Origin of the sequence: Shewanella sp. SM55 (assembly GCF_025654025.1) — a bacterium.
Taxonomy (GTDB): Bacteria; Pseudomonadota; Gammaproteobacteria; order Enterobacterales; family Shewanellaceae; genus Shewanella; species Shewanella oncorhynchi.
This window is the reverse complement of record NZ_JAKKRS010000007.1, coordinates 115,344-173,014: the sequence shown is the minus strand read 5'-3', so window position 1 is coordinate 173,014 and position 57,671 is coordinate 115,344. Positions and strand designations below refer to the sequence as shown.

47 protein-coding genes and 1 tRNA gene (2 of these 48 cut by a window edge) are annotated in these 57,671 nt (G+C 45.6%); 29 read left to right on the top strand and 19 right to left on the bottom strand.

What is annotated here, in order from left to right; translation table 11 throughout:
- The 4 genes from nagB-II to nagP form a co-directional block, all read left to right on the top strand.
- Window positions 1-923, top strand: the 3' portion of a protein-coding gene (gene nagB-II / locus L5L91_RS11250; RefSeq protein WP_028760900.1) for a glucosamine-6-phosphate deaminase NagB-II. It extends 76 nt beyond the left edge of the window; the window shows 923 of its 999 coding nt (coding positions 77-999); its start codon lies off the left edge, out of view; its stop codon occupies window positions 921-923.
- A 190-nt stretch (window positions 924-1,113) separates the two neighbouring features.
- Complete coding sequence (gene nagA / locus L5L91_RS11245; protein ID WP_263160884.1) at window positions 1,114-2,283, top strand: N-acetylglucosamine-6-phosphate deacetylase; 1,170 nt, start codon at window positions 1,114-1,116, stop codon at window positions 2,281-2,283.
- 485 nt (window positions 2,284-2,768) lie between these two features.
- Complete coding sequence (gene nagX, locus L5L91_RS11240) at window positions 2,769-3,923, top strand: transmembrane glucosamine N-acetyltransferase NagX (RefSeq protein WP_259523526.1); 1,155 nt, start codon at window positions 2,769-2,771, stop codon at window positions 3,921-3,923.
- Between the two features lie 328 nt (window positions 3,924-4,251).
- Window positions 4,252-5,550 carry an N-acetylglucosamine MFS transporter NagP gene (gene nagP / locus L5L91_RS11235; protein ID WP_263236584.1) on the top strand — a complete coding sequence of 433 codons (1,299 nt, stop codon included), beginning with the start codon at window positions 4,252-4,254 and terminating at the stop codon, window positions 5,548-5,550.
- A gap of 119 nt (window positions 5,551-5,669) precedes the next feature.
- Here nagP and L5L91_RS11230 read toward each other — a convergent pair whose 3' ends face one another.
- The 4 genes from L5L91_RS11230 to L5L91_RS11215 all read right to left on the bottom strand — a co-directional run bounded on the left by L5L91_RS11230 (window position 5,670) and on the right by L5L91_RS11215 (window position 9,884).
- The gene (locus L5L91_RS11230; protein WP_011790351.1) at window positions 5,670-6,392 is read right to left on the bottom strand and encodes a TorF family putative porin; all 723 of its coding nucleotides are present in this window, start codon (window positions 6,390-6,392) and stop codon (window positions 5,670-5,672) included.
- 183 nt (window positions 6,393-6,575) lie between these two features.
- The gene (locus tag L5L91_RS11225) at window positions 6,576-6,941 is read right to left on the bottom strand and encodes a cupin domain-containing protein (protein WP_011790350.1); all 366 of its coding nucleotides are present in this window, start codon (window positions 6,939-6,941) and stop codon (window positions 6,576-6,578) included.
- A 30-nt stretch (window positions 6,942-6,971) separates the two neighbouring features.
- Window positions 6,972-8,462, bottom strand: a complete 1,491-nt coding sequence (locus L5L91_RS11220) for a CoA-acylating methylmalonate-semialdehyde dehydrogenase (protein WP_263236540.1) — start codon at window positions 8,460-8,462, stop codon at window positions 6,972-6,974.
- Between the two features lie 69 nt (window positions 8,463-8,531).
- On the bottom strand, window positions 8,532-9,884 hold the full coding sequence (locus L5L91_RS11215; protein WP_263236539.1) for an aspartate aminotransferase family protein: 1,353 nt from the start codon (window positions 9,882-9,884) through the stop codon (window positions 8,532-8,534).
- 279 nt (window positions 9,885-10,163) lie between these two features.
- Here L5L91_RS11215 and L5L91_RS11210 point away from each other — a divergent pair, with 279 nt between their 5' ends.
- The 6 genes from L5L91_RS11210 (at window position 10,164) to L5L91_RS11185 (ending at window position 15,457) form a co-directional block, all read left to right on the top strand.
- Window positions 10,164-11,660, top strand: a complete 1,497-nt coding sequence (locus L5L91_RS11210; RefSeq protein ID WP_263236538.1) for an aldehyde dehydrogenase — start codon at window positions 10,164-10,166, stop codon at window positions 11,658-11,660.
- A gap of 433 nt (window positions 11,661-12,093) precedes the next feature.
- Entirely contained in the window at window positions 12,094-12,501 is a 408-nt protein-coding gene (locus tag L5L91_RS11205) for a hypothetical protein (protein ID WP_219234052.1), read from the top strand.
- A 106-nt stretch (window positions 12,502-12,607) separates the two neighbouring features.
- Window positions 12,608-13,003 (top strand): hypothetical protein, encoded by a 396-nt coding sequence (locus L5L91_RS11200; protein ID WP_105249914.1) that lies wholly within the window; start codon window positions 12,608-12,610, stop codon window positions 13,001-13,003.
- 261 nt (window positions 13,004-13,264) lie between these two features.
- Complete coding sequence (locus L5L91_RS11195; RefSeq protein ID WP_131525451.1) at window positions 13,265-13,678, top strand: septal ring lytic transglycosylase RlpA family protein; 414 nt, start codon at window positions 13,265-13,267, stop codon at window positions 13,676-13,678.
- A 306-nt stretch (window positions 13,679-13,984) separates the two neighbouring features.
- Window positions 13,985-14,842 (top strand): sulfurtransferase, encoded by an 858-nt coding sequence (locus tag L5L91_RS11190; RefSeq protein ID WP_263160870.1) that lies wholly within the window; start codon window positions 13,985-13,987, stop codon window positions 14,840-14,842.
- A 108-nt stretch (window positions 14,843-14,950) separates the two neighbouring features.
- Window positions 14,951-15,457, top strand: a complete 507-nt coding sequence (locus L5L91_RS11185) for a DUF2937 family protein (RefSeq protein WP_028760887.1) — start codon at window positions 14,951-14,953, stop codon at window positions 15,455-15,457.
- On the opposite strand, the gene L5L91_RS11180 is transcribed toward L5L91_RS11185, so the two are convergent.
- A complete protein-coding gene (locus L5L91_RS11180; RefSeq protein ID WP_263160868.1) occupies window positions 15,441-16,748 on the bottom strand; it encodes an NAD(P)/FAD-dependent oxidoreductase in 1,308 nt (435 codons plus the stop codon). The two genes, L5L91_RS11185 and L5L91_RS11180, sit on opposite strands and share 17 nt — an antisense overlap.
- 236 nt (window positions 16,749-16,984) lie before the next feature.
- Here L5L91_RS11180 and L5L91_RS11175 point away from each other — a divergent pair, with 236 nt between their 5' ends.
- From L5L91_RS11175 to gabT, 10 genes are all read left to right on the top strand, one after another.
- A complete protein-coding gene (locus L5L91_RS11175; protein WP_028760885.1) occupies window positions 16,985-17,533 on the top strand; it encodes a cupin domain-containing protein in 549 nt (182 codons plus the stop codon).
- 699 nt (window positions 17,534-18,232) lie between these two features.
- Window positions 18,233-18,994: a gamma-glutamyl-gamma-aminobutyrate hydrolase family protein gene (locus tag L5L91_RS11170; RefSeq protein ID WP_105249909.1), complete on the top strand. Its 762-nt coding sequence runs from the start codon at window positions 18,233-18,235 to the stop codon at window positions 18,992-18,994.
- 2 nt (window positions 18,995-18,996) lie between these two features.
- Window positions 18,997-20,352, top strand: a complete 1,356-nt coding sequence (locus L5L91_RS11165) for a glutamine synthetase family protein (RefSeq protein WP_105249908.1) — start codon at window positions 18,997-18,999, stop codon at window positions 20,350-20,352.
- A 599-nt stretch (window positions 20,353-20,951) separates the two neighbouring features.
- Window positions 20,952-22,052: a polyamine ABC transporter substrate-binding protein gene (locus L5L91_RS11160; RefSeq protein WP_028760882.1), complete on the top strand. Its 1,101-nt coding sequence runs from the start codon at window positions 20,952-20,954 to the stop codon at window positions 22,050-22,052.
- 177 nt (window positions 22,053-22,229) lie between these two features.
- Window positions 22,230-23,366, top strand: coding sequence for a polyamine ABC transporter ATP-binding protein (gene potA / locus L5L91_RS11155; RefSeq protein ID WP_028760881.1), 1,137 nt, complete (start codon window positions 22,230-22,232; stop codon window positions 23,364-23,366).
- Window positions 23,363-24,268 carry an ABC transporter permease subunit gene (locus tag L5L91_RS11150; protein WP_263236536.1) on the top strand — a complete coding sequence of 302 codons (906 nt, stop codon included), beginning with the start codon at window positions 23,363-23,365 and terminating at the stop codon, window positions 24,266-24,268. The genes potA and L5L91_RS11150 overlap by 4 nt, the downstream gene beginning before the upstream one ends.
- Complete coding sequence (locus L5L91_RS11145; protein ID WP_105249905.1) at window positions 24,265-25,080, top strand: ABC transporter permease subunit; 816 nt, start codon at window positions 24,265-24,267, stop codon at window positions 25,078-25,080. The genes L5L91_RS11150 and L5L91_RS11145 overlap by 4 nt, the downstream gene beginning before the upstream one ends.
- A 262-nt stretch (window positions 25,081-25,342) precedes the next feature.
- Window positions 25,343-26,629 (top strand): NAD(P)/FAD-dependent oxidoreductase, encoded by a 1,287-nt coding sequence (locus L5L91_RS11140; protein ID WP_263160866.1) that lies wholly within the window; start codon window positions 25,343-25,345, stop codon window positions 26,627-26,629.
- Window positions 26,630-26,679: 50 nt separating this feature from the next.
- The gene (gene gabD / locus L5L91_RS11135; RefSeq protein ID WP_263160864.1) at window positions 26,680-28,128 is read left to right on the top strand and encodes an NADP-dependent succinate-semialdehyde dehydrogenase; all 1,449 of its coding nucleotides are present in this window, start codon (window positions 26,680-26,682) and stop codon (window positions 28,126-28,128) included.
- Window positions 28,129-28,160: 32 nt separating this feature from the next.
- A complete protein-coding gene (gene gabT, locus L5L91_RS11130; RefSeq protein ID WP_263236534.1) occupies window positions 28,161-29,438 on the top strand; it encodes a 4-aminobutyrate--2-oxoglutarate transaminase in 1,278 nt (425 codons plus the stop codon).
- 127 nt (window positions 29,439-29,565) lie between these two features.
- Here the strand turns inward: gabT and L5L91_RS11125 are convergent, their stop codons facing one another.
- On the bottom strand, window positions 29,566-30,573 hold the full coding sequence (locus L5L91_RS11125) for an LLM class flavin-dependent oxidoreductase (RefSeq protein ID WP_263236532.1): 1,008 nt from the start codon (window positions 30,571-30,573) through the stop codon (window positions 29,566-29,568).
- A 525-nt stretch (window positions 30,574-31,098) separates the two neighbouring features.
- Complete coding sequence (locus tag L5L91_RS11120; RefSeq protein ID WP_028760874.1) at window positions 31,099-32,664, bottom strand: peptide MFS transporter; 1,566 nt, start codon at window positions 32,662-32,664, stop codon at window positions 31,099-31,101.
- Between the two features lie 419 nt (window positions 32,665-33,083).
- Here L5L91_RS11120 and mak point away from each other — a divergent pair, with 419 nt between their 5' ends.
- Together mak and L5L91_RS11110 are read left to right on the top strand one after the other, a co-directional pair.
- Window positions 33,084-33,980 carry a fructokinase gene (gene mak / locus L5L91_RS11115; protein ID WP_028760873.1) on the top strand — a complete coding sequence of 299 codons (897 nt, stop codon included), beginning with the start codon at window positions 33,084-33,086 and terminating at the stop codon, window positions 33,978-33,980.
- A gap of 230 nt (window positions 33,981-34,210) precedes the next feature.
- On the top strand, window positions 34,211-36,331 hold the full coding sequence (locus tag L5L91_RS11110; RefSeq protein ID WP_263236530.1) for a methyl-accepting chemotaxis protein: 2,121 nt from the start codon (window positions 34,211-34,213) through the stop codon (window positions 36,329-36,331).
- Window positions 36,332-36,573: 242 nt separating this feature from the next.
- Here L5L91_RS11110 and L5L91_RS11105 read toward each other — a convergent pair.
- The 5 genes from L5L91_RS11105 to rpsU all read right to left on the bottom strand — a co-directional run bounded on the left by L5L91_RS11105 (window position 36,574) and on the right by rpsU (window position 41,352).
- A tRNA-Ile gene (locus L5L91_RS11105) sits at window positions 36,574-36,650 on the bottom strand.
- Window positions 36,651-36,904: 254 nt separating this feature from the next.
- Window positions 36,905-38,743, bottom strand: a complete 1,839-nt coding sequence (gene rpoD, locus L5L91_RS11100) for an RNA polymerase sigma factor RpoD (RefSeq protein WP_105249892.1) — start codon at window positions 38,741-38,743, stop codon at window positions 36,905-36,907.
- Between the two features lie 135 nt (window positions 38,744-38,878).
- Window positions 38,879-40,603 carry a DNA primase gene (dnaG, locus tag L5L91_RS11095; protein ID WP_173246187.1) on the bottom strand — a complete coding sequence of 575 codons (1,725 nt, stop codon included), beginning with the start codon at window positions 40,601-40,603 and terminating at the stop codon, window positions 38,879-38,881.
- Window positions 40,604-40,686: 83 nt separating this feature from the next.
- Window positions 40,687-41,130, bottom strand: coding sequence for a GatB/YqeY domain-containing protein (locus L5L91_RS11090; RefSeq protein WP_028760869.1), 444 nt, complete (start codon window positions 41,128-41,130; stop codon window positions 40,687-40,689).
- 6 nt (window positions 41,131-41,136) lie between these two features.
- The gene (gene rpsU, locus L5L91_RS11085) at window positions 41,137-41,352 is read right to left on the bottom strand and encodes a 30S ribosomal protein S21 (RefSeq protein ID WP_006080725.1); all 216 of its coding nucleotides are present in this window, start codon (window positions 41,350-41,352) and stop codon (window positions 41,137-41,139) included.
- A gap of 215 nt (window positions 41,353-41,567) precedes the next feature.
- On the opposite strand from rpsU, the gene tsaD reads away from it, so the two are divergent.
- A complete protein-coding gene (tsaD, locus tag L5L91_RS11080) occupies window positions 41,568-42,584 on the top strand; it encodes a tRNA (adenosine(37)-N6)-threonylcarbamoyltransferase complex transferase subunit TsaD (RefSeq protein WP_219250066.1) in 1,017 nt (338 codons plus the stop codon).
- A gap of 84 nt (window positions 42,585-42,668) precedes the next feature.
- On the opposite strand, the gene plsY is transcribed toward tsaD, so the two are convergent.
- Window positions 42,669-43,280 (bottom strand): glycerol-3-phosphate 1-O-acyltransferase PlsY, encoded by a 612-nt coding sequence (gene plsY / locus L5L91_RS11075; protein ID WP_028760867.1) that lies wholly within the window; start codon window positions 43,278-43,280, stop codon window positions 42,669-42,671.
- Window positions 43,281-43,548: 268 nt separating this feature from the next.
- Here plsY and folB point away from each other — a divergent pair, with 268 nt between their 5' ends.
- The 4 genes from folB to L5L91_RS11055 all read left to right on the top strand — a co-directional run bounded on the left by folB (window position 43,549) and on the right by L5L91_RS11055 (window position 46,250).
- Window positions 43,549-43,899 (top strand): dihydroneopterin aldolase, encoded by a 351-nt coding sequence (gene folB, locus L5L91_RS11070; protein ID WP_263236528.1) that lies wholly within the window; start codon window positions 43,549-43,551, stop codon window positions 43,897-43,899.
- A 68-nt stretch (window positions 43,900-43,967) separates the two neighbouring features.
- The gene (gene folK, locus L5L91_RS11065) at window positions 43,968-44,471 is read left to right on the top strand and encodes a 2-amino-4-hydroxy-6-hydroxymethyldihydropteridine diphosphokinase (protein WP_105249888.1); all 504 of its coding nucleotides are present in this window, start codon (window positions 43,968-43,970) and stop codon (window positions 44,469-44,471) included.
- A gap of 18 nt (window positions 44,472-44,489) precedes the next feature.
- On the top strand, window positions 44,490-45,290 hold the full coding sequence (locus L5L91_RS11060; RefSeq protein ID WP_028760864.1) for an undecaprenyl-diphosphate phosphatase: 801 nt from the start codon (window positions 44,490-44,492) through the stop codon (window positions 45,288-45,290).
- A 117-nt stretch (window positions 45,291-45,407) separates the two neighbouring features.
- Entirely contained in the window at window positions 45,408-46,250 is an 843-nt protein-coding gene (locus L5L91_RS11055) for a putative RNA methyltransferase (protein ID WP_131523060.1), read from the top strand.
- A gap of 622 nt (window positions 46,251-46,872) precedes the next feature.
- Here the strand turns inward: L5L91_RS11055 and L5L91_RS11050 are convergent.
- Complete coding sequence (locus L5L91_RS11050) at window positions 46,873-47,139, bottom strand: Lpp/OprI family alanine-zipper lipoprotein (RefSeq protein WP_006080732.1); 267 nt, start codon at window positions 47,137-47,139, stop codon at window positions 46,873-46,875.
- A gap of 233 nt (window positions 47,140-47,372) precedes the next feature.
- Window positions 47,373-48,623, bottom strand: a complete 1,251-nt coding sequence (locus tag L5L91_RS11045; protein ID WP_263236523.1) for a multifunctional CCA addition/repair protein — start codon at window positions 48,621-48,623, stop codon at window positions 47,373-47,375.
- A gap of 178 nt (window positions 48,624-48,801) precedes the next feature.
- Between L5L91_RS11045 and L5L91_RS11040 the strand changes: the two genes are divergently transcribed.
- Window positions 48,802-50,475, top strand: a complete 1,674-nt coding sequence (locus L5L91_RS11040; RefSeq protein WP_263160849.1) for an ExeA family protein — start codon at window positions 48,802-48,804, stop codon at window positions 50,473-50,475.
- Window positions 50,475-51,560 carry a general secretion pathway protein GspB gene (locus tag L5L91_RS11035; RefSeq protein WP_263160847.1) on the top strand — a complete coding sequence of 362 codons (1,086 nt, stop codon included), beginning with the start codon at window positions 50,475-50,477 and terminating at the stop codon, window positions 51,558-51,560. The genes L5L91_RS11040 and L5L91_RS11035 overlap by 1 nt, the downstream gene beginning before the upstream one ends.
- Window positions 51,561-51,667: 107 nt before the next feature.
- On the opposite strand, the gene nhaD is transcribed toward L5L91_RS11035, so the two are convergent.
- From nhaD to L5L91_RS11015, 4 genes are all read right to left on the bottom strand, one after another.
- Window positions 51,668-52,915, bottom strand: a complete 1,248-nt coding sequence (gene nhaD, locus L5L91_RS11030; RefSeq protein WP_028760859.1) for a sodium:proton antiporter NhaD — start codon at window positions 52,913-52,915, stop codon at window positions 51,668-51,670.
- Window positions 52,916-53,714: 799 nt separating this feature from the next.
- Window positions 53,715-55,007, bottom strand: a complete 1,293-nt coding sequence (hemL, locus tag L5L91_RS11025) for a glutamate-1-semialdehyde 2,1-aminomutase (protein WP_263236522.1) — start codon at window positions 55,005-55,007, stop codon at window positions 53,715-53,717.
- A 26-nt stretch (window positions 55,008-55,033) separates the two neighbouring features.
- Window positions 55,034-56,053 carry an aspartate carbamoyltransferase gene (locus L5L91_RS11020; RefSeq protein WP_105249881.1) on the bottom strand — a complete coding sequence of 340 codons (1,020 nt, stop codon included), beginning with the start codon at window positions 56,051-56,053 and terminating at the stop codon, window positions 55,034-55,036.
- Window positions 56,054-56,285: 232 nt separating this feature from the next.
- Window positions 56,286-57,671: the 3' portion of a chloride channel protein gene (locus L5L91_RS11015; RefSeq protein ID WP_263236520.1), read on the bottom strand. 339 nt of this gene lie beyond the right edge of the window; only the last 1,386 of its 1,725 coding nucleotides appear in the window; its start codon lies beyond the right edge, outside the window; it ends in the stop codon at window positions 56,286-56,288.

Genomic DNA, 57,671 nt, shown 5'->3' with positions numbered 1-57,671 from the left:
ACATCATGCAGCAGTTAGGTGAGAAACTGCGCGCCTTCGCCCCTCGTTTTGTGATGATAGTAGGTCGCGGCTCATCGGATCATGCGGGAGTGTTCGCTAAATACTTATTTGAAATTGAAGCGGGTGTACCAACCTTCGCCGCCGCGCCTTCAGTGGCGAGTGTGTATGGTAAAACTTTGAAACTCGAAGGCGCGCTAGTGATTGTGATTTCACAATCTGGCCGTAGCCCTGATATTTTGGCGCAGGCGCGTATGGCAAAAAATGCTGGTGCTTTCTGTGTTGCCTTAGTGAATGATGAAAGTGCACCGATTAAAGATATCGTCGATGTCGTTGTGCCTTTACGTGCCGGCGAAGAAAAAGCCGTTGCCGCAACTAAGAGTTACCTCGCGACCTTGTCGGCGATTTTACAACTCGCCGCCGCTTGGACTCAAAGCGAATCGCTCGCTAGCGCTGTAGCGTCTTTACCCCAAGCGCTGCAAACGGCGGTGGACGCTGAGCCGCAGCTCACGCCAGAATCCGTTGCCGACGTGAAGAACTTAGTCGTACTCGGCCGTGGTTTAGGTTATGCGGTATCCAAGGAAATCGCGCTTAAGCTAAAAGAAGTGTGTTCAATCCATGCCGAAGCGTTCAGCAGCGCCGAGTTCCTCCACGGCCCTGTCACTTTAGTTGAGAAAAAACTTACTATCGTCGATGTGTGTATTGGCGATGAATCTTACGCTAGCCATATTGAACAAATTGAAAACGTGAGCCAACGCGGCGCCGATTTAGTGCATCTGAATCAAACCTCGACGGACATTCACCCTCGTGTTGCTCCGTTAGCGTTATTACAACGTTTCTATATCGATGTGGCTGCGGTTGCGATTGCCCGCGGTATCGATCCCGATCAACCGGCAGGTCTTAAAAAAGTGACCCAAACGCTCTAAGCCGCCGAGCTTTAAGTGGCCAAAGTTTAAGAGGTTTAGGTGCTGCGGATTAGATTTAGCGGACTTTTAGCTGCACGATTAAGCAGCTGCACGATTAAACCTGTTCAGCTAAGCTCGTGCAGCTAAGCCCTCGCAGTGAACTTAATTTAAGACTTAAGTCACTCGTGTTATTTATTGAAAGAGGTTTGCGATGAAAATCACCTTGATCGCCGGGCGTATTTTTGATGGTGAATATTTCCATCAAGATGTGCCTGTAACTGTTGAAGACGGGCACATTCTGGCGTTTGATACGGTTGTTGGCGCGAAGGAAATCCGCCAAGCCGGAACGCTGGTGCCTGGTTTTATCGATGTACAAGTGAACGGTGGCGGCGGGGCGTTATTCAATGCCGATCCGAGTGTTAATTGCATTGAAACTATCGGCCGTGCCCATGCGCGTTTTGGCACGACAGGATTTTTACCTACGCTTATCACCGATGATGTCAGCGTGATGGCCAATGCGGCCGATGCAGTGGCCGAGGCTTTAGTCAAAGGTAGCGCTGGTGTTTTAGGAGTGCATTTTGAAGGGCCACATTTATCTGTGCCTAAAAAAGGTGTGCATCCACAGGGCTTTATTCGCGAAATCACCGATGCGGAACTCGCCGTATTTTGTCGTCAAGATCTGGGGATTAAAGTGGTCACGCTTGCGCCTGAGAATGTGTCACCAGAGGTGATCCGCACGCTTGTCGCCTCGGGCGTTAAGGTGTGTTTGGGTCATTCTAATGCCGACTACGATACTGTGGTTGCGGCATTAGCGGCAGGCGCGACGGGCTTTACCCACCTTTATAATGCAATGTCTCCTCTGGGCTCCCGTGAGCCAGGCATGGTTGGCGCGGCGATTGAGAGTGAAACCGCTTGGTGTGGTTTGATTGTCGATGGTCACCATGTGCATCCCGCGGCGGCAAAGGTCGCACTACGGGCAAAACCTAGAGGCAAAATGATGTTAGTCACCGATGCTATGCCGCCAGTTGGTATGGAGGATGAGACTAGCTTCGAGCTTTTTGGTACTCGAGTGTTAAGAGTCGGCGATAGATTAAATGCCGTGACAGGTGAGCTGGCGGGTTGTGTGCTCGATATGGCGACTGCGGTCAATAATACGGTGAACTTGTTAGGTTTACCTTTGGCGGAAGCCTTGAGAATGGCGGCGTTATATCCCGCACAGTTCCTCGGGATTGAGCATAAAGCTGGCCGTTTAGCAGTGGGACATAGGGCTGATTTTGTCTTGCTCGATGCACATAACAAAGTGCAGGCAAACTACATTGCGGGACGGGCAGTCTATTCAGGGCCGATTTATGCGGGCCAGGCAATAGGGGCACACCCTTAAATCGCTTTTGCAGTTTAGGTGATTTTTAACATCTATACCCAAACTACCTGAAAATGCAGGATTCAGCGGGAATTTAACGCACTTTAGGCAATGCCATTTATTGCTCCTGCATAAATGGCATTCACGCCATCCATGGCGATTGCGGTTATTTGCAGACCTAGTGGACTAAGTTAAAAATAACCAACGCAGTATAAAGTGCGTTAAAACCTGCCGAGACGGAGTGCCTAGGGCGCTCCACTTCCGTGTTGCATCAATTCAAAAGGTGGCCGACATTCTTTCATTGATGCGCCTTGAATTGAAGCACCCTAGGCGCTCTGAAACTCGTATCTTCAGGTCGCTTGGGTATAGCCCTTGTCGTATTTTGATGACAGGGGCTAAGTTTTTTTATTGTACAGCACTAATTTTAAACAGTATTAGTTTTGTACAGTATTAGTTTTGCTCAACTTTTATAAAAGCTTTTAATAACAATAATAAAGGATGATGGCATGGGGACGACACAGACAAATGCAATTGCGCCAGTAAAGGTGAATAAACCTAGGTTGATGTCGCTGGATGCACTGCGCGGCTTCGATATGTTTTGGATTTTGGGCGGTGAGGCTTTGTTTGGTGGCTTGCTTATTCTAACGGGCTGGGCAGGCTGGCAATGGGGCGATGAACAAATGCACCATAGCCAATGGCATGGTTTTCACTTCTACGATTTGATTTTTCCGCTGTTTATTTTCCTCTCTGGTGTGGCCTTAGGTTTATCCCCTAAACGTTTAGATAAATTACCTATGAAGGAGCGATTACCTGTGTATCGTCACGGGATTAAACGACTCTTTTTATTGCTGTTACTAGGCATTTTATACAATCACGGTTGGGGAACTGGCGCGCCTGCCGATCCTGAAAAAATTCGCTATGCCAGTGTGTTAGGTCGAATCGCCTTTGCATGGTTTTTTGCCGCATTATTGGTGTGGCACACGAGTCTACGAACCCAAATTATCGTCGCCTTGGGCATTTTGCTTGGTTATGGCGCAATGCAACTTTGGTTGCCTTTCCCTGGTGGACAGGCCGGCGTGCTCTCGCCAACGGAATCCATCAATGCCTATGTCGATTCGATTTTATTACCCGGCGTGAGCTATCAGGGACGCACGCCCGATCCAGAGGGGTTACTGTCGACTATTCCCTCCATAGTCAATGCGTTAACGGGTGTGTTTGTCGGTCACTTTATTGTTAAATCCCATCCTAAAGGTGAGTGGGCTAAAGTGGGATTGCTCGCCGCTGCGGGTGGCATTTTCTTAGCCTTAGGTTGGCTGTTAGATCTTGTTATTCCGGTCAATAAAGAGCTGTGGACCAGTTCATTTGTGCTGGTGACGTCGGGCTGGAGCATGATACTGCTGGCGGTATTCTATGCCTTAGTCGATGTGCTTAAGTGGCAAAAATCCGCATTTTTCTTCGTGGTGATAGGCACGAACGCCATCATTATTTACTTAGCGTCGAGCTTAGTGGATTGGAAATATATCGCTCAAAGCGTGTTTGGCGGCTTAGTGCTGGCCTTGCCTGAAAGCGCTCAAGCGTTAGCTGCGGTTGTCAGCTTGCTCGCGGTGCAGTGGCTGGTTTTATATTGGATGTATCGCCGCAATATTTTTGTCAGGATTTAGTCAGTTCGCTTAATCGCTTGAGATAAGCCGCACACACTCAGTGTCTGCGGCTTTTTTTACATTATTTGCTGGATGTGAGTCATCACTTACTTACAACTTAGCTATCGGCCAATTGATGATTACGAGGGAATATTCGCGAGAATTTATTAAATGACAGCGTTGTCTTTTTGTGTTATTTGTTTTAACATCACTGAAACAATGGTGCGTTTGGATGATAACATTAGCCATTGCGGACGAGTCGCGATACGGATATTCGGGAACTTAGGCATTAATTTAAATCCCGTTATCACCTAAATAATTAATTACTATAAGAAGCAGGTTTATGGAAATGACACTCGATAAAAGCCAGCAGAAAAGCAGCTTTCTCCCTATGGCCATAGTGGCCGCGCTCTTTTTCATCCTCGGATTCGCCACTTGGTTGAATGGTTCTTTGATGCCGTATTTGAAACAAATATTGCAACTTAATCCCTTCCAAGCGTCGTTGATCCTGTTTTCTTTCTACATTGCAGTGACCTTTACAGCCTTGCCATCCGCTTGGCTTATTCGCAAAGTCGGCTATAAGAATGGCATGGCGATAGGCATGGGCGTGATGATGTTGGCGGGTTTACTGTTTATCCCTGCTGCGGAAACACAAATTTTTGCCTTATTCCTTTTCGCCCAATTAGTGATGGGCGCAGGCCAAACCTTATTACAAACTGCGGTTAACCCTTATGTGGTGCGTTTGGGGCCGGAAGAGTCTGCCGCTGCCCGTGTGAGTGTGATGGGCATTTTAAATAAAGGTGCGGGTGTGATTGCGCCATTGGTGTTTTCGGCGTTGATTTTAGACAGCTTTAAAGATCGTATAGGTACTGAGCTGACTCAAGTGCAAATTGAAGAAATGGCTGACGGTTTAGTATTGCCCTATTTAGGCATGGCCATTTTTATCGGTATCTTAGCGCTCGCGGTAAAAAAATCTCCCTTACCAGAGTTATTGAATGAAGATGAAGCTGCTGAAAATACTGATAAAGGGCAACTTAAAGCGGCATTATCTCACCCTAACTTAGCCTTTGGCGTGTTAGCGCTGTTTGTTTATGTGGCTGTAGAGGTGATTGCTGGCGATACCATTGGCACATTTGCTTTGTCTTTAGGCATAGAGTCATACGGTGTGATGACTTCCTATACCATGGTGTGTATGGTGCTGGGTTATTCTTTAGGTATCCTGTTAATCCCGCGTTTTATTTCCCAACCTAAGGCCTTGATGGTTTCAGCCATCTTAGGTTTAGTTCTGACATGTGGCATTTTATTTGGCGACAATAACTCTTACGCCATCGCAAATATTCTGTTAGTGCCTTTTGGTGGTGTGGCGCTGCCTGATACTTTGTTGATGATTGCCTTTCTTGGTTTAGCCAATGCGATTGTTTGGCCTGCGGTGTGGCCGCTAGCACTGTCTGGTATGGGGAAATTGACCAGTACAGGTTCAGCGCTACTTATCATGGGGATTGCGGGGGGCGCATTTGGGCCTGTGTCTTGGGGATTAATGAGCTCAGCGACAGATATGGGCATGCAGGGCGGTTATATTGTGATGTTGCCCTGTTATCTATTCATCCTGTTCTACGCGGTGAAAGGCCATCAAATGCGTCGTTGGTAATCAGTGATTATTCAAAAAGTCTTAAATAACGTATTTAATGGTATTCAGATAAAAATAAAACCGCCTTATTATGCTAGTAATAGGGCGGTTTTGCATTGCGATATCACAACTGTGGGGCGTTAGAATGCGTAACTCAGGGTGGCGAGTACAGTATCTTTAGTTTTAAAGGCACCATCAGTCACTTTTTGAGCTCCAGTAAGATCTGTCCCTAACCACGCAAGCGATAGACCAAAACCTGCAAATTCAGTTGACACTCCAATAGAATAATCGGAGTAACTGTCGAAACCTTCGCCATCATCTAGGGCATCGCCAGCATTGTAGCCGTAGTGTAGATCGAGATTCCAATTTTCCACAAATGTGTAGGAATAGTTGAGTTCGGTATAGTGATAGTCTAAGTCGCTTCCTCCATAATCATTGGTAAACCAATAGGCTAGGCGAAAACCTTTAAACTCAACGCCAGCAGTTACTTCAAAGTAACCAAGATCACTCTCACCTGAATAGTTATAACGATAAAGCGTGATATCGTAACTCAAATCATCATTGAGATCGTTGCCATAGGCGACATAAAAATCGTACTCAACATCCGGACCGTTATAGCCTGGCTCGTCAAAGTCCACATTACTTGCCCAAGCACCAACAGATAGGCCAGAGTCAAATCCCCAGTCTATACCCGCTTGGAGAGCGGGATCGCCTGCGGTTTGTGATATGCCACGGAAACGATAGTCGTTAGTCAGACTAATTTCCCCAGTGACTTCGGCGGCGGCAATGCCGGAGAATAGGGTTGTGGTTAGCGCGAGTCCGACAAGCTGTATCAGCCGTTTTTTATTCAGATTGTTATACACGGTATTTCTCCCATTTTCTTTGTTGACTCGGACGTGCTACTAGCGACCATGCTAATCCAATCGCGCCAGTGCATCCGTTGGTTTGCCAAACAACAGCCTAGGAAAACCCGTTGCTGTGACCTCATGGCGAGTTATTGCTAAGATAACTTAGCTTTTTTGAGGCTAACATCAGCCTCATTGATCTCACTTTTGTTCGAAAATGACGTAAACCTTGCGGCAGGGTTCCACTACTTCCCAAGTGCCTTGAAAACCCGCGGGTATAATAAACCTGTCGCCCACAGTGAAAGTCTGCGATTGACCTTGAAGATCTGTGATAACACTTATCCCTTCGAGGATTTCGCAGTACTCGTATTCAGTGTAGTTTATTTTCCAAGCACCTGATTCACTTTGCCAAATCCCACTGTGAAATTGATCACAAGGGCTAGAATAATGATTCTCTAACCTTTGAGTTGGATTGCCAGTTAACAACTTTTCCGTCGGTAACTGGTAGGTTTCGACGGGTGTTTGCGCCGAAGCAAAGCGAATAATGGCGTTGATGCTCACAGTCATTTGCGATTTCCTTGTTGAGCTGACATTCGGCTATTTCATCGTTGGCATCACAAACTCGGCTTGAGTCTGTTTACCCACAGGCCAGCGGGCAGTAATTGCCTTACGCTTGGTATAAAAACGCACGCCATCGGGGCCATGCATATGCAGCGGCCCAAACAGTGAACGCTTCCAACCGCCAAAACTGTGGAACGCCATCGGCACTGGGATCGGTACATTCACTCCAACCATACCGACTTGCACGTGGTGGCAGAAATGTCGCGCCGCTTCACCACTTTGGGTGAAAATCGCCGTGCCATTGCCAAATTCGTGTCGGTTAATCAGCTCAAGCGCCGTTGGGTAATCTTTCACGCGCACAATCGCCAGCACTGGCCCAAAGATTTCTTCGCGGTAGATGCTCATTTCAGGCGTGACGTGGTCGAACAAACAGGCGCCGAGGAAATAACCCTGTGGATTTTCTTCAACACTCAGTTTACGGCCATCGACCAGCAGCGCTGCACCTTCTTGCACACCGGCTTCAACATATTGGGTGACTTTGGCAAGGTGCTGTTTTGAGCTCAGCGGGCCCATTTCCATCTCTGGCGTCAGGCCGTTGCCGACTTTTAAGGTTTGGATTTGCGGTAGCAGTTTTTCCACTAACGCGTCGCCCACATCGCCTACCGCGAGTACGACTGAAATTGCCATACAACGCTCACCAGCACTGCCGTAAGCGGCACCCATTAAGGCGCTAACAGCTTGATCTAAATCTGCATCTGGCATGAGTAACATATGGTTTTTCGCGCCGCCTAAGGCTTGCACGCGTTTGCCATGTTTAGAGGCTGTGCTGTAGATGTATTCAGCAATCGGAGTTGAGCCTACAAAGCTCACCGCTTGCACATCTTTATGGGTGAGTAAGGTATCGACGGCTTCTTTGTCGCCGTTAATCACGTTAAACACGCCATCGGGAAGACCCGCTTCTTTAAGCAGCTCGGCAATACGCATCACTGAGCTCGGGTCTTTTTCCGAGGGTTTCATAATAAAGGTGTTACCGCAGGCAATCGCGATTGGGAACATCCACATGGGAACCATCACGGGGAAGTTAAAGGGCGCTATGCCTGCGACAACACCTAAAGCTTGATTAACTGACCAAGAATCGACGCCGCCACCCACTTGCTGGGTGTGTTCACCTTTAAGCAAGTGCGGAATACCACAGGCAAATTCGACCACTTCGAGACCACGGATCAACTCGCCCTTAGCATCGTCGATCACTTTGCCGTGCTCACGGGTGATAAGCTGCGCCATTTCATCTAGGTGCTGCTCGACTAAGGCTTTGAATTTAAAAAGCACTCGAGCACGGTTGAGCGGCGTGACTTGTGACCAGGTTTCAAAGGCGGTTTTAGCGATCGCGATGGCTTCGCCGACTTCGGTTTCGCTTGCCAGTGAGACTTGGCCACGTAGTTCACCCGTGGCGGGTTCAAAAATATCTTGGCTTCTGGTACTGGCAGGGGTGTGCTGACCATTAACAAAGTGAGTGATCTTGAGCATAGTTAACCTTTGAAGTTCCTCGCCGCAGCGGGGTGTTAAATGTGAGAGTGGAACGAACCGCTGGCGCTATTATTCAACGGCGTTAATGGCATCGCTTAGGCTATTAACCATTTGGTCAATCTCGCGTTTATCGACAATCAGTGGCGGTGATATGGCAATGATGTCGCCCGTGGCTCGTACTAAAGTACCGTGGCGGAAGCAGTGTTCAAACACGCCGTAACCACGTTTACCCGCGCCTTGGGCGTTAGGGGCAAATTGGATCCCCGCCACTAAGCCTGTGTTGCGAATATCAATCACATTCGGCAGGCCCTTGAGGCTGTGCACTGCGTCTTCAAAGTAGCGTTCAAGCTCAAAACTGCGCTCGAATAATTGCTCATTTTCATAAATCGATAGGGTGGCAAGCGCCGCCGCTGCCGCCACTGGATGACCTGAATAGGTGTAACCGTGGAAGAACTCAATCAGTTCATTAGGGCCTTGCATGCAAGTGTCGTGGATAAAATCTTGAACGAACACTGCGCCCATAGGGATGGCGCCGTTATTGATGGCTTTAGCCGTGGTGATCATATCTGGGATAACGCCCCAACGTTGACTCGCAAAAGCGGCGCCAACACGGCCGAAAGCGGTAATGACTTCGTCAAAAATCAGTAGGATGCCGTGCTTCTTAGTGATTTCACGCAGACGTTTTAAGTAACCTTGTGGCGGCAATATCACCCCGGCAGAACCCGACATAGGTTCAACGATAACGGCGGCAATATTCTCGGCGCCATGCAGGGTCACTAACTGTTCTAATACCTCGGCTTTTTCAGCGCCAAAGGGCGAGAGTCCACGGGTAAATGCCGCATTTTGGATATCTAAGGTGTGGGGTAAGTGATCGACGCCTTGCAATAATTGGCCGCTAAAGGCTTTGCGGTTATTGCTTAAGCCCCCCACAGATATGCCGCCAAAACCTACACCGTGGTAACCCATTTCGCGGCCGATAAAGCGGGTGCGAGAGGCTTGACCGTTGGCTCTGTGATAGCAAAGTGCCATCTTAAGTGCTGTATCGACGGACTCAGAACCTGAGTTAGTAAAGAATACTTTGTTCAATCCCTCTGGGCTTAACTCTGTTAAACGCTCTGCGAGTTCAAAGGCGATAGGGTGACCCATTTGGAAGGAGGGCGCGTAGTCCATCTCTTTAATTTGTTTGCTGACCGCTTCGCTGATTTCCTTGCGACCATGGCCTGCGTTACAACACCATAAACCTGCGGTGGCATCTAATACCTTATTACCATCAATATCCGTGTAATACATGCCTTCAGCCTTGGCGAGTAACCGCGGACTAGCTTTAAATTGGCGGTTGGCGGTAAAAGGCATCCAGAAATGTTCAAGTGAGGGATGATCAAGTGAGGAGTCGCTTGCACAATTGAGCGGCAAATCGGCCATAGTGTCTACCTTGTCCTGTATCTTCAGGTCTTGTTTTAGGGTGGCTAATATTTGCTATGCTATGTTAGAAATAATGAACATGGAAGAGCCGTGTGCAGTTATTTGTGGCAAAAAAGCTATTTTTGTAAAAAATATTGAATTTTATGGTTTAAACAGCGTAACCTGAAGCTCGGATTATGACTGTGATGATGTTTAGCATTTGCGTTAAAGTCGTCACAGCCCCTATTTTCTTGTCGATGAACGATAAACCACACCTATACGAATTATTAAGAGGTCATCATGAGCACACCGAAGAAACGCAGCGAATGGGAAAGTCTGGCTGCCAGCCTGTCTATTAATGGTAAGGCGTTTATCAATGGCGAATACCAAGATGCCGTTTCGGGTAACACCTTTGATTGTATTAGTCCTATCGATGGCCGCTTGTTGGTAAAAGTGGCGAGTTGCGATCTTGCGGATGCTAATCTTGCGGTTGCTAATGGCCGCAGCGTATTCGAGTCTGGTATTTGGTCGCAGCAGTCTCCGGTAAAGCGCAAACAAGTGATGATACGTTTCGCCGAGTTATTGGAAGAAAATGCCAATGAACTCGCACTGTTAGAAACCCTCGACATGGGTAAACCGATTCGTTTCTCCAAAGCGGTGGATGTGGCGGGGGCTGCCCGTGCGATTCGCTGGTCTGGCGAAGCGATTGATAAAATTTACGATGAACTCGCGCCAACGGCTCACAATGAAATTGGCATGATCACCCGTGAGCCTGTGGGTGTTGTGGCCGCGATTGTGCCGTGGAACTTCCCAATGCTTATGGCGTGTTGGAAGCTCGGGCCCGCACTGGCCACGGGTAATAGTGTGGTGTTAAAACCCTCTGAAAAGTCACCCTTAACGGCTATCCGTATGGCGCAATTGGCTATTGAAGCTGGGATCCCAAAAGGCGTACTCAACGTGTTGCCAGGATTTGGTCATACTGTGGGTAAAGCCTTAGCGTTGCATATGGATGTGGATACGTTGGTGTTCACAGGTTCCACCAAAATTGCCAAGCAATTAATGATTTATGCAGGTGAATCGAACATGAAACGCGTGTGGTTAGAGGCCGGAGGCAAGAGCCCCAATATCGTCTTTAATGACGCGCCAGATCTGAAAGCTGCTGCTGTTGCTGCGGCCGAAGCCATTGCCTTTAACCAAGGTGAAGTTTGCACCGCAGGTTCGCGTTTGCTGGTGGAATCCGGGGTGAAAGATGAGCTTATCGCGCTTATTGCTGAGGAGTTAGCCTCATGGCATCCGGGGCATCCACTCGATCCCGCGACAGTGAGCGGCGCCGTTGTTGATAAACAACAGTTAGACACAGTACTCAGTTACATTAAAGCAGGTAAAGATGAAGGCGCGACCTTAGTCCACGGTGGCAGCCAAGTTATGGCCGACACTGGCGGTGTGTATGTGCAACCAACGGTATTTTCTAACGTAAACAACCAGATGAAAATTGCCAGCGAAGAAATATTTGGCCCAGTGTTATCTGTCATTGAATTTAATGGCATGGAAGAGGCGATATCGATAGCCAACGATACCATCTATGGTTTAGCCGCTGGTGTGTGGACATCGGATATCAGCAAGGCCCATAAAACGGCCAAAGCCCTGCGCTCTGGCATGGTGTGGATCAACCATTACGATGGCGGCGACATGACAGCGCCATTCGGTGGCTATAAACAGTCAGGTAATGGCCGAGATAAATCTCTGCACTCCTTCGACAAATACACAGAACTGAAAGCGACTTGGATCGTGCTATAACCGCTCTTTTTTGTCTATATTTGTCTATATAAGAGAAGGAGCCGCTTTCGCTCAATACTAAAACCTCTTTTCATCGTACATGGAAAGAGGTTTTTTATTTTTTGTAGCTCAAGGTGTCCCCATTTTTTCTAAGCCATATTTTACTTGTAAAATCTGTATCTGCTGCTGTGGATAAGATGTTACAGTCTTGATTCATTATATTGTTGCTCACTCATACTCGATAGAATATTGACTTTAAACACTCCCATTAATATCTCAATTTACTTCCATTCTTATCTGCTTCATAAATATCGTAAGTTATCGCTTATAAATTTGTGGCTTTCAAACATTACCATTAATGCATTTAGTCATAGTGTAGTGGCATAGTGTGAAAAGTGTTGTAAGTTATTTGTGATATTATAGGGTGCTTAGATCATTGAATAAGAAGGCAAGTATGAACAACGTAGAAGAGTTTGGGGCAATCGTCAGTAAAGCTCTCGATAGTTACAAATCTGATTTTATGGAACTTGTTAGGGAATATGCGATTTCTTGTAAGAATCAAGGTGAGGCATATTGCGATTTTTTTGTCGATATAGCCTCTATGATGAATGGCGCATGGCTTTTAACCGCAGTATGTGAGTTTGAGGATGTTTCAGAATTTAAAGCCTTTAATTGGTATCAATTATTGAATGTTGATATAGACAATATGCCAGAAGATGATTTGTTCTCCCTACAAAATAAGCTATATGAAATCGGTTATATTTGGTTGGTGGAGCAATTGATTTCCTCTAAAAAAGAAATAAAAAGTATCGAAATTAGGTTGTTTCATAATGGCAGCAATGAATACCAATCTTTGGCATAATTAGCTTCTAACAGAGCTAAACGACATCAGTCACTGGGCTCATTGGATAGAATTTTTTGTGTGTGGTTATGTCATACCGTTGGTAGTATTTACCTCTAGGGCAAGTATGAAGAACTTTATTAGCAAAGATCTAGATATTGAAGAGTTTAAAAAAAGATTCGATAACACCAGAGAAAGTTTTATAAATTCTCTAAAAACAGCAAGTAAAGGTTATCGAAATGTAAGGTTCTTCGCTTGTGATGAAAGTGGAGTCCCCATTAAATGGGTATGGGATGATGAAACGTTCACACATAACTGGGAAGAGGGCACTCTTGAAGACGCTATTCAGTTTGCCCGTCACATGATAAATAGTGGAATGTATTTTGCGTTTATGGGTTGTTTGTCTGGTTCCAGTGATCTTGATATTTGGCTGACCACCTTTGAAAACCCCATAAAGAAACCTACATGGCCAAGTGGTAAAGAACCCAAATTTGAGATTATCCATGAAGTGTTAACTCGTTAGGGCTTTGTTTACCGATCTAAATTAGGAAACAACGCCTCGTTATGACTGCATATTTTATCTCAAAGTAAGAGCATTCACCTGTAAATACGTGATTTTAGCGTGCAACTGCTGTAGCCTCGTGGAAATTTATTGTTTCTTATTTTGATCTTTTAGGATGCAGGTCTTGAGCTTTGCCATCTAAGGTTGTTCGTTATTTCCCAGTGATTTTTGCTGAGCCAATCACTCGTCAGCAAAGCGTTCACTCATTAGAGAGGGTGTCATGTGAATGCACTTCAAAACCCAATTAGGCAGTTCAATGTCGTGAAACTATTTGTACTGGCATTGCTAAGCTTTTTGGCCGGCTGTTCTTCAATGCAGACGGGTGAGAATGGAAACTGGGTGGGATTCACGGAAGCTGGTCAGGCTTCATTTTATGGGGATAAACATCAGAATAAGCAGACGGCCAGCGGTGAACTTTACAAACATAAATTAAAGACAGCAGCGCATAAAAAGTTACCCTTTGGCTCGAGTGTTAAGGTCACCAATGTCGATAATGGCAAAAGTGTGATTGTAAAAATCAATGATAGAGGGCCTTTCGTGCGTGGCCGCATTATTGATCTGTCTAAATCGGCGTTCAGTAGCATAGGCAACACTTCTTCTGGCTTGATTGACGTGAAAATAGAAGTCATTAAATAGCGGCTATTTTGAAAATAGTTGTCTCGAAACGGACTTTTGCGAAAACGGCTATCTCGAACACGGCCATATCGACAGGATCGTTTTGAAAGCGGCATCATTAAAAATGAGCAGTTTGAAAGCACTCTCTTCAAAACACGGCTTCGCTGCAATCTAATGATTGAATGCACTAATAATTGAGCGCATAAAACCGAGTCGGCGCTTTTAAATAAAATCCCAAAGCAGACAATTTGTTAAGCTGATATTTGGGCTTTACGGCATTTGGTGAGAGACTATCGGCAGATTTGGATAACAGTAAAAGGACTCGCTATGGAATACCCACTTGTTAGTACGCAGTGGCTCGAAGCACATCTCACCGATCCCAATTTAGTCTTGCTCGATGCCAGTATGGAAACCGTTATTGGTAAAGAACCCTTAGTTTACGATGAGCCTATTTGTATTCCGCGCTCACGTCGATTCGACTTGGAAAATGTGTTTTGCGATAAGACTTCAACCCAAATTCATGCCTTGCCGACGTTTGAGCAATTCATCCAAGGGATAGCCCAACTTGGGATTGAGGTCGACAGTGTTATTGTTATCTATGATAACCAAGGCATTTATTCATCTCCACGGGCGTGGTGGACCTTTAAAGTCATGGGCTTTAATCGAGTCTATGTGCTTGATGGTGGCTTGCCTCAATGGATTGAAGAAGACCGCATTACCTCATCGCGTTATCAAGCCGAAGGCGTCGATTATGGCCCGACGGATATCGATACTTTGGCGGATGTGCTGCAATACCACCCCGAGCTTGTGATGGATGCCGAGGCCGTGTTATCACGAATTGAAGATGCCGGAACGGCGATTGTCGATGCCCGTGGTGCGCCTCGCTTTTTAGGGCAAGTGAGTGAGCCGCGCCCCGGTGTGCGCTCTGGGCATATTCCTTGCTCGGTTAATTTACCCTTCGCTCAAGTACTCGATGGTAATAAAATCAAAACGGTCAGTGAGCTACAGTCTATTTATCAAGGGCTAGCAGGGGATAAATCCGCAAGGATATTCAGCTGTGGTTCCGGGATTACGGCGTGTATTTTGATCTTAGCTTCGGTCGCCGCGGGGCATAAAAATCCCATCCTCTATGACGGTTCATGGGCGGATTGGGGCAGCCGTAACGATCTGCCGATAGAGTGTTAATTGAGTATCACCATTGAAATTAGTGCTGTAGATTAATTAAGTTAGCGTGGTTTTTGTTGAACATCATGTGACTTCTACGTCGTTTGGCTAAATGCCAAGGAGAAACCTTTGATAGCGAGATTGATCGATAAGTTGGTATTTGGATTTATTTTAGTGATTGCCTTACAGTTACCACAACTGGCTGATCATTATCAGCAATTTTTATCAGGCCTTTATGAATCCACTCGATGGCAGGTGGAAGGTTACGAGGCAACGGCTAAGGAATATCATTACGCTGATGTTGATGCCATGATTGCCCGCCACCAGCAAAATGAGGAGCCAAGTGTGCGTGCCGACGCTGAGCAAAAGGTACAGACACTGGCGCTTTATAAAGCGTTAACACAGGGCGTGGCGATTTTTAATACGGGCAATTTGTTTGAGAAAACTGCCTATATGTTTAACCCTGTTCGCTTTGATTATCTTGAGAAAACCATCAGTAACTTTAAGCCAGGGATACCTTTAACTTCTAGTGGTATTGGCTTTGGCGTCTTGGTGGCTTTAGTCGTGCATTATCTTGGGTCTATCCCTTTTATCCTGTGGGCAAGGCGTAACAAGCGACTTAAAACAAGTCCTTAAATCTGTGATACAGCATGCCTGCAGCGAGTATAGGTGAGCGGAATGTTGGGCCGCCGGGGAAGGTGATGTGTTTGATTTTAGCAAACACATCGAAATGTCCCGCCTGTTGGCAAATAGCCTCGGCAAGCAGTTTTGCCGCCATGTGAGTGGCATTCACGCCGTGTCCCGCATAGGCTTGGGCGTAAAAAATATTATTTGCATCGGGAAGGCGACCAATTTGTGGCATACGGTTAGCACCGATACCTATCATACCGCCCCATTCATAATCGATACGTACCCCTTTTAACTGCGGGAATACCTTCTCAAGATTCGGTCTCAGTGCCGCTTCAATATCCTTGGGATCTTTACCCGAATAGGTACAAAGGCCACCAAACAGCAAACGACGATCTGCGGATAAGTGAAAGTAATCTAAGGCAATTCGCATATCCGCGAAGGCCATGTTTTGCGGGATAATACTCGCGCATTGGGCCTCAGTTAAGGGCTCTGTTGCCAATAAATAACTGCCTGCAGGTAATACTTTCCCCCCTACAAAGCTATTAAGTTTGTGGCCGATATAGGCATTGCCCGCCAGCACTAAGTATTGGCATGTGACTTCGCCCTTAGCGGTAATGACCTTAGGTTTGGCGCCTTGAATGATTTTTTCAGCAGCGCTGTACTCAAACAACCTAGCACCGAGATTGCGGGCGACGCGAGCTTCACCGAGGGCAAGATTAAGTGGGTGTAGATGACCGCTACCCATATCAACTAGCGCGCCTTGATAAAAATCTGAGCCTATGACTTCACCTAATTGTGGCTTAGTTAACAGCTTGATTTCTTGCTGATAACCCATGGCCTTGAGTGCGCTAAATTCTTCTTCAAGCTCATCCATGTGACGAGGTTTTACCGCTAAGTCGCAATAACCCATTTGCAGATCGCAGTCGATACTGTGTTCTTGTATGCGATTTCGCACAATTTCGACGGCTTCAAAGCCCATCTGTTGAATTGCTTGAACACCTTCAGTGCCGATTTCACTTTGAAATTGCGAAGGGTCATGGCCTATGCCGCGAATGAGTTCGCCGCCATTACGCCCCGATGCGCCCCAGCCAATTCGCCTCGCTTCTAACAGCACGACACTCATACCGCGCTGTGTGAGTTCTATGGCGGTATTGATACCGCTAAAGCCGCCGCCCACGATACAGACATCGGCATTGATATTGCCTTCGAGTTGTGGGTAAGCGTAAATTTCTTTAGCAGTATCAACATAATAAGAGTGTGGATACTGTTCGCTGTGCACTGGAGGTTTGCTTGCCATTATGGCTCCCAAAAATTGTTTTTATTGTAAATTGGACTTGTCTCAGTATACTCATCACACTTTTAACATGACGCAAAAAAGTGTTCGTTTTATTTAACACGCTTTTTATGTAGAATACAATGAAAGCAGTAAAACACGCGCTTTTTGGGCGAAAATGCGTTCTGGATGGTGTTTATCCTGAACAACCTGTTCGTCATCTATCGGGATTGACCCGAGCCTTTAGGGGGATGTGAAATTTGGATATTGGAGCCAGCCTCAAAACTGTTCGAAAAATGAAAGGCTTATCTCAACGAGAATTAGCCAAACGTGCTGGTGTGACTAACAGTACGATTTCAATGATCGAGAAAAACAGTGTTAGCCCGTCAGTCAGCTCTTTAAAAAAAGTGCTGTCGGGTATCCCGATGTCTTTAGTGGACTTTTTCTCCATTGAAGCCTCAACGGATAGTGAGCAAAAGGTCGTCTATCGATCCAATGAATTACTGAATATCGGTACTGGACCACTTGAATTTAAACTGATCGGTCGTGATTACCCGAACCGCGCAATGTCAGTGATGAATGAGATTTATCCACCCGGTTCAGATACGGGTGAAGAGATGCTAAAGCACGAAGGTGAAGAGGCCGCTATGGTGATAGAAGGTAAATTCGAACTCACTGTTGGGGATGAAGTGTATATTTTGGAAGCGGGTGACAGTTATTATTTTAACAGTGAATTGCCCCATAGATTCCGCAATCCCTTCGATGAACCTTGTCGCCTAGTGAGTGCGACTACGCCTGCAAACTTCTAATTAAGTCATTAACTTATCCTATTATTCAACATATTAGGCCACTTATTCGCTAAAAGTGAGTGGCGTAATACTGTTATTCAACATTACTGCGGATTTATACCAATCACATTAAATATCTAATCAGTTCAGAGCCTCACAGGCATTTCAATCCAAGGCGCATTGACGCAGAAATGGTCATTCCCTTTTAAGTCAATGCAACACGGGAGTGGGATGCCTGTGAGGCTCCCGAAGGGCGGGTTTCAACGCACTTTATACTGCGTTTAAGGCTTTCGACAGAGCACCACTATGCCTTCAAGCCTTCGCCTTGTCTAAAGCGCGTTGAACTCCCGCTGAATGAACAGATATTTAATACGATTGGTATTACCTACTTTCTAACCCTGTCATATTGGTTATATATCCTCTTCTTTGTGTAAATAATATTGGTTCAAATTTGGTTCGAATACGGTTTAATTTACCCTGTAAAAAGTGAGCTTTATGCTGGTGTAACCGCTGGTTTATATACATGAATTAGCGAGAAAAGGGGTAAATATACATTTAACTACATGTTATTTATGCTTATTAAGAATAAGTGGATTAAATAACCTTTAACAAGTGTTTAACCTCTTGCCTAGTGCTAAATTTCGGTGTACTGTGTGAAAAAATGAACATTTAAAGGCAAAGTGTTCGTTATGCTAGTAAAATCAATTCTAAAGGTGAGATATGTCAGCCGATTTACCTCTCATAGGTGTTATTGCATGCAATCAACAATTGGGATCACACCCCTTTAATATTGTTGGTGAAAAATACCTTTTAGGCGTAGTTAATGGCGCGAAAGGCTGGCCGTTAGTGATCCCATCTTTAGGTGGCGATTTACCGATAGACGCTATTTTAGAGCGTCTTGACGGTATTTTGTTTACTGGCTCTCCTTCTAATGTAGAACCCCATCTTTATGCAGGCCAGCCGAGTGAGCTTGGTACACACCATGATCCTAAACGTGACGCGACAACCTTGCCGCTGATCCACGCTGCTATTGCTGCTGGGGTACCTGTATTAGGTATTTGTCGCGGTTTTCAAGAAATGAATGTGGCTTTTGGTGGCAGTTTGCATCAGAAGCTCCATGAGGTGGGTGGCTTTATTGAACATCGAGAAGATAAAACCGCATCCTTAGATGTGCAGTATGGGGCTTCTCACAGTATTACTGTTGAGCCCGGGGGGCTTATTTACGAGGCCTGGGGCCGTAACTCTGCAGAGATTAACTCTGTACATACTCAAGGCGTGGAGCGCCTGGGTGTTGGGTTGCGGCCAGAAGCTTATGCTCCAGATGGGTTAGTGGAGGCTTTCTCCGTAATTGGTACTAAAGAATTTGCCCTCGGTGTGCAATGGCATCCAGAGTGGAAGGTGAGCGAGAATCCGTTTTATCTCTCCATTTTCAATGCCTTCGGTGATGCATGCCGACGTAGGGCTACAACTCGAGTGAAATAATAATGAATAAGCTAATCGCTTTTTTAAAAGAACGAAAAATCACAGAAGTCGAATGTGTTATCAGTGACATGACTGGCATCGCCCGCGGCAAGATTGCTCCAGTCGATAAGTTTCTCGATGAAAAAGGCATGCGTTTGCCCGAAAGTGTGTTGTTGCAAACTGTGACCGGTGATTTTGTCGACGAAGAGATTTACTACAGTTTGCTCGATCCCGCCGACATCGATTTTGTTTGTGTACCCGATGAAAATGCCGTTTTTATGTTGCCTTGGACCATCGAAGCCACGGCACAGGTTATCCACGATTGCTACGACAGAATGGGTAATCCGATTGAGCTGTCACCACGTAACGTGTTGAAAAAAGTCTTGTCTCTCTATGACGAACAGGGCTGGGAACCTGTTATCGCTCCCGAAATGGAGTTCTATTTGACTCGTCGTAGTGACGACCACGATTTACCCTTAAAGCCTCCAATTGGTCGTTCAGGTCGCCCCGAAGCGGGTCGCCAGTCATTCTCTATTGATGCTGCCAACGAATATGATCCTATGTTTGAAGATATGTACGATTGGTGTGAGCTTCAAGGTTTAGATATCGATACTTTAATCCATGAAGATGGTCCCGCACAGATGGAGATTAACTTCAGCCATGGCAACGCATTATCTTTAGCTGATCAAGTGTTTATCTTTAAACGCACTTTACGGGAAGCCGCGCTGAAGCACGATGTGTGCGCCACTTTTATGGCAAAACCCGTGACGGATGAACCTGGCAGTGCGATGCATATTCATCAAAGCGTGATCAATAAAGAGACTGGCAAGAATATTTTCACCAATGAAGATGGGACTAAGAGCAAGCTATTCTTGGGATATATTGCAGGTCTACAAAAATTCATTCCTGAGTTACTGCCACTGATGGCGCCAAATGCGAACTCGTTTCGTCGTTTCCTCCCCGGCACTTCGGCACCTGTAAACTTAGAATGGGGCGATGAAAACCGTACCTGTGGTTTACGCATTCCAGAATCTTCACCACAAAACCGTCGCATTGAAAACCGCATTCCCGGCGCCGATGCTAACTGTTATTTGGCGATTGCCGCGAGCTTGTTGTGTGGCTATATCGGCATGGTTGAGTCGCTAAAACCTTCGACTCCTGTGCAAGGTAAAGCCAATGAAAGTCGTAGCAATAATACCCATTGTTTACCACTGACATTAGAGGAAGCATTAGCGGCGATGGAAGAAAGTGATGCCTGTAAGCAATATTTAGGCGAATCCTTCACCACTGGATTTGTGGCGGTAAAACAGGCTGAACTTGAAAACTTCCGCCGTGTTGTCAGCTCATGGGAACGTGAATTCCTATTACTCACTGTGTAATGTTTTGGATTGATTGCACTGACCGTGTTGCCGCGTTAACCCAAGGAATAAGGGGTTAACGTTGGCCATAACGATACTGATGCGTGCACTGTTTTAGTGAGGTTGCACTTAACTGGTGCAACTCGCTTGTTAAATAATATGATGGTTTTTAATGGCTTGTCCGTTAAAGTGATTATTCAATTCCATTGCTTGTCTGCAAGGGAAGTAAAATAGGCTTAACAATTTTAGGTTGTTCGCTTGCTAGCGTTACTAACTAATTGTTAGTCATATTTAAAATGTGTTTATCTAAGTGTTTTTTTGCGATTGCTTAGGGACTTGAGGCATTTGCCTTAATGTTGCAAAATGTACAAGCAGTGTCATATCTAGTCTATTTTTTTGAGTGTTAATGCAATACCGATGCCTCGAAAATTTGGCACGAAACCTGATACTTAACAAATTGCAGCAAGATATAAAGTAGGCATGGTTATCATGCCGTAGAGACTGCCGATGCGGTTTTTAAGGTGTTGCATTGGTCGAAAATAACAACAATATCCGGGCAGCCCGGTGACACAATGTCAGAATTTGCTTAAGCAGTTCTGCTACCCGAGAAAGGAGAAAGCATGAAGCTATTTAATAAGATGACCACATTAGCGCTGGTGACTGCGAGCGTATTTGCAAGCGCAGTGGCCCAAGCGGAAGAAGTGGTTCGCGTGTATAACTGGTCAGATTATATCGCGGAAGATACCTTAGAAAACTTCAAGAAAGAAACGAGCATTAGGGTAATTTACGATGTATTTGATAGTAATGAAGTGCTTGAGGCTAAATTACTGTCTGGTCGTAGTGGCTACGATATCGTTGTACCTTCTAACCACTTTCTCGCTAAGCAAATCAAAGCGGGTGCTTTCAAACCTTTAGACCGTGCTAAGTTACCTAATTTTAAAAATTTAAATCCAGCCCTGATGAAGTTGCTTGAAAAAGCCGATCCGGGTAACCAATATGCCGTGCCTTATTTATGGGGAACCAATGGCATTGGTTACAACATCGATAAAGTGAAAGCCGCTGTGGGGGAAGATGCGCCATTTAACTCAATGGAACTGATCTTCAATCCTAAATACGCTGAAAAAATTTCTAAGTGTGGCTTTGCTATGTTGGACTCTGCCGACGACATGGTGCCACAGGCGATGATTTATTTAGGCTTAGATCCTAACAGTACTAAGGCTGAAGACTATGAAAAAGCGGGTGAGTTACTGGAAAAAATTCGTCCTTATGTGACGTATTTCCATTCTTCACGTTATATTTCTGACTTAGCGAACGGTGACATCTGTGTCGCTTACGGTTTCTCCGGTGACGTATTCCAGGCGAAGGCCCGTGCTGAAGAAGCAAAAAATGGCAATAAGATTGGCTACTCCATTCCAAAAGAAGGTGCCAATCTGTGGTTCGATATGTTAGCTATCCCTGCTGATTCAACGAACGTCGATAATGCACTCACGCTGATTAACTATTTTCTACGTCCAGAAGTCATAGCGCCTATCTCTAACTATGTGGCCTATGCTAACCCGAACGATCCCGCTCAACCTCTGGTTGATGAGGCTATCCGTACCGATCCTGCGATCTATCCACCACAAGAAGTGTTAGACAAACTTTATATTGGTGAAATTCGTCCTTTGAAAATTCAGCGCGTATTAACCCGTGTTTGGACCAAAGTGAAGTCAGGACAATAGTCGATAGGGGGCAAGCCTAGCTTGCCCCCAGCTTGGCAAACTTCTATGTCCAATCCTATGCATAGTTAATCCACGTATAGGATTTGACACAGTTTGTTTAACCACTTTTCATTCATTAATCGTGTTGAACCTAGAGTTTGAGCGTATCTACGCCTCATTTTCGGGTGGAGAAGTACTATGGCAATCACCTCGAGCGTCACCAATAAACCGACAACAAAGACGCAAGAAAAAGTACTGCTCAAGATTGAGCGGGTAAGCAAATTATTCGATGACGTGCGGGCTGTCGACGATGTGTCATTAACTATCAATAAAGGCGAAATTTTTGCCTTACTTGGCGGGTCAGGCTCGGGTAAGTCAACACTACTGCGCATGTTGGCGGGTTTTGAAAAGCCCACCTCTGGCCGTATTTTCCTTGATGGGGAAGATATCACCGATTTACCGCCATACGAACGTCCCATCAATATGATGTTTCAATCCTATGCTTTGTTTCCCCACATGACAGTGGCACAAAACATTGCATTTGGTTTGAAGCAAGACAAGCTGCCTAAAGCCGAAATTGAACAGCGTGTGCAAGATATGCTGAAACTCGTGCATATGGAGCAATATGGTAAGCGTAAACCGCATCAGTTATCTGGTGGTCAGCGCCAGCGTGTTGCACTGGCCCGTTCACTGGCGAAACGGCCTAAATTATTACTGCTCGATGAGCCTATGGGCGCATTGGATAAAAAACTGCGTACCCAAATGCAGCTAGAAGTGGTTGAAATCCTTGAGCGTGTCGGCGTGACCTGTGTGATGGTGACCCACGATCAGGAAGAAGCCATGACAATGGCTGGTCGAATTTCGATCATGAGTGATGGCTGGATTGCTCAAACTGGCTCGCCAATGGATATTTACGAAAGCCCTAACAGCCGCATGATTGCCGAGTTTATCGGTACTGTGAATTTGTTTGGTGGCGCGATTGAAGTGGATGAAGTCGACCATCTGATCATTAAGTCCAATGATTTGGCCCAACCTTTTTATGTCGGTTATGGCGTCACGACTAACGTTGAAGATAAGAATGTTTGGCTAGCAGTGCGTCCCGAAAAGACCATTATTAGCCGTGAACAGCCCGAAGGTCAGTACAACTGGGCGAAAGGAATCGTGCATGATATCGCGTATTTAGGCGGTATTTCAGTCTATTACATTCGTTTAGAGAATGGTCAAATCGTACAGTGCAGTATGACTAACCGTGAACGCCGCGCCGATCATGCCACATGGGATGACGAAGTGTTCATTAGTTGGGAGGACACCAGTGGCGTGGTGTTGAGATCATGAAGAAACCCATTAAATTAAAGTGGCTTAAGGGCCGCTTCTGGACCCTAGGTATTCCCTACGCTTGGCTGCTGCTGTTTTTTGCCTTACCGTTTGCGATTGTCCTTAAACTGAGTTTTTCGACGGCGGCGATTGCTATCCCGCCCTATGAAGCAACATTCCAATATGCTGACGATGTATTAAATATCTTCCTGCATTTGGGTAACTATTTGATGTTGCTCGATGATTCTCTATATTACATGGCTTATCTTAGCTCATTGAAAATGGCGTTAGTGTCGACTATCGGCTGTTTGATTATTGGTTATCCTATGGCCTATGCCATCGCCCGCGCGCCTGCGCGTTTGCAGACGGTACTCTTGTTACTTGTGATGTTGCCATCATGGACCTCGTTCTTAATCCGCGTTTATGCTTGGATGGGCTTACTCAGTAATACTGGGATTATTAATAATACACTTATATGGTTAGGGGTCATCTCTGAGCCGTTACAGATCCTCAATACCAATATTGCCGTGTATATCGGCATTATCTATGCGTATTTACCCTTTATGATTCTGCCCTTGTACGCCACCTTAGTGAAACTTGATATGAGTTTGATTGAAGCTGCGTCTGACTTGGGTTCAAGCCGTTTGAATACCTTCTGGAAAATCACTTTCCCGCTGTCAAAAAGTGGTGTGATTGCTGGTTCTATGTTGGTGTTTATTCCTGCCGTGGGTGAGTTTGTGATCCCAGAGCTACTCGGTGGTCCCGATTCCTTGATGATAGGTCGAGTGTTATGGCAAGAGTTTTTCAATAACCGCGACTGGCCTGTGGCTTCGTCACTGGCGATTGTGATGTTGGGTCTATTGATTATTCCGATCACTTTATTCCATCGCTATCAGGCGCGTAGTTTGGAGAAAGACCTATGAAAAAATTAAGCTTTTCTTCAGTGATGCTCTGGTTTGGCTTGTTTTTCTTGTATGCACCTATGTTAGTGCTGGTGATTTATTCCTTTAACGACTCTAAATTAGTGACGGTATGGGGCGGATTTTCACCTAAATGGTATGGCGAGTTATTTCAAGACCAACAGATTTTAGATGCAGTATGGACCAGTCTGCGGATAGCGTTTTATAGCTCAACTATGGCGGTCATTATCGGCACTATGGCAGCCTTTGTGATGACACGCTTTAAGCGTTCATGGGCAAAACTGACCCTGTCGAACATGATTACTGCACCGCTGGTAATGCCTGAAGTGATCACTGGTCTGTCTTTGCTTTTACTGTTTGTGCACATGGCAGATTTGTTGGGCTGGCCCAGAGAGCGTGGCATGATGACAGTGTGGATTGCACACTCAACATTTTGTGCTGCCTATGTGGCTGTGGTGGTGTCTTCAAGATTGCGCGAGCTTGATATGTCAATCGAAGAGGCGGCAATGGACTTAGGGGCAACACCGCTCAAGACTTTCTTCTTGATCACTGTGCCTATGATTTCGCCGGCGCTGGTGGCGGGTTGGTTGTTGTCATTCAGTTTGTCCTTAGACGATTTAGTGATCGCAAGTTTTGCCTCAGGCCCTGGTGCAACGACCTTGCCTATGGTGGTGTTCTCTTCGGTACGTTTAGGGGTTTCTCCTAAGATCAATGCCTTAGCGACGCTGATCATACTGTGTGTTTCACTCATCGCTTTCCTTTCTTGGTATATGGCAAGACGGGCAGAGAAACGCGACCGTACACCAATGAACTAGTTAGCTTAATTTTGGGATGGCTTTGGTATTGCCAAAGCCATCCTTGATATTTGTCACCGCTCCCATCACCCGCTTTGCTTTGCAGGCTAGTACTGTTACTCAAGATCACCAGAATTGAATCACTGAGCTAAAAATAATCGCGTGTTTGATATATCAAACAAAATGTAAATTATTGCGCTTTTCTGGCTAGTGTTTCGTTTTATGAAGGTGTAGGATGTGATGGCTGTTTAAAATAATGAACATTAGAATTCAAGGGAACAACATGTCTGCTATAGCTCACGCTGGATCATATTATGCGGCATCGGCCAACGATAAGGTTGAACGTCCGCGTCTACAGGAATCGATTGAAGCCGATGTTTGTGTGATTGGCGCAGGTTATACAGGCCTTTCTGCCGCGCTGCATTTATTAGAATCTGGCATGAGTGTGGTGGTATTAGAAGCTGCTCGCATTGGCTGGGGCGCCTCGGGCCGTAATGGCGGACAAATCGTTAATAGTTATAGCCGTGACATTGATACTATTGAAAAAACAGTCGGTAAAGAACAAGGTAAACTCTTTGGCCAAATGGCCTTTGAGGGCGGGCAAATCATCCGCGATCGTATTGCTAAGTATAATATTCAATGCGATCTAAAAGATGGCGGCGTGTTTGCCGCGATGAACGAAAAGCAAATGGGCCATCTACGCCATCAAAAACAACTGTGGGAAAGCCACGGCCATGTTAATCAGCTCGAACTTCTCGATGCTAAAGGTATTCGCGGTGTGGTAAATACTGAGCGTTATGTCGGTGGTCTACTCGATAAAAGCGGCGGCCATATTCACCCGCTTAATTTAGCCCTAGGCGAAGCGCGCGCGGTTGAATCCCTCGGTGGTAAGATTTATGAAGACTCTGCGGTGTTGAGTGTCGATGAAGGCGATAGCCCTGTTGTGCATACGGCGCAGGGCAGTGTGAAAGCCAAGTTTGTGGTGGTGGCGGGTAACGCCTATTTAGGTAAGTTAATGCCGGAGCTGCAGGCGAAATCTATGCCCTGCGGCACGCAAGTGATTACCACAGAGCCTTTGAGTGCCGATCTGGCTGCGAGCTTATTACCACATGATTACTGCGTCGAAGATTGTAACTATCTGCTCGATTATTTTCGTCTGTCTGGTGACAAGCGGATGATTTACGGCGGCGGCGTAGTGTATGGCGCCCGCGATCCGGCGGATATCAAATCGATCATTATTCCTAACATGCTCAAAACCTTCCCACAATTAAAGGATGTGAAGATCGATTATGCGTGGACAGGTAACTTCCTACTGACGCTGTCGCGCCTGCCACAGGTCGGTCGTATCGGTAAGAACATCTATTATTCACAGGGTTGCAGTGGCCACGGTGTCACTTATACCCATCTGGCAGGCAAGTTACTGGCTGAAATGCTCAACGGCCAAGCCACGCGCTTCGATGCCTTTGCTGCATTGCCACATTATCCTTTCCCCGGCGGTCACGCACTTCGCGTCCCTTTTAGTGCTATCGGAGCTTGGTATTACACGTTAAGAGACAAACTAGGTCTTTAACATCATCACTTTTAAGAAGCTAGGTAGCTTCATAATACGAGGAAATCCTTGTGCAATTAAATGATCCGAGTTTGCTACGTCAACAGTCTTTTATTAATGGTCAATGGTGTGATGCCGTTTCTGGTGACACGCTAAAGGTGGTTAATCCCGCAACCAATGCCCTGATTGGCTACGTTCCTAATATGGGACAAGTTGAAACTGAAATGGCGATTAAGGCGGCAGAAGCGGCTTTACCTGCATGGCGAGCGCTCACAGCCAAAGAGCGCGGCGCTAAGTTAAGACGTTGGTTTGAATTACTCAATGAAAACAGTGATGACTTAGCATTGCTCATGACGACTGAGCAGGGTAAACCGCTGGCAGAAGCGAAAGGTGAAGTAACCTATGCCGCTTCGTTTATCGAGTGGTTTGCCGAAGAAGCTAAACGTATTTATGGCGATACCATTCCTGGGCATCAAGGGGATAAGCGCTTGATAGTAATTAAGCAGCCTGTCGGTGTAACCGCCGCGATTACGCCGTGGAACTTTCCTGCTGCTATGATCACCCGCAAAGCCGCTCCAGCGTTAGCTGCGGGTTGCACTATGGTGGTAAAACCTGCGCACCAAACACCCTTTACCGCATTAGCGATGGCTGAACTTGCTAAGCGTGCCGGTATTCCTGCGGGCGTATTTAGTGTGTTAACGGGTGATGCGGTGCAGATTGGTAATGAAATGTGCAGCAACCCGATAGTGCGTAAGCTGTCTTTCACTGGCTCAACCAATATCGGTATTAAATTAATGGCGCAATGTGCGCCTACCTTAAAAAAACTGTCGCTAGAGCTTGGCGGCAATGCACCATTTATCGTATTTAACGATGCCAATATTGATGCGGCCGTTGAAGGCGCCATGATTGCTAAATATCGTAATGCTGGCCAAACCTGCGTCTGTGCTAACCGTATTTATGTACAAGACGGCGTATACGATGAATTCGCCTTAAAACTCAGCACTGCAGTGGGCAAGCTTAAGGTTGGAGAGGGCATTAACGAGGGCGTCACTACGGGTCCGTTGATCAATGCTGCCGCAGTCGAGAAAGTACAAAGTCACCTTATCGATGCTATCGCTAAAGGCGCCTCTGTGCTCGCGGGCGGCAAAGTTCATGATCTTGGCGGTAATTTCTTCGAGCCAACCGTACTCACTAACGTTGATAAAAGTATGCGTGTTGCCCGCGAAGAAACCTTTGGTCCACTCGCGCCGCTGTTTAAATTCAGCGATGTCGACGATGTGATCAAACAAGCTAATGATACTGAATTTGGCCTCGCCGCCTATTTCTATGGCCGCGATATTTCATTGGTGTGGAAAGTCGCCGAAGCCTTGGAATATGGCATGGTTGGGGTCAACACTGGCTTGATTTCGACGGAAGTCGCACCTTTTGGCGGGATGAAATCTTCAGGGCTTGGCCGTGAAGGCTCTAAGTTCGGTATCGAAGAATATTTAGAAATTAAATATATCTGTATGTCCGTTTAATACGGCCCGATTTGGCGAGTGAGGAAGACTAAATGACAACAACCAATGATTCATTGATGGCACGTCGCCAAGCCGCAGTTGCGGGTGGTGTCGGGCAAATTCACCCTATTTTTACCGCCCGCGCCGAAAATGCGACTGTGTGGGATGTTGAAGGTCGCGAGTTTATCGATTTTGCGGGCGGCATTGCCGTGCTCAATACGGGCCACCTTCATCCTAAAGTGAAGGCGGCGGTTGCGGCTCAGCTGGATAATTTTTCCCATACCTGTTTTATGGTGCTCGGCTACGAGAGCTATATCCAAGTATGTGAAAAGCTCAATCAACTGGTTCCTGGGGATTTTGCCAAGAAGACGGCACTATTCACTAGTGGTTCAGAAGCGGTTGAAAACGCAGTTAAAGTGGCGCGTGCCTATACCAAACGTGCTGGCGTGATTGCGTTTACCTCGGGCTACCATGGTCGCACTATTGCGGCCTTGGCATTGACCGGAAAAGTCGCGCCTTACAGTAAAGGTATGGGACTGATGTCGGCGAATGTGTTCCGCGCCGAGTTCCCGTGCGAAATGCATGGCGTGTCCGATGATGATGCTATGGCCTCGATTGAACGTATCTTTAAAAATGATGCCGAGCCGAGTGATATCGCCGCCATTATTTTAGAGCCAGTGCAGGGCGAGGGCGGTTTCTACGCCGCATCGCCCGCCTTTATGCAACGTTTACGCGCACTATGCGACCGTGAAGGTATTATGCTGATCGCCGATGAAGTGCAAACAGGCGCGGGCCGTACTGGCACTTTCTTCGCTATGGAGCAAATGGGGGTTGCTGCAGATATCACGACCTTTGCTAAATCTATCGCGGGTGGGTTCCCACTTTCGGGCATTACTGGCCGCGCCCAAGTCATGGATGCAGTGGGTCCCGGTGGTCTTGGCGGTACTTATGGTGGTAATCCGTTAGCGTGCGCCGCTGCGCTTGCTGTCATTGAAGTGTTTGAAGAAGAAAAGTTGCTAGAAAGGGCTAATGCCATTGGTGAGCGAATTAAGTCTGCCCTGAATGTAATGCAGGTCGAACATGCGCAAATCGCCGATGTGCGTGGTTTAGGCGCTATGATCGCCATCGAATTGATGGAAGAGGGTAAACCTGCACCGCACTATTGCGCGCAAGTGTTGGCTGAAGCTCGTAACCGTGGATTGATTTTATTATCCTGCGGTACTTACGGTAATGTGCTGCGTATTTTGGTGCCATTAACGGCGCTGGATGCACAAATTGATGCAGGCCTTGGTATTCTTAACGCCAGCTTTAATGCCGTACTGAAAAGCTAATATTGCTTTGATATAAAAAGGTTTTAGATGACAGTGTTGCCCAATAAAAATCCCGCTTCTGCGGGATTTTTTATGGCAGTCGTTTTGACTGCCAATGACTTTTAGAACGAGTCAGTTTACTGAATCGCTACTTTTTAATCTCCATTAGGATCTGTAATGCTTTCTTGCGTTTATCAAGATCATACAAGTCGTTGGTAAAGATAAACTCATTCACGCCGAGTTCTTTTACGATCATTTCCAAACGATGCTTAATCGTCGCTGGGCCACCAGTAACTGATAAACCTAAGAAATTATCGACATAGGTTTCTTCTTGCGCACTCCACAAGCCATCCATAGTATCAACTGGTGGCTTTAGCCATAACTCGTGACCACGGATAAGTGCCAGCACGCGCTGTTTTGAGGTCGTTCCCAAATATTGGGCCTCTTCATCTGTATCGGCGGCAACTAACGGCAAGCCAAGCATCACATAGGGTTTATCAAGCACTTGAGAAGGTTTAAAGTCGCGGCGATAGATTTCAATCGCATCGTAGAGAAAACGTGGTGCAAAGTGGCCCGCAAACACATAGGGCAAACCACGCTGCGCCGCTAACTGTGCGCTAAAGAGACTCGAGCCCAATAACCAAATTGGCACATTAGTGCCTTCTCCGGGAATCGCTCGCACCGCATGGCGACCATTGTAAGGGCCAAGTAGAGTTTGTAATTCACTGACTTCTTCGGGGAATTGTTCGGCGCGACTGGTATCACGGTTCAGTGCTCGGCTGGTAATTTGATCGCTGCCGGGCGCGCGGCCCAGTCCTAAATCGATTCGACCAGGATATAAGCTTTCAAGGGTACCAAACTGTTCGGCGACCACTAAAGGCGCATGGTTTGGCAGCATAATCCCACCCGCGCCGACGCGAATACGCTGCGTATTGCCAGCAATATAGCCAATTAATACCGAGGTCGCCGCGCTAGCGATACCGGGCATATTATGGTGTTCGGCAAACCAAAAACGATTAAAGCCGAGTCTGTCGGCTTCCTTGGCATACTGCAAACTGCTGTGCAGTGTTTCACCCACGGTTGAGCCTTGGCGCATGGGCGCGAGTTCCAATAGCGAGAAGGGAATATCGGCCAATATTGATGTCTGTTGTGACATAGTGTCTCCAAGTGACTGCCGTTTTTGCTAACGACAACAAGAGGCGCTAACTGTGTTAGGCGTATTGTTCGTTGCATTGCTAGGCTCATTGCTAAGAAAAAGCGTTAACGGCTCAGTCTTGATGAATAAAAGGTATTCAGTGTTATTGATATGGGGTTAACGACACTGCTTCTCAAGCTTTAATGGATAACACTTTTCCCTTTGTTATTTCATTCGTTATTCAATTTGAGTTTGCACTTGAGCATCGCCATACAACTGAGTGTGTACTCGCTTTGTAACAAATTGAGGGGCTGAAGTCATCCGTGATTGAGGGCCGATAATGTGGAACTGAAGTTCTTATTCTCAGCAACTCAGCGCTAAGCCCGTCACAGTGGGATTGCATGACTTTTACTAAAGCTCATTTGGTTATGAGTAGCAATATAAGGGTATAAACGATGTTGAATGAAGTGATGAAAAAACTGCCGATAGCAGGGTTATCGGCAGTTAATGTTATGCAATAGATAAATCGCTATTGTCAGTCGAGCATTACTGCTCGGCTTTCACATCCCGTAGCGATGCTGCAGCACTTTCATTAATATCATGATCAGCAGCATTGTTATGTGAATGGTGAGTCTCAGTCAGGCGACGCATCAGAGGTAATACCGCAAGTGCGATAAAGGTACAGACCACAGCGGCTATACCTAGTTTATTAAACAGACTTGTGTATACGGGTAAGGTTTGCAGTGGGTCGACTAAATCCTTGGGTACACTGGCGAAGTTAGCAACCACACCGCCCAAATACTGGGAAATACCTGATGCGACGAAATAGGCACCCATCATAAAGCCGCCCATGCGTGCAGGTACGTAACGAGCAATCATGGCAAGTCCAAGACCACTCACCAGCAATTCCCCTAAAGAGTAAGAGGCATAGCCCCAGATCATGATCCATGAAGAGGTTTTACCATTGACGGCAAATTGGCCCGCAAAGCCATAGATAAAGAAGCCAATCGCCACAACGGCAAAACCGAGAGCAAATTTCGCCGCGATAGAAAAGTCTTTATCATTGCGTCCAGCCCACGAATAGCTCCATGCGAGTACTGGACTTAATACCATAATCCATAATGGATTTAATGCTTGGAACTGGGCAGGTGACCAAGTCCACAAGTGGGTACCAAAAACTTGAAAATCCCAATCCACGTTACGCAGGGCAAACAGCGCGAGTGACGTTGACATTTGTTGATAGAAAATAAAGAAGAACACGGTTTGCACAGTAAGGATCAGCGCTGCAATCAGTCCAGCTCTTTCACTGGTTTCGCTGGTGCGGATCAAGTGGAAGAAGATTGCCAATACGGCTACGCCTGCTGCATAAACGAAGACGCGCGCAACAGCTTCGTATTCAAGAATAATGGCTGAAGCGACAACCGACAATGCGGATAGACCCAATACAATCGCGAGGTTTTTCTTGTTCACTGGGCGAGTATCTGGCTCAGAACCGTAATGGACTAGACTCTTACGCATGAGTGCATAGTTACCTAACCCCACCAATATACCGACACAGCACACAGCAAAGGCCGCGTGCCAGCCAAATTCGTTGCCATACTGGGCGTTAACGTAATCTTTAATCCAAGGCGTGAGCAACATAGAGAAGGTCGAACCCACGTTTACCGCCATGTAATAGATGGTAAAAGCACTGTCGATTTTAGAATCGTCACCTTCGTAAATCTTACGAACTAAGTTACCCGCATTCGGCTTGAATAGGCCGTTACCGACCACAATCACACCGAGCGCTGAAAACATAAACCACGTATTTTCAGTGGGTACGGCCATTAGCGCATAACCCAGAGAGAGGATCCCCGCACCGAGCAGCATAGTGCGTTTGGTGCCGAGAATTTTATCCCCAACCCAGCCACCAATCGCCGGTGATACATAAATAAGTGCCGCACAGGCACTCCATACTAAGTTTGCACGTGAGTCATCAAAGCCAAGGCGCTGCACCATAAAGTACACAATCAGCGCTTGCATGCCGTAATAACCAAAGCGTTCCCATAATTCGATAAGAGACACTGTCATAAATGAATGTGTTTTACTTACCGGAGCAGTCCCAATAGTCATATCGCTTGCTTCCAACATTGTTGTTTTAATATTTGAGCTCAAAAGTATAAGACGATAACCCATTCAAACCAATGGCAGACATAGGCAAAAACAGACTTTATTACAAATGACCTTATCAATTTTAAGGTGGATTTAAGCGGAGACAGTTTTATCCAAGTTTTTCTGCTGCGGATAAATCAAGGAACATTCGCAGTACTATCGGATAAGCAGATAATGGCATGTGCGGGTATGCGCTATGGTGTATTTAAATACATTGAGGTTGATTGCTGTTTGTCCAGCAGGCATAGTGCGCTTGGAAATTCTAATGTAGATCACTTTAAAACGAAAAGTTCTACTTAGCAGCGTCTCTACAGTTACAGATATGCATCAGGTTGTTAATGCACCGCTTTGCGTTAAATATATTTAAACGGAGTATATGAATGTTACGAATTGGTATCGATCTTGGTGGCACAAAAATCGAGGTAGTCGCATTAGATAGCGATGGTAACGAAGTCTTTCGTAAACGCATCCCGACACCGAGAGAATATGTTGCGACAGTCAATGCTTTGGTTGCACTGGTAACTGAAGTCGAAGACAGCCTGCAGCAAACCGCCACTATCGGAATTGGTATTCCTGGGGTTGTTTCTCCTTTTACTGGCCTAGTAAAAAACGCTAATTCAACTTGGATCAATGGTCATCCACTTGATGTGGATCTGGGGACTCGATTAAATCGTAAAGTAAAAATTGCTAATGATGCGAACTGTTTTGCCGTATCAGAAGCGGTAGATGGCGCTGCCGCAGGAAAGTCTGTTGTATTTGGTGCCATTATTGGAACGGGATGTGGTGCTGGTATCGCAATTAAAGGCCAAGTACATGATGGTGGCAATGGTATTGGTGGTGAGTGGGGCCATAATCCTTTACCGTGGATGAAAGCCGATGAATTTAATACCACGACGTGTTTTTGTGGTAATAGAGACTGTATCGAAACGTTTATATCTGGAACAGGCTTTGTTCGCGACTTTCGCGCTGCGGGCGGTGTTGCTGACAGCGGTATTGAAATTGCCCAAATGATGCAAGCGGGAGATCCGCTGGCAACTCAAGCATTTAACCGCTTTATTGACCGTTTAGCCCGTTCATTGGCCCATGTGATCAATATGATGGATCCTGATGTTATCGTCCTTGGCGGCGGCGTGTCTAACATCGATGCTATTTACACCGAATTACCAAAAATTTTGCCGCTCTATGTGGTTGGCCGAGAGTGCCATACACCGGTTGTTAAAAATTATTATGGTGCTTCATCGGGGGTGCGTGGCGCCGCTTGGTTGTGGGGACGCTAATCCTAGACTCAATCAAGAATAGTGTTTGATATTAAAGGCTGAATTCATTTATTTGAATTTGGCCTTTTTTTGATTTAGTCATTCAAAAGTTTTATATTCCATTGACAACTCTTTATCTTAAGTACTGGTAATTCTTACCCTAAGTGCTATTTTTAATGCTGTATAGAAAGTATAAAAATAAAGTAGATCATAATAATTACGCTATTGTCGTTCTCTTGGGAGTTTACTAGATGAAGCATTTGTCCATCAGTACTAAGTTGTTGTGGATTACATCAGCATTATTTTTATCGATAGTGGCTATTTTATCTATCAGTTTATGGTGGACACTGTCGGCTCAAAACGCGCAATTATCGGATCAAGTTCAAAATACCCTACAAACTGAAACGCGGGATAAACTCGAAGCCCGCGCCGGTGAATATGGTGAAATGGTCGCTGGATTTATTAACGAAGCCTATCGTATTCCTTACTCTTTTGCCGGTATGGTGGAGAGTACAGCAGAAGAACTTCCCTTAAAGCGTGATCGTTTAGAACTCACTGTGGCGGCTGTGCTTAAGAAGAATGCGCAAGTTTCCTCCATGTATGCCCAGTTTGAACCTAATGGTTATGATGGGCTCGATACTGAGTTTCTGAATATTAATTCCAGCCACAGTGTAACGACATCAGGTGCCCTAGAGGTTTACTATACCCGTGATGACAATGGCACTGTTGCACATCAACAGGTTGAAGATTCGTCAGAAAAATACCTTACTAGCCTAAATGAATTTGGGATCCGTGATGCAGAATGGTATTTATGCGGTAAAGAAACCTTAAAGCCCTGTCTAATGGAGCCGTATTTATACGAAATCACTCCCGGTAACAAAGCATTAATGACCTCGCTAACTGTTCCAGTGCTTAAGCATAAACAGTTTATCGGTGTGGTCGGTGTTGATTTAAACTTACCCGTCTTTCAAACTCTTATCGATAAGTTATCTAAGAGCCTCTACGATGGGCAAGCGAAAGTAACTTTATTGAGTACCCGAGGTTTAGTGGTTGCAGCAAGTCATTACAGTAAAAAGGCCCGTCCTTTAGCTGAGTCAATAAATCCAGCTATTGCTTCACAAATTATCTCGTTACACAAGAACTCGGGTTACATGGTTAACAATGATGAAATTATTGTTGCCTACCCAATTAAGATCCCTTTAGCGAATGCCGAGTGGTCCTTAGTGATCCAAGTGCCGACTGCGCAGGCGTACAAGAGTTCGATTGTGTTGAATCATGATATGGATGAAATGGCAACTTCCTTGGGAAGTTTGTTGCTCATGGTCGGTGTTGTCGTGTCGATTGCTGCTGTGATTACGATTAGCCTAGTGATCCGTAGCATTATTTCACCCTTAAAGATGATCCAAGGCCGTGTAGAACACTTGGCAAGCGCTGATGGCGATTTAACGCAATCGATAGAAGTGGACTCCCATGCAGAGTTGATTGCGTTAGCAAAAGGTTTCAACTCCTTTATTTATAAACTGAAAAACTTGATTGCCGAACTTAAAACCCTCGCGAGTCGTTCTCAGGAAGAAAGCCAAGCTTCAGCGAAAATTGCCCAGCTCACACGTGATAGTGTCAATCGTCAATATGGTGAAATTGAGAGTGTGGTTACGGCCGTAAACCAAATGAGTGCCACCGCACTTGAGGTTGCTAAGGCGTCTGAGCAAACCGCTGCAGAAACAGAAGCTATGTCACGCAACATTCGTCACAGTGAAGAAAGTCTGACTAAGGCGATGGGCTTTGTGGCGACTATGTCTAAAGAGTCAATGGAAGCTAAGCTGGCCGTGAGTAAAGTCGCAGACAGCAGTATGAATATTAGTCGTATTCTTGAGGTGATCAGCTCCATTGCCGCACAAACAAACCTGCTGGCATTAAATGCGGCGATTGAGGCGGCGAGAGCGGGTGAACAAGGACGGGGTTTTGCCGTGGTGGCTGACGAAGTCCGTGCGCTGGCATCTAAGACTCAAAGCTCGACGAATGATATTAGTACTCTTATCGATGCACTGCAAAAAGAAGTTCAAAGTGCTTCTGGCATCATAGATAAAGGCGCTGAACGGGCACAAATGGCCGTATCTCAAACTGAGCAAGCGCTGAACTCATTGAACTCTATGGTGAGTCAGATTGAAGAAATTTCGGGCCAAGTGACCCATATCGCGGCAGCAGCAGAAGAGCAGAGCGCGGTGACTGAAGAGGTTAATCGCAATATTACAGGCATTTCTGATTCGGCTTCTGAACTTGCACGTCTTGCGGGTGAAGCACAGCAAAGCAGTGTAGTTTTAGCAAACTTAGTGAAGCAGCAACATGAGCAGTTAGGCAAGTTAAAAACCTAGCACCAGAGGTTTGTTGAATTAGTTCATTGATTTTAAATAGGCTCTTTGATTGTGTTGCTGCTTAACACTTATCAAAGAGCCTATTTTTATGGATATTTAAATAGCATCGAATAGGCTAAAAATTTAAAACAGTTCAGCGAGGGGAATGTGTAAATACACGGATATTGTGTGATAACTAGCGGAGATCAGTTTTTAGATACAAAAAAGCCCATTGGATCAATGGGCTTTTTCGTTGAATCGGGTGGTGGCCCCTCACGGACTTGAACCGTGGACCTAACGATTATGAGTCGTGTGCTCTAACCAACTGAGCTAAGGGGCCGACTTAAGGTAATCGTCATTACCTGAAGCGGGAGGAAGTATACTAAGCTTACTTACGCTTGTCACCCGTGTTTTGGCTGGAAATTCACGCAACTGATTCAATTGGTTATCTGTTAATCAACTTAAATGCTATCGTCGCCTAAATTTAAGGCTTCGATACTGTGCTTGTGCATAAATTGAGATGATAAAGACAAGAAAAAGCCCTGCATGGGCAGGGCTTCAATCCATCTTAGATGACTTTAGGCTTGTAACAGCCTATTCATCTAGGAACGATTTTAAGATTTCTGAGCGTGAAGGGTGACGCAGTTTACGCAGTGCCTTAGCTTCAATCTGACGAATACGTTCACGGGTCACGTCGAACTGTTTACCCACTTCTTCAAGAGTGTGGTCAGTGTTCATATCGATACCAAAACGCATACGCAGCACTTTCGCTTCACGGGCGGTTAAACCTGCTAACACTTCGTGAGTGGCGTTTTTCAAGCTTTCGCTGGTCGCAGAATCCAGTGGTAATTCGAGGGTTGTATCCTCGATAAAATCACCTAAATGCGAATCTTCATCGTCACCGATTGGGGTTTCCATGGAGATAGGTTCTTTAGCTATTTTCAGTACCTTACGGATCTTATCTTCCGGCATCATCATACGCTCAGCCAGTTCTTCAGGTGAAGGCTCGCGGCCCATTTCCTGTAGCATTTGGCGAGAGATACGGTTCAGCTTGTTGATCGTTTCGATCATGTGTACTGGAATACGAATCGTGCGCGCTTGGTCGGCGATAGAACGGGTAATCGCCTGACGGATCCACCAAGTTGCATAGGTCGAAAATTTGTAACCACGACGGTATTCGAATTTATCCACGGCTTTCATTAAGCCAATGTTACCTTCTTGGATTAAGTCCAAGAATTGCAGACCACGGTTGGTGTATTTCTTCGCGATAGAAATTACCAGACGTAAGTTGGCTTCAACCATTTCTTTCTTCGCACGGCGAGCTTTGGCTTCACCGATTGACATACGACGGTTGATGTCTTTTATAGCAGAAATTGCTAAGCCGGTTTCTTCTTCAACTGCTGCAAGCTTGGTACGACAACGAATGACGTCATCTTCAACCATTCTTAGGCCTTCGGCATAAGGTTTCGTTGAGGCTTTCTCAGTGTTGAACCAATCGAGGTTGGTTTCGTTGCCAGTGAAGAATTTGACGAAGTTTTTCTTCGGCATTTTGGCTTGTTCAACGCACAGTTTTAATACTAAACGTTCTTGAACACGCACGCGGTCCATCATAGTGCGCATGCTTTTGACTAAACGGTCAAACTGCTTAGGCACTAAGCGGAATTCTTTGAAGATTTCGCCGATTTCGAAGAGGGCTTTTACCGATTCAGGGTGTTCACGGCCCTTAGCTTCGATAATTTTCAGTGCGCTTTCGTAAGCGGCTCTGAGTTGACCGAATCTTTCACGAGCTTCTTCAGGATCAGGCCCTTTGTTGCCTTCTTCTTCATCTTCGCTGTCATCGTCATCTTCTTCGTCATCTTCATCGTCCAGCTCTTCTTCAGATAATTCTGAGCCGATGTGAGTGGCGGTCGGGGCGACGTCATCTTCGTCCGGGTTTACAAATCCAGAGATAATATCAGATAAGCGCAGTTCGTCGGCTTCAAATTGGTCGAATTGCTCAAGGATCATAGCGATCGCTTGTGGGTATTCGGCGACTGAACTTTGAACTGTGTTGATGCCTTCTTCGATGCGTTTGGCGATAACAATTTCGCCTTCGCGGGTCAGAAGCTCAACGGTACCCATTTCACGCATGTACATGCGTACGGGATCGGTTGTGCGGCCAAGTTCGCTTTCTACTGTTGCCAGTGCTGCGGCGGCTTCTTCTGCTGCATCTTCGTCTGTGTTGTCTTCCGACATCATCATGTCATCGGCATCGGGGGCTTCTTCGAACACCCGGATACCCATGTCATTTATCATCTGGATAATATCTTCGATCTGGTCAGAATCGACCATGTCTGCAGGTAAGTGATCGTTCACTTCTGCATAGGTTAAGTAACCTTGCTCTTTACCTTTGGCAAGCAACAGCTTAAGTTGCGACTGCGGAGTATGATCCATAGATATCATCCAAGTTGGGAAACTGTTACAACGACGGACACTTAGCATAAGCCAAGTGCCGCGCAAATCGTCAATTATAGCCGTGTGCACATATCTGTGCTAGTCACTGGGGCAGCGAATGAGGACATTTTTGCCTCAGTTTAACCCTTTCATGACTGAGATCAGCTTCGAGAGCTGTATCTTCTCTTCTTTTGTATGAGTCTGTTTTAGACTCAATTCCTGATATCGTTGTTCAATATATTGATTGTTCAACCAAACCAGGGTTTGTTTAAACTTTTCGAGCAAGTTTTCATCCGCCACTTGATGGTCCCATTGGGCCAATTTATGGAGAGTGCCGCTGTAAGGGTGCTCTCGGAATTGTTCAAGTAGTTGTGCGCTGTTTAACGTTTGCTCTCGAGTCATCTCCAATAACAGTGGCAGCAATTCTATGCCTGGCATCTGCAAGTGGGCGAGTGCGGGTTGTGGGGGTAAACCCATACCCAGTTTAGGATGTTGTACTAGCAGTGCGATGGCGAGTCGCAATGGTGTACCGCGTCCTTTTAATCCTTTACTTGCCATTGGTTTAGCTTGTTTTACGCTAAAGCCTAGCTTCTTTTTCATATCTTCTGAGCTGTTCATTCCTAACTTGTGAGCCAAGTTCTCAAGCAGTAAATTTTGCAGCACAGTGTCTTGAATTTTTTCAATTAAGATAAAAGCTTGTTTCGCTAAGTTGCCTTTATCTGTACCGTATTTTGTCGCTAACGTGTCAAATAGAAACTCGGGTAGTGCAATGGCAGAGTCCATTAAGGTTTCAAATGCATCTTTACCAATTTTACGAACCATAGAATCAGGATCTTCGGCCTGAGGCAGGAACATAAATCGCACTTGATCGCCCGGCTTTAATAATGGCAATGCTGTTTCTAAGGCGCGCCATGCCGCTTCAGTACCCGCTCTGTCGCCGTCGTAACAGCAAATCACTTCTTTAGCGCTGCGCAGCAAAAGCTGGAATTGCTCTGCTGTGGTCGAGGTGCCTAATGATGCGACAGCATAATCGACGCCAAATTGCGCCAATGCCACCACATCCATATAGCCTTCAACGATCAGTACTTTGTCTGGATCGCGATAGCGTTGCTTTAGTTCATAGAGACCATAAAGCTCATTGCCCTTATGAAATATGGGCGTTTCTGGAGAATTCAAGTATTTGGGTGTGCCATCACCTAAAACTCTGCCACCAAAACCAATGACTCGTCCGCGCCTGTCGCGGATAGGAAACATGAGGCGGTCACGAAATCTGTCGTAACGTTTCCCACTGTCGTTGCTAATTAACATCCCCGCAGTCAGTAACTTATCCTGCGCATCTTGATTCTGACGATAGCGGCCCAATAAGCCATCCCAACCGTCTGGCGCAAAGCCAATACCAAAATGTTCTACTACATCATCGGATAAACCGCGATAGGCAAGATAATCGATAACTTTTTGTTTATCTTGGTGTTGTCTAAGTTGGTTTTGAAAGTAAAGGCTTGCTTCTTCCATGAGTTGATATAAGTCACGACTTAAACCGTCATCATGTCGCTTGCCTGTGCCTTGTTCTCTGGGAACCTCTAATCCAAGCTGGCCCGCCAAATCTTCAATGGCATCAATAAAATCGAGTCGGTCATACTCCATCACAAAATCGATGGCGTTGCCGTGAGCACCGCAGCCAAAGCAATGATAGAACTGTTTATCACGGCTGACGGTAAACGAAGGTGATTTTTCGCTATGAAAAGGACAACAGGCCGAGTAGTTCTTACCCGCCTTTTTCAAGGGCACCTTACGATCGATAAGTTCGACTATGTCAGTGCGAGCGATTAGCTCATTGATAAAATCACGAGGTATTGCCATTGAGTGCTTAAAATCCCGCCTTGCGCGAATTTAAACAAACAAGCCGCGCATAGGCACGGCTTGTTCATACAGTGAAACGCTAATTATTGCAATTTAGCACGGATCATAGCGCCGATAGCGCCCATGTCTGCACGTCCTTGCACTTTAGATTTCAATGCTCCCATTACTTTGCCCATATCCGCCATGGCGGATGCACCTACTTCTACAATAGTTGCATCGATGAGCGCCGCGATTTCCGCCTCTGTAAGAGGGGTAGGCAGGAAAGCTTCAATAACTTGAATCTCTGCTGCTTCCACGTCGGCCAACTCGTTACGACCCGCTGCTTCAAATTGAGCAATTGAGTCACGACGTTGTTTCACCATTTTGGTTAAGACCGCTATAACCTGTTCATCAGTCAGAGATTCGCGGGTATCCACTTCAATCTGCTTGATGGCGGCTAATGCCATACGAATAGTGCTCAAGCGCGCCTTCTCTTTGGCGATCATGGCCTGTTTCATATGGTCTTTTAGCTGATCAATTAGGCTCATATGAGATTAATATAAACGTACGCGACGTGCGTTTTCGCGAGAAAGCTTCTTAGCTAAACGTTTAACTGCAGCTGCTTTTGCGCGCTTACGTGCAGTAGTTGGCTTCTCGTAGAATTCACGAGCACGCACGTCGGCTAAAATACCAGCTTTTTCACAAGAGCGCTTGAAACGACGCAGAGCTACGTCGAATGGTTCGTTTTCACGTACTTTAATAATTGGCATACGCCATCACCCCTTAGGTGTAGGTTGTTCTGGTTCAATTGCTCGAACCAAGTCTATTTAAAATGGTGCGGAATTTTATACCGAGACACCTAGGCTTGTAAAGCCCTAAAACTGAGCTCAGTCCTATAGTGGACTCAATATGGCCTGCGCGACTGGAGTAATCGAGCGCTTGCAGGTAGAATTGGCGCCCTTTAGTTAGCAATTGATGAGACACCATGCGGGTTTTAGGTATTGAAACATCCTGTGACGAGACAGGTATCGCCGTCTATGACGATGAACTGGGCTTATTATCTCATACTTTATACAGTCAGGTTAAGCTGCATGCTGACTATGGTGGTGTGGTGCCTGAGTTGGCGTCACGTGATCATGTGCGCAAAATTGTGCCGCTTATTCGTCAAGCGCTGAAAGATGCAAATACTGAAATTGCTGATCTCGATGGGATTGCCTATACCAAGGGCCCAGGTTTGATTGGTGCTTTGCTTGTTGGCGCCTGTGTGGGGCGGTCACTGGCGTTTGCTTGGGACAAGCCTGCTATTGGTGTGCATCATATGGAAGGACATCTACTGGCGCCTATGCTTGAAGATGACGCGCCCGAGTTCCCATTTGTGGCCTTATTGGTCTCTGGTGGCCATTCTATGTTGGTTAAAGTCGATGGAATTGGCCGCTATGAAGTATTAGGCGAGTCTGTTGATGATGCTGCGGGTGAAGCGTTTGATAAAACAGCTAAGTTAATGGGGCTGGATTATCCCGGCGGTCCGCGTTTAGCAAAGCTTGCTGCTAAAGGTTTACCTGCAGGGTATAAGTTTCCGCGGCCTATGACCGATAGACCTGGACTCGATTTTAGCTTTTCGGGTCTAAAAACTTTTACCGCTAATACCATTGCTGCCGAACCTAATGATGAACAGACTCGAGCCAATATTGCTCGTGCTTTTGAAGAAGCTGTGGTTGATACGCTAGCGATTAAATGTCGCCGTGCACTGAAGCAAACAGGCTATAACCGCTTAGTGATCGCCGGTGGCGTGAGTGCGAATACGCGCTTAAGAGAAACCTTGGCTGAAATGATGAGCTCGCTTGGTGGACAAGTGTTTTATCCCCGTGGTGAGTTTTGTACCGATAACGGCGCCATGATTGCCTTTGCAGGATTGCAGCGTTTAAAGGCGGGGCAGCACGAAGATTTGGCGGTAAAGGGTCAGCCAAGATGGCCGTTAGATACCTTGCCACCTGTGGCATAAAACGCCTTTGATGTTGATAGTTTATGTTGAGACAAAAAAACTGCGCTTATAGCGCAGTTTTTTTATTGGGATAATGTTGTCACATTAAGATTTTTTAGGCGTTTTTTTACGTGAAACTTTGGACTCTTCACCTTTAAGTAGCCGTTGGATATTGTCTTTATGACGAATAATGATAAGCGTCGATAGCATGGCAACGGGAATGGTAAATCTGTCGTCTAACCACCAAGTATAAAGTGGTGCAAGCAATGCCGTCAGAATGGCTGCAAGGGACGAGTAGCGGCTAATTAAGAGTAGAACAATCCAAGATGCCATTAAGCAAATGGCTAAATCATCGCCAATGGGAGCCATAGCACCAAAAGCTGTTGCGACACCTTTCCCCCCCTTAAATCCAAAAAATACGGGATAAATATGCCCAAGGCAGGCGGCGATAGCGATAAGTCCGAGTGAGACTGCATCTATGCCCATCAGATAGGCTAAATAAGATGGCAGGGCGCCTTTGAGCATGTCGAAAAACAACACCATGGCAGCCGAACTCGCGCCGCCAATTCGCAGTACATTGGTAGCTCCCGGATTACCTGAACCCTGTAATCTTGGATCGGGTAAACCCCTCATTCTACAAACCAGCACAGCACTCGAGATTGAACCTGCCAAATAGGCGGCCAAAATCATCAAAAGTGTCAGTGTTAATGGACTCACATTGGTTTCCTTACGCGTCTTAAGGTATTATCGCGCAACAATTTAAAAAGCTGACTCAGTTGTCAATCCCGCTATAGGTTTGTGGAATATCTCACCCATTTGAGGTTGAGATATTTTCTGAATGAGCAAATCCTTTTAGGGCGTTATCCTACTGTGGATTGGCTCGAGTAGAAAGCAAATTAGTTATCTGTCAGAAGATTGCGGATTATACAGCTAGGATCGCTTTTAGCTTATCAGACCTCATAGTAGTAAGTTAGTTGGAGAAAGCATGGATAAAGTACTTATACGGCAATTACGCGTTGATACTGTGATTGGTGTCTATGAGTGGGAAAAGACAATCCATCAAAGCCTGTTGCTAGATTTAGATATGGCGTGGGATAACAAACCTGCCGCCGCGACAGACGATTATCAATATGCGCTTTGCTATGAGACAGTTTCCAATCGATTAACAGAACTTATTACTGAGCATCCAATCGAGTTAATCGAAACGGTTGCCGAGCGTGTAGCGGATTGCTTACTTCAAGAATTTGACGTGACTTGGGTGAAAGTTGTCGTGATGAAGCCGGGGGCAGTAGCCACTGCCGCATCGGTTGGCGTTGAGATAGAGCGCTCACGTTAGATAAGAGTTTGATCAACTCGACTGTTGATTAAGAAATCATGTTTATCTTCAGATAAATCGGACATTGCATGGCACGTATTTATATCAGTCTAGGTAGCAATATCGAGCCTGAACAGCATCTGCAAGCAGGATTAACATCGCTGCGAGCGTGTTTTGGGCCGCTGCGCCTCTCATCCATGTATGAAAGTGAAGCGGTAGGTTTTAGTGGCACTAACTTTTTGAATATGGTTGCTAGTGCTGAAACTGACCTTAATATTGCTGCGGTAGTTGCGCAGTTTAAGCAAATCGAGCAGAATCACGGTCGGCTTGTCGGGGCGAAGAAATTTAGCCCAAGAACTTTAGATTTAGACCTGCTGCTTTATGACCATGTGGTATGTGAAACGCCCGTTACGCTCCCCCGTGCAGAGATAGTTAATAATGCCTTTGTGTTATGGCCATTAGCCGAGTTAGCGCCGGAATTGATTCATCCCTTGGTTGATAAAAGCTATGCCAGTTTGTGGCAAGAGTATGATAAAGAGTCACAGCGACTTTGGCCTGTGATGTTTGAATGGCCCCAAGGGCTGACGTTTTAATTTATTGATAGGATTGTCATGGATACGTTTCAGGTCATTATTTTAGCGCTTATTCAAGGGCTAACTGAGTTTTTACCTATTTCTAGTTCTGCCCACTTAATTCTGCCTGCTCAGCTTTTAGGCTGGGAAGATCAAGGTTTGTCATTCGACGTGGCGGTGAATACTGGGTCGTTATTTGCTGTGGTGATTTATTTTAGACACGAGTTATGGGCTATGTTTAATGCTTGGGTTGCAAGCATTTTTAAAGGTCAGCAATCCGAAGACAGCAAGCTGGCATGGTGGATTATTCTGGCGACGTTACCCGCTGTATTTTTTGGTTTTATGGCTAAGGATTTTATTGCAACTCACCTACGTAATACAGAGGTTATCGCGGTCACGACAGTCGTTTTTGGTTTATTGCTGTGGTGGGCTGATAAGATGTCGCGCCGCGATTTAACAATCTATCAGACTGGATGGCGCAAAGCCTTGTTAATTGGTTTCGCCCAGGCGCTTGCTTTAATCCCTGGAACTTCACGTTCTGGTGCCACTATGACCGCGGCGCTAATGCTAGGTTTGAGTCGAGATGCTGCGGCTCGCTTTTCATTCTTAATGTCAGTGCCTGTGAGCTTAGGCGCGGCAATTTTAGTGGGTAAAGATTTGGCGGAAAGCGCGCTGCCAATTGATTATCAAGCATTGATCTTAGGCACTTTAATTTCCTTTGTTGCAGCTTATGCATGTATTCATTATTTCTTGAAAATCATCAGCCGCATGGGAATGACCCCGTTTGTTATTTACCGTTTGGCACTGGGTGCTGTGCTGTGTGGATTTATTTTTTTGTAGTCATTCCAGCTTAGTCATCATAGTGAAATTATGAATAATAGAATCGGGTCAAGTACCCGATTTTTGTTTTTGGAGCTTCCTCATTTTTCTGAAGCTTAACTTATTTTGGAGCTTTATATGGGTCTCGAATATCAGTGTCCAACCTGCGGACTTGCGTTAAAACAACACAAAGCCTCCCAAGGTTTTTATTGTGCAAATAAGCATCACTTTGATCGGAATGAGCAAGGGTATTGGGTTTTTACTAAACCACAACGCCAAAAGCCGACAGGGGATTCGCGCGAGCAAGTTAGGGCTAAGCGTTTTCTTCTCGAATCAGGCATCTTTTCGCCTTTAATCGATAAATTGACTGAGATAATCACCGGCTCTATCAAGCCTGACGCTTGTTTATTGGATTATGAATGCGCTGAGGGCTTCTATTTGCGTGCTTTAGCCTCCAAGTTGGCAGAGGTCGAAAATCCGCGAAACGTCCAGTACGTGGGTGTAGCGGACGCAGAAAATGCTATTTTTGCTGCAGCAAAAGCGCAGACTCCTGGGATCTTGTGTTTAAGCTCTTCTAAAAAATTACCCTTTGCCGATAATTGTGTGGATTTTATTACTGTTATTGATAGGCCGTTAAAGGGAAAAGAGTCTGTCAGGGTATTGAAAGACGATGGGACCATGTTACTGGTTATGCCTGGGCCACGACATCTATGGCAACTCAGAGAATATATTTATTCCGACTTGGCTGAAAAACCTTTCCAAGTGAATTTACCCTCAGCATTATTGGTAAAAGAAACTCAGTCACTGCGCTTTACTTTATCAGTTACAGGTGAACAGGCATTAACGTTATTGGATATGGCACCCTATGCGTGGCGTGCAACTGACAAGATGAAACACGATATTCAAGCTAATCATTTTGAGTTGCTAGAAATTGACTATGTATTAGTCTTAGCACATAAACGCGTGAGTGAATCGCTATAGGTTAAAACTTGCAGTCGATGCGGTTAATTTTAAGACAATTCATAGGCTTAGTTAGATGTTTTTTTGATGTTTTAAAAGGCTATATTACTCAAGTCTATGATTCTGTTTGACGTTTTTATGTTGTTTTTATGTTGGATAGGCTGAAGGTGTTATTATTTTTAACTTTAGGCCTATTTGTTCAGTGACAAATACAACCTTCTTATTGCCTTTGTTTCCCATATAGCCTCGATTTTTTTATCTATAGCTGTGCTTTAAATTAATAGCTTTCATTTCCCATAAATACATTTTTTATGATAAATGAGGCTGATTGTTAGGGATGCTTAAAAACGCAAACGAGAAGTTTAGATTAATAATGCGACTTTATTTAAAAGAGGGATAGCACTCGTTTATACAGAAGTATGCCAAGGCTAACTTTTAGGGGGGAGGTAGGCGAATCGCCTTTAACATGCCTTTGGAAGTTTAAAATCAATTTAGCGATTTTGTATTGCCGCACTCGCTATTCTTTGCATGGCAATCTTAAGTTGCAGGTATAAAAAAAGGCTTAGATTAATGTGCTTATCGCTTTCATCTTTCTTAAGCCTTTTGTCTTAACTTACTAAATAGTAAGCTAAATTACCTTTCATTACTTCTTGTAACGAGAAGCAACGTTGTCTAAACGGTCGTTTGCGCGTTTAGCTTCTGCTTGTGCGTCCATAGATGCTGCTTTTGCATCTTTAACGTCTGCAGACAGTTTGCTTTGCTCTGATTTCAGAGAACCAACATCAGCTGACAATTGATCAACTTTGTTGCCCAGAGTTGCAACGCTTTCTTCCAGAGCAGTAGTGTTCGCGCAACCACCTAGTAGGGCAGTCATTGCTAAACCAGCAATCATCAGTACTTTTTTGTTCATTGTAAAAAATCCCTTAAAATAGGTTGGATTTGAATGTTTCGTTACTTTGTAAGCGAAACTGCCTAATTATGACATAGCTATTTTAATTTGCTACGAATATTAATGTGTTTAACCACTATAGGCATATAAATTTTTTTTAAAAGCTTTTTTTCTATGTGATATCGACATTTCTAATCGTAAAATGGGGCATTATTCACCATGCAGTGATGCACGACTTACAAATCCTTTACAAACTACTGGTTGTCCATCGGCAGTTTTGTTTGCATTTTTTGTTTAAACTGACTGACGGCTTCAACTCGATGTAAATTTAAGGCTTGTTTTATCTCTGCGCCTTGGAAACCAGTGGCTATGATGGCGGCAATATCGACATTATTGGCGACAGTGAAGCACTGAGTTAAATACTCTCCCTGAGGATATGGGATGTTTTCAAATCCTGTGCGGCCACGCATATCTGCGGTGCAAGCTAATATAAGTTGCGTTAAGCGCTCTGGTTTACGCCAAAAGTCAGCTTTATCGAATATTTTAACGATAGTTTCGGCTCTGAGCTCGAATGCCTGATGGACGTTCTGATGTTGGTCGCTGACGAGCAACGCCAGATCGCGTGCCTCATTCGGTACTCGTAAACGTGTACAGAGTGCTTTTATGAGTGGCAAGCCTTTCTGGCCGTGGCCGTGATGCTTTGGTAAATGCTCTTTTGGGCTCAGTGCTTTGCCCAAATCATGTACTAGGGCGGCAAACCGAACGCTTTTATCTCCAGTGAGCAGTGCGGCTTGAGCGAGCACCATTAAGGTATGCACGCCAGTATCTATTTCAGGATGCCATTTTTCAGGTTGAGGTATGCCAAATAAGGCGTGAATTTCAGGGAATAGGACTTCGAGTGCGCCACATTGGTGAAGTACCTCAAAAAAGACCTCTGGGTGAGGTCCGCCTAAACTTTTATCAACTTCTTGCCAAACTCGCTCCGCCGTTAAAGCGCTAAGCTCATTGCTTGCGCTAATTTGACGCATCAGTGCCAGGGTTTCTGCGGCAATTTGAAATCCTAAGGCATGAAACCTTGCGGCAAAGCGGGCGACGCGTAACACTCGCAGTGGATCTTCAACGAAAGCATCCGACACATGGCGTAACAGGCGCGCGTTAATATCCTCAATACCATTAAAAGGATCATATAAGTTGCCCTTTTCATCTTGGGCGATCGCATTGATGGTTAGATCTCGGCGCAACAAATCTTGCTCTAAAGTCACATCTGGGCTGGCGTGGCAGCTAAAACCACCATAACCCAGACCAATTTTTCGTTCGGTTCGGGCTAAAGCATATTCTTGTTGATTTTTGGGGTGTAGAAATACGGGGAAATCTTTACCCACTTGGCGGTAACCCTGTTGCAGCATTTGTTCTGGTGTTGCTCCAACGACGAGGTAATCTTTATCTTTAATGGGAAGATTGAGCAGGCTGTCACGTACAGCACCGCCGACGAGATATATTTTCACAGGCAAGATTCGGCTAATGTGTCATGAACATAGCTTATCACGCTCATTAAGATGATGGATAAAGTCGTCGTGAGATATTTGCGCACTTATCTGTCACATTGATGTTGCAGATATTTTGACAATAACATTGGGACGCTTTAACGTGGGGCGTTATTTTTAAATTAGGATGATTGGTGGTATGTACAAGGCCTTTTACGGACTCAGCGATAACCCTTTTTCAATTGCACCCAATCCCCATTATTTATTTCTGAGTGATAGGCACAGAGAGGCGTTAGCCCATTTAACCTATGGGTTAGGGGAAACGGGCGGCTTTGTGTTGTTAACTGGGGAAGTCGGCACGGGTAAAACAACAGTATCTCGCTGTTTACTTGGGCAATTGCCCGACAATACCGATACTGCTTTTATCCTTAATCCGTCGTTAACTGAGCTTGAATTACTCGCAACGCTTTGTGATGAGCTTAAGATTTCCTACGGCGATAATCCTACACTCAAGCAATTGACTGATCACTTGAGCCGTTTTTTATTGGCGAATCACAGCAAAGGTCGTAATACCGTGCTCATTATCGATGAAGCACAGCATTTACGTCCTGAGGTGCTGGAGCAATTGCGTCTTCTGACTAATTTGGAGACGGACACTAAGAAGTTATTGCAGGTGATTTTAATCGGTCAGCCGGAATTACAGCTGTTATTGAAGCGCCAAGAATTGCGTCAGTTAGCCCAGCGGATCACGGCTCGTTATCATTTATTGCCGCTCAATGAAGATGAAATCGCCCTCTATGTGCTGCATCGTTTGCAAGTGGCAGGGCGGTTTGAGCCTTTATTCACCCGTAAAGCCGTTAACGTTTTGCAGAAATACAGTGGCGGCATCCCTCGATTAATTAACCTTTTATGTGAACGTTCACTGATGGCAGGCTATGCACAATCGCGGGTACCCATAGATCATCATATGGTGCGGCAAGCTGCGGCTGAAGTATTAGGTGAAGAAGAACCGACTCAAAATAGGTATTTGTGGCCGACAGCAACCGCTGTGGCGTTATGTGTTGCGTTTGGTGTGTCTTATTGGTTATTTACTGATAAGTCAGTCAATACGGCGCCAGCGTCCAATTTGGTTTCTGAGTCTGTGCCAACAAATGTGGCGTCATTAAATGCTCAAACCTTGGGCAGGGAAGACGTCGCTGATAAGTCAGTAAAACCGACTAATCAACCAAGCGGTCAGACTTCCATTCCCGATCCAAATCAACGTCTGTTAAACGAGGCGATTAATCAGAGTCGCAATATCGATACTGCTTTTGCAGGTTTGTTTAGCGTGTGGGGCAAAGTGCCCTATAAAGGCTTGACGGCTTGCCAATCGGCGGTTGAGCAAGGATTAGCTTGCTATCAACAGCAGGGTAACTGGATGTCACTGACTCGGCTTAATTATCCGGCTGTCGTGTATTTGGTTGATGACAAGCAACAAGATTTTTATGGTGCAGTGCTTGCGGTAGAGGGGGAACAATTACTGATGCAACTGGGTGAGCAGCAACTTTGGGTTGATAGAGCTTGGTTTAATCAACATTTCAGTGGCACCTTCGAAATATTATGGCAAGCACCTAATTTGCCTATGATGGATATCAGTCAAAAATCGAGTCCTGGTCAATTACAGTGGTTAGAGAATGCGTTAGCCCATGTGAATGGTCGTAGCCCCCGTCGGGTTAATCAATTTGATGTGCAATTGGAAAATGATCTTAAAACCTTCCAAAGTCAGCATGGATTAAAAGCCGATGGTATTGCAGGGAATCAAACATTAGTGAGATTAAATTTGTATTTAAGTCAGCAAGGCCCACGGTTAACTGATGATGGGGCGCGCAGCTGATGTCCATTTTACTCGATGCCGTAACCCGCAATAAACAACAGCAACAATCACCGTTACCTGATGCTGTGATGACGCCAAGGGCGAATTATCCACAGCCACGTAAATCGGGTGTGCCGATAGGAAAACTGTCTATATTAGTCGTTGCAGTTGCCGCAGGAATTGGTGTGGCTTGGGGATTAAGCGTTTGGGATAAAACTCGACCTCCCCAAAGTGATACTGTGGCAGTGGCTAACGTACTGCCATCAATTTCATCATTGCCCGCTTCGACTGCGATTAAAAATGAGCTTCAGTCTACGGTAGGAGCTGCCTCTGAGCTCCAAGTTGAGCCCAGTGCTGCTTCAGGTGTTCGGCTTGCTGGGAAAGTGGCGCTTCCTCGGACGCAGACTTTACCCGAGCTAACGGTATCGCCGCAATTTCAGGCTGAGACTGTAGTATCAAATGCGCCTCAAATGAATGCTAGCGCGAATATAACGACCAATTCTGTTGGCATGCCGGCTCAAAGTGATAGCAATTCGGGTTTTAGTGATTCAAGCTACGCAGATTATATGTCGACGTCAGCCCAAGTCGATGCGGCAAGTCAGGAAGCGGTTGTGCCAGCAGCAGAGACGCAAGCACAGCAGCCTATGATGTTAGGTGCTAATGCCAATGAGTCGGGTCTAGCGAGTCTTGAAGCCCTGCGTCAGCAAGTTAGTGCCGCGGCGGAAGATGTCGGTTTAGAGACCAATAAAAGTCGCGATGAAGATAAGTTAGTGGCTTCCTTTCAAAATGCATTAAAGGATGTGGAATATGTTAATGCTGCAGAGACGAATGTCACTGAAGCTAAATTAGATCCTATCCCCAAAACTGCTGTGGATGAAATTCCGAAATACGGCCAATTACCTGCAGGTCTGCAATTACAAGTGCCTGAATTTAATATCGTTGCTCATGTTTATTCCAGCGACCCTGCCCAGAGATGGCTGAATGTAGACGGTGCAGAGTTACAAGAAGGGGATATGATTGCTGGTAAGCTGAAAATCATCTCTATTCGTCCAAGGGACATAGTGTTAGATATTCAAGGAACCCAGTTTAAGGTGCCCGCAATCTAATCAGGTATTACGATAAGTCCTGCTAGCGGTTATTTGTGGTAACAATGAATAAGTAGTTGATAAAAAAGGCGCACTAGGCGCCTTTTTTGATCTTAGTGAATCTCAACTTAATCAAACAGTCTGTTGGCTAAGAATAGGGTCAGTGCGTAACCGACGCTGTAGCAGAGGAAAAGTGCGGGAACATATTTCAAGTAACTCACAAAAGTCAGTTCTTTCACTTTACTCATGGCAACAATACCTGATGCTGAACCGATAATCAGCAGTGAACCACCGACTCCGACGCTGTAAGTCAAGCCAAGCCATTCAGGAGTACTCAGTACTGGATTGGCTTTTAACAATGCCGCCGTTAGCGGTACGTTATCAATTAAGGCTGAGCCCATACCCGTGACGAAGTTAGAGATGTTTGGATTAAACTGAGTATAAGCTTCAGTCAACATGTCTAAGGTGCCAATTTCTTTAAGCATTCCAACGAGCAGTAAAATACCTAAGAAGAACAACAGAGTGTCGTATTCAACTTGGCGAATATACTCTAGGATCTTGATTTCTTCTTTATCACTGCGCGTGGTATGGCCAATCAGGAACATAATTGATAGACCCGTTAAGAAGGTTAACACTGGCGGGATACCAAACAATATGTTGAGTAGCATGGTCATTAAAATGGTGCAGAAGAAGACGAGGGCAATCAATACATCAACGGTTTGATAAGTATGTTTGATTGGCGTCGTGCTCACAACACCTTCGGCTTTGAGTGAGAACAGGGTTGCCAGTAAAATCACGCTCACGGCCGATGGAATAAATAACATCAGCAGTTCAGACATATGCACATGTCCAGCTAAGAAGATCATCAGTGTCGTCACATCGCCAGTGATCAGGGCCACACCGCCTGAGTTCACCGCGAAGATAATCAACACTGCCATTCTACGGCGCATTTGCTTATCGAGTTTAAAGGTGGTTAATAAACCTAAAGACACTAAAGTCGCGGTGACGTTATCACAAAATGCTGAGAGCACGAGTGCAAACAGGGCGACTTGGATCATTAACATACGCACTGATACTTTCTGCGGAAACAGCTTTTGCACCATGATTTGGATCATACCCTTAGCATTCAAATATGCTACGAAGGTCATGGTCGACATCAGAAAGAGCCAAAGTGTGGCAATCTCGAGCAAATTTTCATTGAGCTGATGGGCAACGATTTTCTCATTAGCCGGTTCCCCTGCAGCCATAAACAGCGCTACCCAAGAGATACAGCCAAAGAATAAGGTGGTTTTTGCTTTATTAAGGTGGGTCACTTCTTCGAAAATAATACTGAGCAATGCGAGCACGGCCAGTAAGATGAGAAAGGTATTTAACATAACTGCAATTCCAACTGCTGTTTTGATGTCGTAGGGCGACTTGAGTCAACCTAAAGATTGGGCATATCAAGGCTAAATTAAGCTAGCCGTGTTAGCGCGTGCGGATCAGAACATAATGGGCTAGAGAACGCAACTGTTAGCTGTAACTCAATTTAATGCTTCTTTGTGATGTCTATCTCATGCTTTTGGGTTGTAAATTAGTTTTATATATTGGTTTTTGTGATTATTGCAGCGTTATTAACTGTATTGTTTGATTTGATTACCGCGTTAAAAGTGAGATCTACGATTAAAGTCTAAGCAGTTAGTTTGCATATTCTTCAATTAATTTTTATTCAGGGCGATATTCCTGAATTGTCATGCCTATGTAGGCAGGCATTTTTAATGCTTACCTTTTGAATTAGTGCCCGCTCGGAAGTTGAGTGCTCTTAGCACTCAGTCCCGCAGAATTCTGCGTCTTGAGCTTGTTTGGGTATCAATACTGGATATTGTGTTTTTGAAGTAGAGGAAAATGACATTTATTATCCGGAATCTTTTGCTTTTAGGCTCACTCGTTTGGTTAACGTATTGTGGTAAGCAACTTATTGCGCTGGGCGTGATGGGTTGGCCTTAGCACGTTATTGAGCATATCCACTTGACCTTACAATTCATGGTGGCTGGGATAATATTTAAATCGGCTTTAGGTTCTAAAAAGTCTGATCGTTATTAAAGTGACACAAAGCTAACTAAATCGAATAAAAGCAAAGGGACGCATTGGCGTCCCTTTGTTATGTTTAAACGGCTTAAATACTAAAGCTTAGGCTTAGCTCGTCGCTTTCATGCTCGCCAATACGCGATCTGCCGCTTCTAAGGTTAAGCGCATCTCTTCTTCGCCATGGGCCATTGACAGGAAGCCAGCTTCATAGGCACTTGGCGCCAAGTAAACACCTTCATCTAGCATGCCGTGGTAGAAAATACGGAACTGTTCGATATTGCATTGGGTCACTTGATCGAAACGAGTGATCTCGGGTTGTTCCGTGAAGAAGAAACCGAACATGCCACCAACATAGTTGATCGCCATTGGAATACCGTGCTTATCCGCAGCCGCTTTAAAGCCTTCTGCAATACGTTTGGTTTTCGCGCTCAGTGCTTCGTATAGACCTTCTTCACACAGGGCTTCCATTTGTGCCAGACCCGCTGACATCGCAATGGGGTTACCCGATAACGTACCCGCTTGGTAAACCGGACCCGTAGGGGCGATAAATTGCATCACATCTTTACGGCCACCGAAAGCCCCCACTGGCATACCGCCACCAATCACTTTACCGAGTGTGGTTAAGTCTGGTGTGACGCCGTAGTAACCTTGAGCACCACTTAGTGATACGCGAAAACCTGTCATCACTTCATCGATAATCAACAGCGCGCCAAACTCATCACACATATCACGCAGGCCTTGAAGGAAACCTGGGACAGGTGGAATACAGTTCATGTTGCCAGCAACGGGCTCTATGATGATGCATGAAATCTCAGTTGGATACTGTTCGAACAGGGTTCTAACTGAATCTAAATCGTTATACACAGCGGTTAAGGTGTGTTTGGCAAAATCTTCAGGAATACCGGGTGAGCTAGGTTGACCTAACGTTAACGCGCCAGAACCGGCTTTCACTAACAGGCAATCTGCGTGGCCGTGGTAGCAGCCTTCAAATTTTAAGATCTTGTCACGATTGGTAAAACCGCGTGCCAAACGGATAGCACTCATAGTGGCTTCCGTGCCTGAACTCACCATGCGTACTTGCTCGATAGAAGGCACCATAGAGATGACTTTTTCGGCCATTTGCACTTCAAGCTCAGTTGGCGCACCAAAAGATAAGCCATTTTCTACTGCTGCTAATACAGCTGCACGGATTTTAGGATGGTTGTGGCCGAGGATCATCGGGCCCCAAGAACCGACATAGTCGATATAAGCTTTACCATCGGCATCGTAAATATAAGCGCCGTTAGCTTTTTCAATAAACAGGGGCGAACCGCCTACACCATTAAATGCACGAACCGGAGAGTTAACGCCGCCGGGGATGGTTTTTTTAGCCTGTTCAAATAGCGCTTCGGAACGGGTCATGTTTAGTCCTTAAAGTCTGTAGCCAATTAGCGATCGGCTTTACGTGAATACCAATTAACCGGACACTCATATTTTTCGAGTTGATTATCAACGCCGAGTGTCAATGCAAACAAAGCCATGCGAATTAACAGCCCATTATCCGCCTGTCTGAAGATGGCGAGATTGGGATGGCTATTTAAATCATTATCTAACTCATTGGCTTGCGCGCGTGAATCCCTTGGAAGCGGATGCATAATGACAGTGTTAGATTTGCAATGCTGAGTGTAAATACTGCGATTTAAGCGGAACTTGCCGCGATATTTATTTGCTTCTTCCTGTGAAGGGAAGCGTTCTTCTTGAATGCGAGTGAGATACAAAATATCTGCTTGATCTAAATGGCCTTCAAGTTGGTCGGTTATTTTGATGCTATGGCCAGCATTTTCAATGTCGGAGATCACATAATCAGGCATAGCTAATTCAGCAGGTGAAATCAGTGTGAAACTGATGTTCTTATACATGCAGAGTAAGCGCGACAGTGAATGCACAGTACGGCCAAATTTTAAGTCGCCGACCATAGCGATGTGCATGCCATCAATACCGCGGCCAGCACACTTGAGTTCTTTTTGGATAGTGTATAAGTCGAGCAAGGCTTGGGTCGGATGCTCGTTCGAACCATCGCCGCCGTTGATCACTGGGACGCGGCTGCCTTCTGCAAACTCTTTTACCGAGTAGGAGTCTGGATGGCGCATGGCAATGACATCAGAATAGGTGGATAACACCCGCGCCGTATCGTACAGGGATTCACCTTTAGATAAAGACGATGAAGCCATGCCTGTGGTTTCACGTACATGGCCGCCGAGCAAGTTAAAGGCACAGCCAAAACTCACGCGGGTACGGGTACTCGGTTCGAAAAACAGGTTACCTAAAATGGCGCCATCGAGCACATTATTACGCTTCTCTCGAAGTGCATAGGGCATCATGCGGCTAGCGACATTAAAAATAGTTTGGATTGAGTCAAGATCTAACTGGTTTACGGAGAGGATATGAGATCCTTCGAACTGATTCATCAGCCTGTTTTCCAATTTGCTAGGGGGCATTTTAAGCAGCATTATCGCGCTTATCTGCCCTGATGTTATGTAGGGTGGCTGAGGCGCGATTGTAGCAGAAGCACTGGGGCAACGAAATAGCCACATTGCCACTGTGTTAGATTTTTGCGATGAAGCCCAAAGCTTTTAATCTGCCGTCTCAGGTTTTGAATCAAAATTAGGTGTTGAATAGCGGCTAGATTTTTAAGCGATATTAGGCTTGGCCTGAACGAATCTCCTGTTGTAGGTTCGACCAACTGATCACTCCAACCACATTGTCTGGTGTATCTTGATAGATAAACACCTCACCGCAGCGTTTGGGTGACAATAGTGAATAGACTTCATTGAGGGTGGTGCTGTCGCTTAGCCCTTGCATGGGATGGCGTGATAGCGTGGTACTGTCATCATAGGATTGCATTTCAAGACTAAGCATTTCGATAATGCCATCGGCATTGCGGACTAGCACAGGGCGACCTTCGGCGCGTTTTAGCACTTCGAGTAACAATTCATCGTTGTTATTGACGATAACAAAGCGTTTATCCATTAAGGCTCGCACGCCTTTTTTCTGCAGTGCTAAATTCACGGGGGCGACCTTATAACCTAGTCCCATAATTTCTAATTGCTTAAAGAAAATGGAGTCAGTCTTAAAACCCTGATAAGCGATTAAAAAAGCCGGAATTGTTACAAACATTGCCGGTAAAATAATGCTGGCGTCATTAGTCATTTCTAACAGGGCGACTAAGGCGGCCAGCGGCGCGCTTAAACACACGCCCATCATGGCTGTCATGCCGATCACAGTGTAAAGCCCTACATAAGGGGCGATGGACGGGAATAAGATAGCGCTGATCAGCGCCAAAATCGCCCCGAGCAGCGCGCCGATACCATAAAGTGGACCAATCAAACCACCGGGAATACCTAAGCCAATCGCCGCAATAGTGGCGATGGTTTTGGCAAATAACAGGGCGATTAACAGCAATAGGCTTGGATGTTGGCTAATGGCTTCGCCAATAGCGAGATCGCCTGTGCCAAGGGCTTGTGGCAATACTAGACCTATTAAGGTGGTGACGCTGCCCGCCAGTAATAGTCGGTAAATGAGTGGCCAGTTTTGACCCGTTGCGGTGACTTTTAAGAGTGAGTAATTAAATAGTGCCGCGGCGCAGCCTAATACCACGCCGCCAATGGCGAGAATAGGGTAATGGTCTAAGGGAATGTGGATCACTTGAATACGGTCAAATTCGTGCACATTACCAAACACCAGTTGGCTTGAAACTGCGCCACAAATTGCTGATAGCATAATCGGGAAAAAGTAATGGATTTTATATTCACGAACTATCACTTCGAGTACAAAAATCACCGCCGCTAAGGGCGCGTTAAAAGTGGCGGCAATCCCTGCTGCAATGCCACTGGCACACATGATGCGTACGCTATTATCGGGAAGATTGAATTTTTCAGCGAGAAAACTGGCGCTGACAGCACCAAGATGAATGGCAGGACCTTCACGGCCGACTGAGAAATTTGTGCCTAGGGCAAAGAGTGCTTGAAAAAATTGCCCAGCGGCGGATTGCAGTGGGATTTTACCATAATGCAGTTTAACTCTATG

Excerpts from the sequence above, each read along its gene's own strand:
- nagA (WP_263160884.1), top strand. The coding sequence starts at position 1,114 with ATGAAAATCACCTTGATCGCCGGGCGTATTTTTGATGGTGAATATTTC.
- nagX (WP_259523526.1), top strand. The coding sequence starts at position 2,769 with ATGGGGACGACACAGACAAATGCAATTGCGCCAGTAAAGGTGAATAAA.
- nagP (WP_263236584.1), top strand. The coding sequence starts at position 4,252 with ATGACACTCGATAAAAGCCAGCAGAAAAGCAGCTTTCTCCCTATGGCC.
- L5L91_RS11225 (WP_011790350.1), bottom strand. The coding sequence starts at position 6,941 with ATGACTGTGAGCATCAACGCCATTATTCGCTTTGCTTCGGCGCAAACA.
- L5L91_RS11220 (WP_263236540.1), bottom strand. The coding sequence starts at position 8,462 with ATGCTCAAGATCACTCACTTTGTTAATGGTCAGCACACCCCTGCCAGT.
- L5L91_RS11215 (WP_263236539.1), bottom strand. The coding sequence starts at position 9,884 with ATGGCCGATTTGCCGCTCAATTGTGCAAGCGACTCCTCACTTGATCAT.
- L5L91_RS11210 (WP_263236538.1), top strand. The coding sequence starts at position 10,164 with ATGAGCACACCGAAGAAACGCAGCGAATGGGAAAGTCTGGCTGCCAGC.
- L5L91_RS11205 (WP_219234052.1), top strand. The coding sequence starts at position 12,094 with ATGAACAACGTAGAAGAGTTTGGGGCAATCGTCAGTAAAGCTCTCGAT.
- L5L91_RS11200 (WP_105249914.1), top strand. The coding sequence starts at position 12,608 with ATGAAGAACTTTATTAGCAAAGATCTAGATATTGAAGAGTTTAAAAAA.
- L5L91_RS11190 (WP_263160870.1), top strand. The coding sequence starts at position 13,985 with ATGGAATACCCACTTGTTAGTACGCAGTGGCTCGAAGCACATCTCACC.
- L5L91_RS11180 (WP_263160868.1), bottom strand. The coding sequence starts at position 16,748 with ATGGCAAGCAAACCTCCAGTGCACAGCGAACAGTATCCACACTCTTAT.
- L5L91_RS11170 (WP_105249909.1), top strand. The coding sequence starts at position 18,233 with ATGTCAGCCGATTTACCTCTCATAGGTGTTATTGCATGCAATCAACAA.
- L5L91_RS11165 (WP_105249908.1), top strand. The coding sequence starts at position 18,997 with ATGAATAAGCTAATCGCTTTTTTAAAAGAACGAAAAATCACAGAAGTC.
- L5L91_RS11160 (WP_028760882.1), top strand. The coding sequence starts at position 20,952 with ATGAAGCTATTTAATAAGATGACCACATTAGCGCTGGTGACTGCGAGC.
- potA (WP_028760881.1), top strand. The coding sequence starts at position 22,230 with ATGGCAATCACCTCGAGCGTCACCAATAAACCGACAACAAAGACGCAA.
- L5L91_RS11150 (WP_263236536.1), top strand. The coding sequence starts at position 23,363 with ATGAAGAAACCCATTAAATTAAAGTGGCTTAAGGGCCGCTTCTGGACC.
- L5L91_RS11145 (WP_105249905.1), top strand. The coding sequence starts at position 24,265 with ATGAAAAAATTAAGCTTTTCTTCAGTGATGCTCTGGTTTGGCTTGTTT.
- L5L91_RS11140 (WP_263160866.1), top strand. The coding sequence starts at position 25,343 with ATGTCTGCTATAGCTCACGCTGGATCATATTATGCGGCATCGGCCAAC.
- gabT (WP_263236534.1), top strand. The coding sequence starts at position 28,161 with ATGACAACAACCAATGATTCATTGATGGCACGTCGCCAAGCCGCAGTT.
- L5L91_RS11125 (WP_263236532.1), bottom strand. The coding sequence starts at position 30,573 with ATGTCACAACAGACATCAATATTGGCCGATATTCCCTTCTCGCTATTG.
- L5L91_RS11120 (WP_028760874.1), bottom strand. The coding sequence starts at position 32,664 with ATGACTATTGGGACTGCTCCGGTAAGTAAAACACATTCATTTATGACA.
- mak (WP_028760873.1), top strand. The coding sequence starts at position 33,084 with ATGTTACGAATTGGTATCGATCTTGGTGGCACAAAAATCGAGGTAGTC.
- L5L91_RS11110 (WP_263236530.1), top strand. The coding sequence starts at position 34,211 with ATGAAGCATTTGTCCATCAGTACTAAGTTGTTGTGGATTACATCAGCA.
- rpoD (WP_105249892.1), bottom strand. The coding sequence starts at position 38,743 with ATGGATCATACTCCGCAGTCGCAACTTAAGCTGTTGCTTGCCAAAGGT.
- dnaG (WP_173246187.1), bottom strand. The coding sequence starts at position 40,603 with ATGGCAATACCTCGTGATTTTATCAATGAGCTAATCGCTCGCACTGAC.
- L5L91_RS11090 (WP_028760869.1), bottom strand. The coding sequence starts at position 41,130 with ATGAGCCTAATTGATCAGCTAAAAGACCATATGAAACAGGCCATGATC.
- rpsU (WP_006080725.1), bottom strand. The coding sequence starts at position 41,352 with ATGCCAATTATTAAAGTACGTGAAAACGAACCATTCGACGTAGCTCTG.
- tsaD (WP_219250066.1), top strand. The coding sequence starts at position 41,568 with ATGCGGGTTTTAGGTATTGAAACATCCTGTGACGAGACAGGTATCGCC.
- folB (WP_263236528.1), top strand. The coding sequence starts at position 43,549 with ATGGATAAAGTACTTATACGGCAATTACGCGTTGATACTGTGATTGGT.
- folK (WP_105249888.1), top strand. The coding sequence starts at position 43,968 with ATGGCACGTATTTATATCAGTCTAGGTAGCAATATCGAGCCTGAACAG.
- L5L91_RS11060 (WP_028760864.1), top strand. The coding sequence starts at position 44,490 with ATGGATACGTTTCAGGTCATTATTTTAGCGCTTATTCAAGGGCTAACT.
- L5L91_RS11055 (WP_131523060.1), top strand. The coding sequence starts at position 45,408 with ATGGGTCTCGAATATCAGTGTCCAACCTGCGGACTTGCGTTAAAACAA.
- L5L91_RS11050 (WP_006080732.1), bottom strand. The coding sequence starts at position 47,139 with ATGAACAAAAAAGTACTGATGATTGCTGGTTTAGCAATGACTGCCCTA.
- L5L91_RS11040 (WP_263160849.1), top strand. The coding sequence starts at position 48,802 with ATGTACAAGGCCTTTTACGGACTCAGCGATAACCCTTTTTCAATTGCA.
- L5L91_RS11035 (WP_263160847.1), top strand. The coding sequence starts at position 50,475 with ATGTCCATTTTACTCGATGCCGTAACCCGCAATAAACAACAGCAACAA.
- nhaD (WP_028760859.1), bottom strand. The coding sequence starts at position 52,915 with ATGTTAAATACCTTTCTCATCTTACTGGCCGTGCTCGCATTGCTCAGT.
- hemL (WP_263236522.1), bottom strand. The coding sequence starts at position 55,007 with ATGACCCGTTCCGAAGCGCTATTTGAACAGGCTAAAAAAACCATCCCC.
- L5L91_RS11020 (WP_105249881.1), bottom strand. The coding sequence starts at position 56,053 with ATGAATCAGTTCGAAGGATCTCATATCCTCTCCGTAAACCAGTTAGAT.